Origin of the sequence: Actinosynnema sp. NPDC023794 (genome assembly GCF_040639675.1) — a bacterium.
In the GTDB taxonomy this organism is placed as follows: domain Bacteria; phylum Actinomycetota; class Actinomycetes; order Mycobacteriales; family Pseudonocardiaceae; genus Actinosynnema; species Actinosynnema luteola.
The window spans coordinates 1-56,094 of the sequence record NZ_JBFAFR010000043.1 but is presented as its reverse complement, the minus strand read 5'-3'; the positions used below and the strand labels follow the sequence as shown (position 1 = coordinate 56,094).

45 protein-coding genes and 3 pseudogenes are annotated in these 56,094 nt (G+C 69.4%); 29 read left to right on the top strand and 19 right to left on the bottom strand.

All coding sequences use genetic code 11. The annotated features are described in order from the left end of the window. The 3 genes and pseudogenes from AB0H12_RS41750 to AB0H12_RS41740 all read left to right on the top strand — a co-directional run. Positions 1–176 (top strand): annotated as a pseudogene (locus tag AB0H12_RS41750) (IS630 family transposase); the annotation flags it as partial. A gap of 18 nt (positions 177–194) precedes the next feature. After that, on the top strand, positions 195–581 hold the full coding sequence (locus tag AB0H12_RS41745) for a hypothetical protein (RefSeq protein ID WP_499631198.1): 387 nt from the start codon (positions 195–197) through the stop codon (positions 579–581). Next, positions 562–1,011: a hypothetical protein gene (locus tag AB0H12_RS41740; RefSeq protein ID WP_499631195.1), complete on the top strand. Its 450-nt coding sequence runs from the start codon at positions 562–564 to the stop codon at positions 1,009–1,011. Before AB0H12_RS41745 ends, AB0H12_RS41740 begins: the two co-directional genes overlap by 20 nt. Positions 1,012–1,059: 48 nt before the next feature. Here AB0H12_RS41740 and AB0H12_RS41735 read toward each other — a convergent pair whose 3' ends face one another. Further along, a complete protein-coding gene (locus AB0H12_RS41735; RefSeq protein WP_499631193.1) occupies positions 1,060–3,885 on the bottom strand; it encodes an AfsR/SARP family transcriptional regulator in 2,826 nt (941 codons plus the stop codon). A gap of 599 nt (positions 3,886–4,484) precedes the next feature. Here AB0H12_RS41735 and AB0H12_RS41730 point away from each other — a divergent pair. From AB0H12_RS41730 to AB0H12_RS41715, 4 genes are all read left to right on the top strand, one after another. Beyond that, entirely contained in the window at positions 4,485–5,357 is an 873-nt protein-coding gene (locus AB0H12_RS41730) for an esterase/lipase family protein (RefSeq protein WP_499631190.1), read from the top strand. 97 nt (positions 5,358–5,454) lie between these two features. Continuing rightward, entirely contained in the window at positions 5,455–5,697 is a 243-nt protein-coding gene (locus tag AB0H12_RS41725) for a hypothetical protein (RefSeq protein WP_499631187.1), read from the top strand. A gap of 272 nt (positions 5,698–5,969) precedes the next feature. Then, a complete protein-coding gene (locus AB0H12_RS41720; protein WP_499631184.1) occupies positions 5,970–6,455 on the top strand; it encodes a hypothetical protein in 486 nt (161 codons plus the stop codon). 424 nt (positions 6,456–6,879) lie between these two features. Then, positions 6,880–7,377, top strand: coding sequence for a hypothetical protein (locus tag AB0H12_RS41715; RefSeq protein WP_499631181.1), 498 nt, complete (start codon positions 6,880–6,882; stop codon positions 7,375–7,377). A 923-nt stretch (positions 7,378–8,300) separates the two neighbouring features. On the opposite strand, the gene AB0H12_RS41710 is transcribed toward AB0H12_RS41715, so the two are convergent. The 5 genes from AB0H12_RS41710 to AB0H12_RS41690 are packed head-to-tail and all read right to left on the bottom strand — an operon-like array spanning position 8,301 to position 11,845. Next, positions 8,301–10,391, bottom strand: a complete 2,091-nt coding sequence (locus tag AB0H12_RS41710; RefSeq protein WP_499631178.1) for a cell division protein FtsK — start codon at positions 10,389–10,391, stop codon at positions 8,301–8,303. Then, positions 10,388–10,999 carry a hypothetical protein gene (locus AB0H12_RS41705; RefSeq protein WP_499631175.1) on the bottom strand — a complete coding sequence of 204 codons (612 nt, stop codon included), beginning with the start codon at positions 10,997–10,999 and terminating at the stop codon, positions 10,388–10,390. The genes AB0H12_RS41710 and AB0H12_RS41705 overlap by 4 nt, the downstream gene beginning before the upstream one ends. Further along, positions 10,996–11,328, bottom strand: coding sequence for a hypothetical protein (locus AB0H12_RS41700; protein WP_499631172.1), 333 nt, complete (start codon positions 11,326–11,328; stop codon positions 10,996–10,998). The genes AB0H12_RS41705 and AB0H12_RS41700 overlap by 4 nt, the downstream gene beginning before the upstream one ends. Further along, positions 11,325–11,654 carry a WhiB family transcriptional regulator gene (locus AB0H12_RS41695; RefSeq protein WP_499631170.1) on the bottom strand — a complete coding sequence of 110 codons (330 nt, stop codon included), beginning with the start codon at positions 11,652–11,654 and terminating at the stop codon, positions 11,325–11,327. Before AB0H12_RS41695 ends, AB0H12_RS41700 begins: the two co-directional genes overlap by 4 nt. After that, on the bottom strand, positions 11,651–11,845 hold the full coding sequence (locus tag AB0H12_RS41690; protein ID WP_499631167.1) for a helix-turn-helix domain-containing protein: 195 nt from the start codon (positions 11,843–11,845) through the stop codon (positions 11,651–11,653). Before AB0H12_RS41690 ends, AB0H12_RS41695 begins: the two co-directional genes overlap by 4 nt. A 167-nt stretch (positions 11,846–12,012) precedes the next feature. On the opposite strand from AB0H12_RS41690, the gene AB0H12_RS41685 reads away from it, so the two are divergent. The 3 genes from AB0H12_RS41685 to AB0H12_RS41675 all read left to right on the top strand — a co-directional run bounded on the left by AB0H12_RS41685 (position 12,013) and on the right by AB0H12_RS41675 (position 14,452). Next, positions 12,013–12,396 carry a helix-turn-helix domain-containing protein gene (locus AB0H12_RS41685; protein WP_106614129.1) on the top strand — a complete coding sequence of 128 codons (384 nt, stop codon included), beginning with the start codon at positions 12,013–12,015 and terminating at the stop codon, positions 12,394–12,396. A 137-nt stretch (positions 12,397–12,533) separates the two neighbouring features. After that, on the top strand, positions 12,534–14,105 hold the full coding sequence (locus tag AB0H12_RS41680) for a transcriptional regulator (RefSeq protein ID WP_499631165.1): 1,572 nt from the start codon (positions 12,534–12,536) through the stop codon (positions 14,103–14,105). Further along, complete coding sequence (locus AB0H12_RS41675; protein ID WP_499631162.1) at positions 14,102–14,452, top strand: cupin domain-containing protein; 351 nt, start codon at positions 14,102–14,104, stop codon at positions 14,450–14,452. The genes AB0H12_RS41680 and AB0H12_RS41675 overlap by 4 nt, the downstream gene beginning before the upstream one ends. Here AB0H12_RS41675 and AB0H12_RS41670 read toward each other — a convergent pair. The 7 genes and pseudogenes from AB0H12_RS41670 to AB0H12_RS41640 all read right to left on the bottom strand — a co-directional run. After that, a complete protein-coding gene (locus tag AB0H12_RS41670) occupies positions 14,441–15,997 on the bottom strand; it encodes a transcriptional regulator (RefSeq protein WP_499631159.1) in 1,557 nt (518 codons plus the stop codon). The genes AB0H12_RS41675 and AB0H12_RS41670 overlap by 12 nt on opposite strands. Positions 15,998–16,312: 315 nt before the next feature. Continuing rightward, positions 16,313–16,813, bottom strand: coding sequence for a hypothetical protein (locus AB0H12_RS41665; protein WP_499631157.1), 501 nt, complete (start codon positions 16,811–16,813; stop codon positions 16,313–16,315). 46 nt (positions 16,814–16,859) lie between these two features. Next, a complete protein-coding gene (locus AB0H12_RS41660) occupies positions 16,860–17,195 on the bottom strand; it encodes a hypothetical protein (RefSeq protein ID WP_499631155.1) in 336 nt (111 codons plus the stop codon). Then, on the bottom strand, positions 17,173–17,394 hold the full coding sequence (locus AB0H12_RS41655; RefSeq protein ID WP_499631152.1) for a hypothetical protein: 222 nt from the start codon (positions 17,392–17,394) through the stop codon (positions 17,173–17,175). The genes AB0H12_RS41660 and AB0H12_RS41655 overlap by 23 nt, the downstream gene beginning before the upstream one ends. Before the next feature lie 323 nt (positions 17,395–17,717). Then, complete coding sequence (locus AB0H12_RS41650) at positions 17,718–18,062, bottom strand: class I SAM-dependent methyltransferase (protein ID WP_499631150.1); 345 nt, start codon at positions 18,060–18,062, stop codon at positions 17,718–17,720. Between the two features lie 14 nt (positions 18,063–18,076). Then, the gene (locus AB0H12_RS41645) at positions 18,077–18,199 is read right to left on the bottom strand and encodes a hypothetical protein (RefSeq protein ID WP_499631148.1); all 123 of its coding nucleotides are present in this window, start codon (positions 18,197–18,199) and stop codon (positions 18,077–18,079) included. A 35-nt stretch (positions 18,200–18,234) separates the two neighbouring features. After that, positions 18,235–18,450: pseudogene (locus AB0H12_RS41640) on the bottom strand (NAD-binding protein); the annotation flags it as partial. Between the two features lie 632 nt (positions 18,451–19,082). Between AB0H12_RS41640 and AB0H12_RS41635 the strand changes: the two are divergent. The 8 genes from AB0H12_RS41635 (at position 19,083) to AB0H12_RS41600 (ending at position 37,007) form a co-directional block, all read left to right on the top strand. Continuing rightward, on the top strand, positions 19,083–20,942 hold the full coding sequence (locus AB0H12_RS41635; RefSeq protein ID WP_499631146.1) for an amino acid adenylation domain-containing protein: 1,860 nt from the start codon (positions 19,083–19,085) through the stop codon (positions 20,940–20,942). A gap of 57 nt (positions 20,943–20,999) precedes the next feature. Next, entirely contained in the window at positions 21,000–22,184 is a 1,185-nt protein-coding gene (locus AB0H12_RS41630; RefSeq protein WP_499631144.1) for a beta-ketoacyl [acyl carrier protein] synthase domain-containing protein, read from the top strand. Positions 22,185–22,550: 366 nt separating this feature from the next. Then, complete coding sequence (locus AB0H12_RS41625; RefSeq protein WP_499631142.1) at positions 22,551–27,647, top strand: MupA/Atu3671 family FMN-dependent luciferase-like monooxygenase; 5,097 nt, start codon at positions 22,551–22,553, stop codon at positions 27,645–27,647. Positions 27,648–27,658: 11 nt separating this feature from the next. Beyond that, complete coding sequence (locus AB0H12_RS41620; protein WP_499631139.1) at positions 27,659–28,735, top strand: phytanoyl-CoA dioxygenase family protein; 1,077 nt, start codon at positions 27,659–27,661, stop codon at positions 28,733–28,735. Next, positions 28,732–31,776 (top strand): non-ribosomal peptide synthetase, encoded by a 3,045-nt coding sequence (locus AB0H12_RS41615; protein WP_499631137.1) that lies wholly within the window; start codon positions 28,732–28,734, stop codon positions 31,774–31,776. Before AB0H12_RS41620 ends, AB0H12_RS41615 begins: the two co-directional genes overlap by 4 nt. Next, the gene (locus tag AB0H12_RS41610) at positions 31,773–33,467 is read left to right on the top strand and encodes a beta-ketoacyl synthase N-terminal-like domain-containing protein (RefSeq protein WP_499631135.1); all 1,695 of its coding nucleotides are present in this window, start codon (positions 31,773–31,775) and stop codon (positions 33,465–33,467) included. The genes AB0H12_RS41615 and AB0H12_RS41610 overlap by 4 nt, the downstream gene beginning before the upstream one ends. Continuing rightward, complete coding sequence (locus tag AB0H12_RS41605) at positions 33,460–35,247, top strand: ATP-binding cassette domain-containing protein (RefSeq protein ID WP_499631132.1); 1,788 nt, start codon at positions 33,460–33,462, stop codon at positions 35,245–35,247. Before AB0H12_RS41610 ends, AB0H12_RS41605 begins: the two co-directional genes overlap by 8 nt. Further along, a complete protein-coding gene (locus AB0H12_RS41600; protein ID WP_499631129.1) occupies positions 35,244–37,007 on the top strand; it encodes an ATP-binding cassette domain-containing protein in 1,764 nt (587 codons plus the stop codon). Before AB0H12_RS41605 ends, AB0H12_RS41600 begins: the two co-directional genes overlap by 4 nt. Here the strand turns inward: AB0H12_RS41600 and AB0H12_RS41595 are convergent. Continuing rightward, on the bottom strand, positions 36,980–38,338 hold the full coding sequence (locus tag AB0H12_RS41595; RefSeq protein ID WP_499631125.1) for a condensation domain-containing protein: 1,359 nt from the start codon (positions 38,336–38,338) through the stop codon (positions 36,980–36,982). The two genes, AB0H12_RS41600 and AB0H12_RS41595, sit on opposite strands and share 28 nt — an antisense overlap. Positions 38,339–38,684: 346 nt before the next feature. Here AB0H12_RS41595 and AB0H12_RS41590 point away from each other — a divergent pair, with 346 nt between their 5' ends. The 7 genes from AB0H12_RS41590 (at position 38,685) to uppS (ending at position 46,518) form a co-directional block, all read left to right on the top strand. Further along, positions 38,685–39,746 (top strand): integrase, encoded by a 1,062-nt coding sequence (locus AB0H12_RS41590; protein WP_499631122.1) that lies wholly within the window; start codon positions 38,685–38,687, stop codon positions 39,744–39,746. A gap of 414 nt (positions 39,747–40,160) precedes the next feature. After that, on the top strand, positions 40,161–40,631 hold the full coding sequence (locus AB0H12_RS41585) for a DUF1269 domain-containing protein (RefSeq protein ID WP_499631119.1): 471 nt from the start codon (positions 40,161–40,163) through the stop codon (positions 40,629–40,631). A gap of 165 nt (positions 40,632–40,796) precedes the next feature. After that, complete coding sequence (locus tag AB0H12_RS41580; RefSeq protein ID WP_499631116.1) at positions 40,797–42,419, top strand: alpha/beta hydrolase; 1,623 nt, start codon at positions 40,797–40,799, stop codon at positions 42,417–42,419. Between the two features lie 370 nt (positions 42,420–42,789). Further along, positions 42,790–43,083, top strand: coding sequence for a DUF1269 domain-containing protein (locus AB0H12_RS41575; RefSeq protein WP_499631113.1), 294 nt, complete (start codon positions 42,790–42,792; stop codon positions 43,081–43,083). Beyond that, a complete protein-coding gene (locus AB0H12_RS41570; protein ID WP_499631110.1) occupies positions 43,037–43,765 on the top strand; it encodes an ATP-binding cassette domain-containing protein in 729 nt (242 codons plus the stop codon). Before AB0H12_RS41575 ends, AB0H12_RS41570 begins: the two co-directional genes overlap by 47 nt. Further along, a complete protein-coding gene (locus AB0H12_RS41565) occupies positions 43,762–44,634 on the top strand; it encodes an ABC transporter permease (RefSeq protein WP_499631107.1) in 873 nt (290 codons plus the stop codon). Before AB0H12_RS41570 ends, AB0H12_RS41565 begins: the two co-directional genes overlap by 4 nt. A 105-nt stretch (positions 44,635–44,739) precedes the next feature. After that, positions 44,740–46,518, top strand: a complete 1,779-nt coding sequence (gene uppS / locus AB0H12_RS41560) for a polyprenyl diphosphate synthase (RefSeq protein ID WP_499631104.1) — start codon at positions 44,740–44,742, stop codon at positions 46,516–46,518. An 11-nt stretch (positions 46,519–46,529) separates the two neighbouring features. On the opposite strand, the gene AB0H12_RS41555 is transcribed toward uppS, so the two are convergent. Further along, entirely contained in the window at positions 46,530–46,949 is a 420-nt protein-coding gene (locus AB0H12_RS41555; protein WP_499631101.1) for a hypothetical protein, read from the bottom strand. A gap of 30 nt (positions 46,950–46,979) precedes the next feature. Here AB0H12_RS41555 and AB0H12_RS41550 point away from each other — a divergent pair, with 30 nt between their 5' ends. Next, complete coding sequence (locus AB0H12_RS41550) at positions 46,980–48,581, top strand: phytoene desaturase family protein (RefSeq protein WP_499631098.1); 1,602 nt, start codon at positions 46,980–46,982, stop codon at positions 48,579–48,581. 390 nt (positions 48,582–48,971) lie between these two features. Here the strand turns inward: AB0H12_RS41550 and AB0H12_RS41545 are convergent, their stop codons facing one another. Together AB0H12_RS41545 and AB0H12_RS41540 are read right to left on the bottom strand one after the other, a co-directional pair. Then, a complete protein-coding gene (locus AB0H12_RS41545) occupies positions 48,972–50,096 on the bottom strand; it encodes a calcium-binding protein (protein WP_499631095.1) in 1,125 nt (374 codons plus the stop codon). Beyond that, positions 50,015–50,716, bottom strand: a complete 702-nt coding sequence (locus AB0H12_RS41540; RefSeq protein ID WP_499631093.1) for a hypothetical protein — start codon at positions 50,714–50,716, stop codon at positions 50,015–50,017. Before AB0H12_RS41540 ends, AB0H12_RS41545 begins: the two co-directional genes overlap by 82 nt. A gap of 605 nt (positions 50,717–51,321) precedes the next feature. Between AB0H12_RS41540 and AB0H12_RS41535 the strand changes: the two genes are divergently transcribed. Further along, positions 51,322–52,602, top strand: a complete 1,281-nt coding sequence (locus AB0H12_RS41535) for a hypothetical protein (protein WP_499631091.1) — start codon at positions 51,322–51,324, stop codon at positions 52,600–52,602. A gap of 135 nt (positions 52,603–52,737) precedes the next feature. On the opposite strand, the gene AB0H12_RS41530 is transcribed toward AB0H12_RS41535, so the two are convergent. Together AB0H12_RS41530 and AB0H12_RS41525 are read right to left on the bottom strand one after the other, a co-directional pair. After that, positions 52,738–54,033, bottom strand: a complete 1,296-nt coding sequence (locus AB0H12_RS41530; protein WP_499631088.1) for an SGNH/GDSL hydrolase family protein — start codon at positions 54,031–54,033, stop codon at positions 52,738–52,740. A gap of 268 nt (positions 54,034–54,301) precedes the next feature. Further along, a complete protein-coding gene (locus tag AB0H12_RS41525; protein WP_499631085.1) occupies positions 54,302–55,336 on the bottom strand; it encodes a hypothetical protein in 1,035 nt (344 codons plus the stop codon). A 53-nt stretch (positions 55,337–55,389) separates the two neighbouring features. On the opposite strand from AB0H12_RS41525, the gene AB0H12_RS41520 reads away from it, so the two are divergent. Together AB0H12_RS41520 and AB0H12_RS41515 are read left to right on the top strand one after the other, a co-directional pair. Then, positions 55,390–55,704, top strand: a complete 315-nt coding sequence (locus AB0H12_RS41520) for a hypothetical protein (RefSeq protein WP_499631082.1) — start codon at positions 55,390–55,392, stop codon at positions 55,702–55,704. Positions 55,705–55,842: 138 nt separating this feature from the next. Next, positions 55,843–56,094: pseudogene (locus AB0H12_RS41515) on the top strand (transposase family protein); the annotation flags it as partial.

Below are 56,094 nucleotides of genomic sequence, written 5' to 3'. Positions count from 1 at the left end.
CCAACTCGAACCACCCCAACCACACCGTTCTGGCCAGACAGCTCCAGCAGCATCTGCGCTGGCGCAACGCCAACGCCCGCCACCCCGACATCCTCGCCGCCCAACGCCGCGAACGAGCCCGCATCCGCAGCGAACGACACCAACGCTGGGGCCGACCACACCCTCAAGCGGCCTGACCAACCCGGCGAACCTATGTGGTCAACGCACTAGGCGACCTGCCCGGTGTCGTGTCCGACGAGCTGCGGCTGCGCACGATGCTGCGGCATCTCACCAGGACGCTGCACCCCGGCGTGCTCAACGACTGCTTCTTCAACGCGACGACCGCGGTCTGCGTCAAGCGCGCCACTGTCGTCGGCCGGCCCGTCCCGCAGCACAACATGTGCCTGCGCTGCCCGAACGCCCGACGCTCCACGGTGCACCGGCCCCGGTTGACCACCGCCCGCGACCAGGCCCTGGACCTGCAGGCGTCGTGCGCGAAGGCCTGTCCGGTCCCGAAACTCCAGCGGGTCGCACTCACCGGCTACATCGCCGAGCTCGACCAGCTCATCGGCGATCTCGACAGTGAGGAGACGCGGGCATGACCGTACCGCCACCCAGGCCCGCCTGGAACAGGCGCTGACCAGGCTGCTCGCAGGCCAGCCCACCGCCACCGACGGCGAGCTGACGGTGGCCAACCTGTGCCGGGAAGCCGGCGTGGGCCGCGACTCGTTCTACCGCTCGCCCGAGGCGTTCAAGGACGCCGTCGCCGCTGCACAAGCGAACCGCGACGCCCACCAACCGGAACTTGTCGCGCTACGCGAGGAGATCACCCTCCTCAAGCGGGAGCGCAAACAGACCGCGAGCCGACACGCCGCCACGGTGCGAGAGTTGGAGGAGACGATCAGGGTCTACGCCAACCGGATCCAGGTCCTCGCCCTGCGGAACACCGAACTGGAGGAACAATCCCGGCACCTGCACCACCGATTGGCCGACGCCGATTCCGACGTCATCCCGTTGCCCGACCGATCCTGACACCGACAAGACGGAACCCTGCCCGGCGAGCGCCCGAAATGGTTCGGACTACGTCGCGCATTCGGTGGCCGGGTCGCCTTCGAGGTCGAGTGCGTCGAGTTGCCGCTGCACCCGCTCGGCGTCGGCCCCACGCCCCTGCTCCCGACACAGCTCTAGCGCCTCCCGCCACACCTCCTGCGCCAGGTCGTGTTGGCCGAGTGCTGTGTGGGTGTGGCCTAGATTGTCGAGAGTATTGGCAATGAGATAGGTCTGGCCGAGTGCGCGGCGGAGAGTGAGTGCCTGCTGATAGAGGCCGATGGCTTCGTTGTGGTGGCCAGTGTGATGGTCGATGTAGCCCAGGCTGTCCAGGGTGGCCGCCTCGCCACCGAGGTCGTGCTGGCGTCGGAGGAGGGTGAGTGCAGCTTGGCAGTGGTCGCGGGCGGTGTCGTAGTCGCCCGCGCGTGCGGCGTACCAGCCCGCCGCGTTGAGTGCCATGGCCTCCTTCGCCGGTTGGGCGAGGGTGCGGTAGAGGTTCAAGGCGTGGTGCGCGTGTTCCATCGCCCGAGGGTGATTTCCCCGGTGCCCCCAGGCGCGCGCGAGAGCGTGGTGACTCTGCGCCCGCTGGTTGAGGTCGTAGTGGTGTTCGGCTAGGGAGAGTGCCTGGTGCAGGTGCTCGATGGCCTGCTCGTACCGTCCTAGCTCGGTAAGGGCCCGGCCGAGGAGCCGGCGTGCGAGGGCGCGGGTGGCAGGGCCTGGCAGGTGGTTGGCTGCATCGATGGCGGCCTGCCACACGGCAAGTTGGTCGTGGGGGTTCCCTCGCAGGCGGTGAAAGGTGTATAGGGTCCAGGCGAGATTCCACACGACCTGGTGTCGGTCGTGTGCGGCTGCGGTGTATTGGGTGGCCAACAGGTGAGGGTGGTGGGCGTCCAGCCAAGCCAGCGCGGCCGAGTAGTCGGGAAGCTGTTGGGCGTGGATGTCGGGGTCGGGTGGGATGAGCCGGATCGGATCGCGGTGCGGGTCCAGCAGACGGTCGGCGGCGTGGGCGGTGTGAAGGTAGAAGTCCGCCACCCGCTGCCACGCTGCTTCCCGGAAGGCTTCGGGCAGGTCGTGGGCGCGGGTAGTGGCGTAGGCGCGGACGAGGTCATGCATGGCATATCGACTGCCGGGGTGGCGGTCAATCAGGGAGGCGTTGTTCAGTGCGCGCAGCACGCCGCGTGTGTTCCGCTCCGACAGTCCGGTGAGGCTGGTGGCGGCGGGTAGACCGATGTCGGGGCCGGGGGCGATGCCGAGTAGTGCGAACGCGGTGCGTTGTTCGTCGGTGAGGTGGCGCAGGGACCAGGACAGCACGGCGGGCAGGCTGGCTGCGGCGTCGGTGTCGTGGTCGAGCATCTCCAGCCCCAGCTCGCGCAGCTCGGCGGCCACCTCGGCCAACGGGACGCCGAGTCGGGAGGAGGCGTTGCGGGCCGTGATCGATAGGGCCAGCGGGTAGCCCGCGCACAACTCGACCAGCTCGTCGACGGCGTCGGGCTCGCCAGCGACCCGATCCGCGCCCAGGCGTACGGCCAGGAGGGCGCGCGCCTCGTCGAGGGCCAGAACGCCCAGGGTCAGGTGGCGGGCGCCGTGCCGGTCGATCAGGGAGGCCAGCCTGTGGCGGCCGGTGATCAGCACCGTACACTCGGTGCCCCCCGGCAGCAGCGGTACGACCTGCTCGGCGGTGGCGGCGTTGTCCAGCACGATCAGCATCCGCCGCTCGCTGACCACGCTGCGGTACAGCGCGGCCTGGGCCTCGGAGTCGACCGGGATGCGATCGGGGAGCACACCGAGGGCGTCGAGGAAGCCGCGCACCGCCACCGCCGGGTCGGTGAGTGTGCCCTCCGGGCTGAAGCCGCGCAAATCCACGAACAACTGCCCGTCGGGGAACCGGTCGAGATGTCGGTGCGCCCAGGCCAGCGCCAGCCAGGTCTTGCCGATACCGCCCGCCCCGCCGATCGCCGAGATCACCACGGTGCCCCGCTGGTCCAGGGCGGCGTCCAACGCGGCCAAGTGGTCGGTACGACCGGTGAACCACCGGGGCGGAGCGGGCAGTTGCCGCGGCACCACCGACGACGGCGACCTGGCTGTGACCATGGTGCCGGTTTGCGTCGGGGTAAGCGCGGGGTCAGCGGTGAGGATGCGCTGGTGCAGCCGTTGCAGTTCCGGGCCGGGATCGGTGCCGAGGTCCTCCACCAGGCGCTGCCGGACGTGCTGGTAGTGGGCCAGGGCGTCGGCCTGGCGACCGGCACGGTACAGCGCGAGCATCAGCTGTCCGGCCACGCGCTCGTCCAGCGGCTCGGCCTCGGCCCGTGCGGTCAACTCCGGCAGCAGCCGCAGGTGCCGGCCGCAGGCCAGCGCCCAGTCGATCCGGTCGGCCTCGGCGGCGGCGCGTTCGCGGCGTAATCGCTCCCGCACCGCCTGCGCCCAGTCGGTGTCCAACTCGGCCAGCGGTTCACCCCGCCACAGCGCCAAGGCGTCCTCGACCAGGGAGAGGGCTTGTCGTGGCTCGTGCGCTGCCCGCGACACGGCGAGTAGCCGGTGAAAACGGTGCAGGTCCACGGTGTCGGCCTCGGCGGCCAGCGTGTAGCCGCTGCCCTTGCGGGTGATCGTGATCCCGGTCGGGGCGAGTGCCCGGCGCAGGTGGGACAGATAGACGCGCAACGCCGACCGCGCCGTGCTCGGCGGCCGATCGCCCCAAACACGGTCGATCAAGCTGTCCAACGGCACCACCCGGTTGGCCTCGACCGCCAGCACCGCGAGCACCGACCGCTGGCGAGCATGCCCTACAGGTTGTGGCCGGTCATCCAGCCACAATTCCAATTCACCAAGCATCCCCACCACGACGCGACGATCCGCCTCCACCGCAACCCCTCCCCTCATCCTGGATACCGGTTGGGAGCAGGAGATACAACGCAGATTTAGCGGGTTCTTTGCGCGTTGCCGTGACGCTGGGCAACGCCACAGGCCAGGCCGGGACCCATCTCGGTCGGCGCGGAGACGAGCCGTCTTGGCGGAACTCATCGCGAGTCCGGATCGGAAAGCATCGTTCCCGTCGACGGCGCGTCCTGGTCCCACGATGATCGACCCGACAGGAGCAGCAACGCGCATGAAACGATGACTATGGCCGGTGCCGCCAGCCCGGCGGCACCGGACCTGCCGCCACCGCCATCCTGACGGCGCATCCGATGCGGTGCCCGGCACGAGGCATCGTCGCCGCCCGCACGTGCACGCGTCGATCACCAGGGCGGGACACGGGTGGCGGCGCCAACGGCTGGACGAGGTGCCCCCGCACTCGGACTTGTCGCTGTCCGGTGTTCGGGCATGTCCCGAACACGCTCGAAGACTTCTTCACGTGACGTAGCGACCGAAACTCTTCACTGTCGACGGAACCAATCCGGATCGACTTCCGAGCCTTTGCTCGGACACATCATTTCGAAGTGGGAATGCCCATTGGGGGATAAATGAGGCATGTTCTCGTACGTATCGGTACCGCGATCGCCTTAGCGGCATCGCTTGTTCTTCCGACCGCGTGGCCAGCTGTCGCCGCACCGGCCAGGGACAACAGCGCGGCACGGCCGGTCTATTTCGTTCACGGGTACTCATTTCTCGGCAACCCCCCTGGCCACAACTGCTGGGACGGCTATTGGCGCACCCTCGGCGACGCCATGAGATCCTACGGATGGACCGGCTCGTACCACACCGTTGGCTTCTACCGGGGTGACACCAACTGCAACACAAAAATCCTCGACGGCGACCGGGACACGCCGATCCAGGAACTCGGTCGACTGCTGGCCTGGAATATCTACACTTCCTTCTCCAAGAGCAACATCTCGGTCGACGTGGTCGCGCACTCCATGGGCGGCCTCGTCACCCGGGCCGCGCTCACCGGTGTCGCACGCAAGGAAAGCGGCTGGCCGCCCTACCTCTACATCGAGGACGTGGTCACCCTGTCCACACCGCACAAAGGAGCCAGGGGGGCCGGGATCTGTGGTGTCTTCACGCGCCAGTGTCAGGACATGACCGAAGGATCGCCCTTCCTCCGCTGGCTGTACAACGCTCCACAGTCGGCCCAGGGCACCGACTGGACCCTGATCGGCGCCGAGGACGACGACATCGTGAGCAACGAGTCCGCCGTCGGCATGAGCGGTGCCGGTCACACCGTCATCTACCGCGCCGGTCAAGGCATCGAGCACGAGGTCATTCCCCAAATCACGAGCGGCTCCTACCAGCAGTGGTACTGGAACTACTACGACAACAAGTCGTATTGGACCGGCTCGGGTGCGCCTCCGACCCGGGTCGCCAACAATGCCATCTACCACTGGTGGAAGTGGTGACCAGACCGACGGGAGACCCGGAAGGAGTCCCATGTCCACTCCCTTAAAACGAACCGCTAGAGCCGCCGCCGGACGACTGTCAGGCATTGTCGCCCTGATGGCACTGCTCTTTTCCGCCGTCGCCCCGACGGCCACCGCGACCCCGACACGAACCGAATCCGCGGTCGGCGCCGAACACGGACAGGCGTACCCCGTGGTGACGTTCGCCAAGGCCGAGAAAGCGACTGCCGATGCGGCCGCCAATACGGTTCTCGATTCAGCGGCGTCGACGTGCCCGGTTACCGCGTACGGGTACAACGGCTACACGTACTGCGACTTCACCTACTCCACCCTCGACTAAGGTGGCGGCAAAGTCGAATGGTTCGTGATTGGCACCGACTACACCATCTGGCACGCCTGGAGTGGAAGCGGCGGCTGGCACTCCCCGGGCGGGCGGGCATCCAGCTCCACTCCCAACGGCGCCTACGACGTGTCCACCTACGGTACGGACCGCCGCCTGTGGTGCCGGGACCACCGTTGGACCAAGGGCTGGCGCCTGTGTGGCGTGCAGCCCGCTGGCAGCGCCGAAACAACTCGTCCGTCAACGAACCACCGCGAAAGTATGGAGTGAAGATGCCCAAATCCCTGAAACAGGCAGTCATGGCGATTCTGCTCGGTGCAAGCGCGTGTCTCGTCATGACTCCCGCACCAGCACAGGCGGAAACCGTCAAGACCGTGTGCGTCGACAACGGGAAGACCGGCACGGTGTGCAGCAAGGTCTACCGCACCGGAACGTTCGTGTCGAAGGTCTTCGCCACACATGAGTACTACCCGGACTCCGCCATACGCCAAGACCTGTGCGGTGGCGCATGGAATATGGACCCCGCGACGGTCTACATGACCTTCACCCTCACCGGCACGCTGAACAGCGGCGCGGCCTACGCGCTTCGCGGCACCGGACGGTGTGACGTCGACGGGGTGTACGGATGGCCCGCGAAGGTCGAGTACCGCACCTTCGTGGTGGACAGGACGTTCCGGGCGGGCAGCTCGCTGTGCCTTCGTTCCACGTACGGCAGTGCCGCCGACGATGGTTCCCGACGTGCCTGCGTCCAACTCTGACACGAAAGACGATCATGAGAGCGAAACGATACGGAGCACTGCTCGCGACCGTGGCCGGGTTCGTCCTACTGCCCGCCGTACCGGCGGCAGCGGCCGAACCTCCGACGGCGTCCTGCGGCTACACCCGAAACCTTCAGGGCGGGCAACTGTGGCTGTGCGGACACGGATGGTTCTACGACACCGGCGAATGGGAACAGCTCACGGTCCAGGACGGCAACTACGACGGTCACAGCGCCGTGCTGAACTGGAGGCAAGGCAACTCCGACCGGGGCAATGTCTGGGCGACGTCCGGAGTCGGGTCGAGGACGACTGAGGACATCAACTTCCCCGAGGACGTTACCGTCTCCTTCCGCATCTGTGCCGGAGAAGCAGGGACCCGTGTGATCCTGTTAGAGACCTGCGGGTCCTGGAGAACGGCGACTACATGAGCACCATCATCACGCGCCGAGCCGAACTGCTCGGATCGATCGTCGCCGCGCTGGCGGTGCTGTGCGCCCCGCCAGCTGGCGCAACGGGAGACCCGGTGACTATCAACCGCGGCACTTCCGCCTTCCCTTCCTGCCGGGAAGGGTCCCTGCCCTCCCACCGCACAGGCACACAGCAGATCAAAGGCGCCACATCGACATGGACGATCTGCTGGAACGACGTGTTCGACGCCGAAATCACGGGGCGGGTCGAGGACACGGCGGCCGACGGGAAGTCCGCGCGGGTCTACGTCCGGTTCCAGCACTGGCAGAACCCCATCGAGGGCTGGCACTGGCACGAGGACGTCAGGCTGAACACTGCATCGGGGAACGGTGAAAAGGCGTACTACCAGCTCATCAACCTCGACCGCGACCTGAACAGGTTTTCCGACATCCGAGCCGTCCATGTCAAGACGTGCGCGGGCTACGCGGACGATACCTGCACCGCTTGGGGATAGGCCAGAGGTTCGACTGCTGCGCGGCAGCAAAATCTCCCGTCGGCCGAGACACGGACAGCACGACCACACCTGCCGACAAGATCCGGGGCCGCGGCACGTCGCCGCGGCCCCGGGCGGCGTCCACTGCCGTGCATCCCGACCACGGCGCATACGCCGCCTTCAGCCGTGAGGCCGAGTGGCACCACTGACACCGCCAGTACCGGCCGATATCGCCGGCCCCGCTCGTTCCGCCGACACGGCGGTGCACTGCTGTGCCGGCCCGGCTGTCCCGCACCGTAAAGCTCTATCCGGCTACTGAGGTGTGTTCCACTTCGCGAACTGCGACACCAAGGCGCCTGCGACACCCTGTGTGTTGACATAACCAGCGCGATCGCCGCCCGCTACATCACCGACCCGTCCAGCCGGGACTTCGCCCTGCGGGACCTGGCCGTGATCACCGGAATGACCGGCCAGGTTCTGTAGCCGGTCTGGACGTGTTGCCAGGCTCGCGCTTGCTGCGCACAGTGGCCCAGCCGGCCAAGGGTGCCTTCCGACTATGACCTCGTGATTCCGCACCGCGGGCGCGACCAAGACTCCTCAGCGACGACACCACCGAGCGGTTCCACGAACTTCCGCGCGTTGCCGAACTGCCACCCACGCGACGTCTCGGGATCTTGGTTGTCCTCCGTCGAGCACCGCCCGTAGACCGCTACCGGCCCGATACCGTCCTCGATCGCTTCGACCACCTCGACGCCCAGCAGCTCGTCCAGCGTCGTCCACGGGTCTTGGCTGATTTCAACAGTCACCGTCACCCCCTCCCGGAGGTCCGTCCAAGACCTCCACCTCGGTCAGTTCGACCAGTATGGCAAGCAGTATGCGGCTGGTAGCAGGCGTCAGCACAGGAAGTTCATCCGGCAGGCGCACGGTGACACGGCCGTCATCGGTCATGCCTGATCACCGCCCCGCGCGCCGATTTCATCAGCCGCTGCCCGCTCGACAGCCGCCCGGATGTCGGCCGTCAGGTAGCCACGAACCCGCCGTGAGGTCTCCCCGTCCGGCACGTACTGCCGCAGCGGCTTGCACCCCAGCTCGCTCATCTCGCGAGCGAATGTGACCGCTTCGACCTCCAGCGCCTCGACCAACTCCGACGTAGGCACGAACTCTCGCTCGTCCAACTCGTCCCCGAGGTAGTCCACGACCGACGCCAACGGCTCCGGAAGATCCACGACCCAACCGTCAGCCGTCCCGCTCACGATCGCCTTGACCACCGACGTCGAGTCGATCGGCCGCGGAGCATCGTCGCCCACCGCGTGACCAGCGAGCGTGCCCGCGGCCTCCCTCAGCGCTCGACCGCGCGCACAGATCACCCTCCACTCCGCGTTGGGCATGTAGTAGGTCCGCACGGTCATGGCGATCATGTCCGCGCCGGCGTCCGTCTCGCCGTCCGGCCGCAGGATGCCGACGCCCTTGTGACTCGGCAGTAGGGTCGAAGCGTCATACCCCCGCGTGTTCATCTGCTCGCCCAGCACGATGTTCGAGTCGCGCCAGTCCATCACCCGCAACGCGAACCGCGAGCCGAGCACCGCCCGCAGCCGAGACGGGATGGTGTTCGAGTCCGGCCGCTGAGTCGCCAGGATGACCACCACACCGGCCGCCGGCCCCTTCCGCACGAGGTAGGTCAACAGGTCTGCGATGTACGCGCCGAGCGTGGTCTTCTTGCCGCCTACCTGTTCACGCGTCGGGTTCTCCAGGAACACCTGAACCTCATCAATCACCACTCCGGTGATCGGCATCCCAAGATCAGCATTCCGCGAGATGGCTGGCGTGATCTTCGACTCCGGACACACGTCATCGTCCAAAGTGGCCATGCGCGCATACCGAGCTTGCACCTCTGCCACCAACTCCACGAGGTGATCCCGCACCGCGTACGCGTGCTCAAGGTCATCGCCACACACGTACCGGTACGCGATCTGCTCGGCAGCCTCCCAGTCCTTACCGCCCTTGCCGTCGAACACGTACAGCCGCGCGTACGGGTCCAGCACAAGCCCAGCGGCAGCCAACCGAGTAGCAAAGGTCTTGCCCTGCCTGGGAATCGCGCCCACGAGCAACGACGTCCACACCAACGGAAGATCAATCCGCCGGTTCCGCGCATCCCGCCCGAACGGCACCGGCCGCCACGCGTCCCACCGCTCCACATCGAGCAACGGCATCCGCAACGGCGGACCCGCATACGGGTCTTCATCCGCCACCCACAGAGCCACCCGCCCCGCGTGCCCACCGCGACCACGGACCCGCACCACGATGAGCTGCACCTCGTCCACCGCCAGCGCCGACGCGAGCGCATCCCGGTGCTTGATGACGTCCGCAGCCTTCCGGGTAGCCGGAAGATCGACCGTAACCGCCCAACCCTCACCCACACGTGCCGCGCGCTCGACCAACCGCAAGGTCTCGTCCTTGCCGATCAGCCTCGCGTCCCGGAACGCGTCGACCAGGAGCTGTGAGTCCATCGTCCAAGCCAGCGTGCGCGGTCCGCCCAGCACCGCCTTACGTCCCGGCGAGCCGTCCTTCCGACGCCCCACCATCGCCAGCACCACCGACGCCAACCCAGCCGCACTCCACAAGACAATCCCGCCGTAGAGCACGTGCAGCACGAGCAGCACCGCCGCGACAGCCCCGACCACAGCACCGGTCACCTTCCACCGGAACAGCGTCAAGGCGCGAATCTCCACGAACTTGTCCGCCAACTTCTCGGACTGCTCCGCAGCCTCCCGGTAGTCCCGCACCCGAACCCAGCGCCGCCACGCGCGAGCGGCTACCACTGTTCCCCTGCCGACTCCGCTGACGAACCGGTTCGGCGGACGCACAAGCCATCCGAGCGCATCTTTCAACCAACACTGAAGCAATTGTGACAACTTCAGCTGTGGTGATACGCCTGCCCTGTGCCAGCCACTCCCCAACCGCCGAACCAACGTCTTCGGTTCACCGACCAACTCGCCATCGAGCACCGGCTCAGTGGGCACCAAGTCGCCGTTCATGAACGGCCCCCGTCCTCCATGAGCGCCGCAGCAAGCCGTGACGACAGCCCTCGCGAGCACCCGGTGACATCCCGGACCCACGCCGGCGTCACCTTCACGTCCGCCGTCCGCGCCGCCCGAGCCACCGCGAGATAGTCCGCGAACGACGTCCGCGGAGCCGTAGGCGCCGGTGCCGGCGGAGCGCTCGGCGCGGCGTTGACGGCCGCGCCAAGCTTGTCCCGCAACTCCGTGACCGCCTCCGCAGCCACGAACACAACCAATGGCGGCACCGAGTGCAGCACCACGAGCGCCGCCGAACCGGCCACGAACGCACTCCAGGTGTTCATGACGTACGTGGCCGCGAGCGTGAACCACTTCGCCGCCCGCACCCATCCGCCCATCCGGACGCCGTAACGCGCGGTGACCTGCTCGGCTCGAAGGATCGCCAGCAGCACCAGCGACACCATCGGATCGAGCAGCCACGCCGCAGACCAGGCGAGCGACCACACCGGCGCACCAGCCGCCGCGAACTGCTGGACGTTCGTCATCGTGAACGCCAACCCGAGCAAGATCCCCGTCCAGCAGAGCCGGTCCACCTGCCGAGCCACCCGCTCGACCGATTCGCTCATCGCCGCTCACCCCGACGACGAGACGGCTCGTACGACGTCACGGTCAACGCCCGCGTCAACGTGTAGGACGCGAACAGTGCTGGCACGACAAGTACCACCAGGAGCAACCACCCGGCACCGCGATGAGTGATCACCACCCACTGCACCAACACGATCAACACCGCGTTTACGGCCACCCGACCGGCGAGCGACACCAGTCGGGCACTCGTCCGTGCCGCGTTCGCGGCGGCCTTCGCTCGCCGAGCACCAGCCCGCCAGACGAGCAGCAACACCAGGACCACGCCGAGCCCAGCGAGTAGTTGCGTCGGAGTGAGGCTGAGAGCGTTCATGAACCCAACCCCCTCTCGACCCGTTCACCGCGTCGCAGCCAGTGCGGGTACAGCTCGCGTCGATCATCGGCAGCCAGCCCGCCCCACACGCCCACCGTGTCCGCACCGGCCGTGCGCAACGCCAGTTCCAAGCACTCGTCCCGCACCGGGCAGCCGGCACACATGCGCGCGGCCAGCTCCCGATCGGTCATCTCCTCGTCCACCCACGGCGGCAGGTCCGGGAACGTCTCCATGCACAGTCCGTCGCGTTCCACGACCAGGGCCAGCACCGCGCTCGGCACCCACCGGAGCCGGTCCAGCTCCCAAGCGATCGAGACCAGGTTCACGGCGTGCCTCCCGAACAGGGCTCGTCGAGCAGCCGCACCAGCACGTTCGCCGGGATGACGAACCGGCCGCGCCGCCGCACCAGCGGCAGCCTGCGTAGCCGAACGGCGCGGCAGAGGGTGGACGGTTCGACGCCCAGCAACCAAGCGGCCTGACGAACCGTGTAACCGGAAGAAGGCAGAGAACTACGCATCAGAAAAGCCCTTCGACTTGTCGAGCTGACGATTTCAGCTCTATTTTGCTGATTTCAGCGCAACGGAAGGCGCGTTTGATCGCACCCGGCGCGAAATGCGCCGTGTCACGTCACGGAACAGCGGAGGACGGCTAATCTCAGCGCTGAGGCGGAGCGCGGAGGAATACGTGTCGGAGGATTGGGCGGCAGTCGCCAAGGCCATCAACCAGCGCGTGAATGAGCTGGGTTGGCGTCAACGGGAGCTTGCGGAACGCTCGCACGTCTCCCAAGCGATCGTGCGCGAGATCCAGCACCACACAGTCGAGCGCCGCCGCAGCCCGCGGACCCTGGAGTCCTTGTCGACCACGCTCGGCTGGCACCCCCAGCACCTCGACTCCGTGCTGCACGGTCGAAGGCCGCCCGAAGCCGACGAGCCGATCACCAACCCGACCGACAGCCTTTGGTCCCGATTGGACGGTTTCGAGCAGCGGTTGAACGACATCACCGATCGCCTCGACGACCTCAAGTCGGACCTCTCGACCGTGATCGAACACGTCCGCGACCGCCGCTAGCGCGGAGCATTTCCGCTGGTGGAGCGAGCTGTTTTCCATGGCTCAATTCCACTGCGGAAGCGCCTTCGGCCCCATGCATCACCGATGCACATCCAGTGCACCACCAGCGCACATCGCTCCGGGGGGATAGCGAGAAGATGAGCCAGCACGAGGGCTGGACCGGCCGAACCGCCAGCGCACTCCAGGCAGCCATGCGCCTCACCAACGAAGCGTTCGCCGAGCACCTGGGAATCGCCGTCCGGACGGTCGCCGGCTGGCACCAGAAACCGGACCTCAAGCCGAAGTCCGAGATGCAGCAGCTCCTCGACACCGCCCACGACCATGCGGACCCAGCGGTCAAGGCCAGGTTCACCGCCCTGATCGCCGAACCGAAGCTCGACCTCCCGGACGGCTCGGCAGCCGACGCCGAACTACGGCTCAGCTCAGACCCGAACATCGTCGCCGCGCTGGACTGGCTCGACCAGCACGCGCGCTGGGAGCCGGGAACGGCACGGCGCGACGTCGCCGCCCGCCTCGTCCGCCTGGACGTTCGCGCGCTACAGGACCGGGGCGTCCGCCGAGGTCGGGTGAACCAGCGCGACACAGCACGAGCGCTCGCCGAGTACTACGGCGCGACCACCACCGGCCACGGCCGCTACGCCGCCCGCTTCGGCTCAACCACCCGCGCATCCACGACCGTGTTCACGCACCCGGACTGGCTGGACCTCGACTGCCCGCTCATCCCGGCTCACGACCGGCTCAAGCTGTCGACCGTAACCCCGGACGATCACCAGCCGATGAACGAGGAGAGCGCTGGACGTGCAGCCCAGCGGTTGGCCGAAGCGCTGGCGCTCGGCATCCGCATGGTCAACATGCCGCTGTACCGACTGCTCGACGTCGACGTGCAGAGGCGCAAGCTCGGCGGCAGCATCGGCGTGACCAACTTCGTGGGGTACGTGGTGACGATGGACCTGCTCGAAGGCGAGCTGGTCGACTCGCTCACCACCAACCAGCCGATCAGGCCCGGCACCCTCCCCCTCCGCGACGCCTACCTACCCGACCTGCCCTCGGTCCTCGACGTCTCCGACCGCATGTGCGCGGGCGGTGCTCTCGCCCTGACCGCGATCGCACGACCGGCCGACCCGTTCCGCGGCGAAGCGGACTACCTCCTGCTGCTCCAGGAGCGCTCAGGCCACGTCATCAACGCCGCACGCCGCCTGGCCGTGATCCCCAAGGGCTTCCACCAGCCGCTGACCGACTACCGAGCCGATGCCCAGATCGGCGCGACGCTCCGGCGCGAGATGGAAGAGGAGCTGTTCGGCCGCGACGACGTAGACAACACGGTCGGAGACCAGCGCTACGCGGACCCGATGCACCCGAGCCGTCTGTCGGAGCTGATGCGCTGGCTGCTCGCCGAGTCAGGTCGCCTGCGGATGGAGTGCACCGGGTTCGGCCTGAACCTCGTCAGCGGCAACTTCGAGTTCGCCAGCCTGATCGTGATCGAAGACGAACAGTTCTGGACGGAGTTCGGCGGACAAGTCCGAGCGAACTGGGAAGCATCGAACCTGCGCCAGTTCTCCAGCCTCGATGCCGAAGGTCTGGAAGAACTGGTCAACGATGTAGCGTGGAGCAACGAAGGACTGTTCGCGCTCCTCCAGGGCCTTCGCCGCCTACGACAAATCGGTGGAAGTCGCGTAAACCTGCCAACGATCGAATGGGAGACAGAGTGACCGCCAACTGGCAAGCCGGAAACGCCAACGAGGACGGCGCGGTGACCCGCGGCTGGCTGGTAGGCCACTTCATCGACCCGTCAGAGGGCGTCCGGTCCCAGAAGGACGTCGAGGTCAAGTGGTTCAACCACCCGGCTGGTGAAAAGCGTGTCGAGTGGACGTCCGACGATCAGCGAACCACCCTGGTTCTGTTGGTACAGGGCAACTTCCGCGTTGACACCACCGAGGGCAACACCACCATGACCCGCCCCGGCGACTACGTGATGTGGGGTGCCGGCGTCGACCACTCGTGGGAAGCGCTCGAAGACTCGACCGTCCTCACGGTCCGCTGGCCGTCACAGACCTGACACCTCGATCGTCGGCAGCTTCACCCGCCGGCCACCGATCTCCACAAGCCGCCGAAGTCCTTGGAGCAACGCGAACAGCCCTTCGTTGCTCCAGGACTCGTGCGTCACCAAATCGGTGATCAATTCGTCGTCAAGGCTCGAATACAAGCGCAACCCTGACGCTTCCCAGTTGGCCTCGACCGCCCCACCGAAGCGCGTCCAGAACTCCTCGTCCTCAATAACCACAAGACTGGCGAACTCGTAGTTCCCGCTCACCAGATTGAACCCAAACCCGGTGCACTCCGTCCTCATCCTGCTCGGATCTTCGCGCAGCCACCGCATCGGCGCAGACCACCGCCCAGGATGCATCGGCGCAGCAGCGCGGCCCTTCCCCACCGTGGTGTCCACCTCCTCGCGGCCGAACAGCTCCTCTTCCAGCTCACGGAGCAGGGTGGCGCTGACCCGAGCGTCAGCACGCACATCGGTCAACGGCTGGTGGAAGCCCTTCGGTACGACGGCCAGCCGCCCAGACGCGTTGAGCACCTGCCCGGACCGCTCCTGCACCAGCAGCGCGTAGTCCGGCGCCCCACGGTATGGATCACGCGGGCGGGCGATCGCACACAACGCCAGCACACCGCCTGCGCACACGCGTCCCGGTAGGTCGAGCACCGCATCGAGATTCGGCAAGAACTCGTCCCGAAGCGGTAGCGCAGCCGTACCAGCACCAGAGACCACCGCCTCGACCAGCTCGGCTTCGAGCAGGTCCGCCGTCAACGCGTACTCGGCGAAGTCCACCAACCCCACTGTGCCTTCGATGGCCGAGCCGACGTCTACGCGCAGCAGCCGGTAGAGCGGCAGGTTCATGACCCGCACGTCCAGCGCGGCCCACTCCGCGAGCCGTGCCACAGCCGCTTCCGCCGCCGCTTCACTCAGGGCAGCGCGTAGACCATCACGGCGGCCAGCGAGGACCAGGCGGTCGTTCTCCGCCGTCAACGAAGCGGGCTGATCAAGCCACTCGGGACGAGCAAGGATGCTAGTCCTGACGTCTTCGCCACCACAACGCACGCGGTACATGTCGTGCCCCGCGACTCCACGTCGGTAGTACCCGCGGAGGGCACGAACGATCTGCTCCCGACTCACCCTCGCGCGCCGATACCGCCGATCGACCAGCGTGCCCGCCTCGAAGGTGGCGAGCTTGGCGTGAACCTTCGCTCGGCTCTCCCCTGGTGCCCACCCGGCCCGCTCGTCCAACCAATCCGCCATGTCAGCCAAGTCCGCGTTCGCACGCACGTTCACCTTGCCGACGTCGTGCCCCGCAGACCCAGCAGCCGAAGGTTCCGCCAACAGCTCGTGCATGCTGGTCCGGAAAATCTTCTCCAACAGCCGAGCAGTCACCGGCCGGACCGGACCGAGCGGCTGACCGGACGACCTCCGCCCCGCAGCCAGCCTGTGGAGGTGCCGCAAGCTGATCGTGCCGGGTTCGCCAGCCTCCCGCGCGAAGACCTCGATGTACTCGGCGAACTCCTCCAGCGTCTGCTGTCGGTCCCAGATCTTCTGCTCAAGCACCGTCCGCGCCGTCCGCATGACCACCTCTCACCGGCTGATTCCGCGCTGACAAGCCGTTGATTTCAGTGTGTCACGACGTAGCTGCTACCCGTCCCGAGCCCTGTCCCATCACGCCAGCCCGTCCCGACCGACGGGACACCTCCCGCACGGGCACTGACCAGCGCAAACACGCCACAGTGACGACCGGGACGGGACACTCCAACCCGTCCCAAACGCACGAAAACGGCCGTGCGCGACGCCATCCGAATGGATGGTCCCGTCCCACGGGTGCCAGGGGAGGCGTCCAGCACCCCATGCCCAACCGTCAGGGCGCGGTCAACGACGGTTGGAGGTCTCCAGCGCCAACAGGCCCGCCAACTCCGGGCCACTCATCAGCTCGCCGCACTCGGCTGGCGACACCAGCCACTCTGCCTTGTGCCCTTCCACCACAGCGGGAGGCAGCGGCAACATCGAGCCCCGAGGGAAGACCCACCTCTCGTCCAACCCCTCCGCCGACGACACCACGAACACGGCCGACTCGATCATCAGGCCGAGCGTCGGAACCGGAAGCATCACCACCGGCGTCGGCGACGCCCGGAACGCCTCCGACTCGACCACCCGCCGCGCCGGCTCAGGCTCGACCACCACCGCAGCCATCAGCTTGCCCAGCACAGCCAACGCCGACCGCGTGACCCCGCCGTCCGACAACGGCCACAACCGCCGAACCTCCTCCGGGTCCAGCGTCGCCATCGCAGGCGACGACAAGGCCAGCGCATCGCACTCAGCGTTGGTCACCGGATCGACATAGGAGTCGCCTACCCACAGCGCACCCGGCACCACCGGCCACCCACGCCCGACGCACTCCAGCGCCGTCTCCAGCCCGTTACTCGCCACCGTTGCCCCCGACCCAGAAGATGCGAGGGTTCGCACTCCCACCGGCCCGGTAGAAGATCAGCGCGTTCTCCGCCGACTGCAGCCCCATGCGCATCCCACCGTGCACGCCGATCACCTCGACACCCGTCTTGGTGGTCATCCCCCACGCCACGATGTTCAGATCCTCCGGAGGCCCGAACGTCTCCTGCACCACCGCGAACACCCGCGGGGCCTGGTCATCCACGAACTCCTGAACCTCACCGACGACCTTCGGGTCATCAAACAGCGAGACGGGCTTCTCCCCACCCTCTCCCTGGTCACCCTCACTCACCAGCGTCACCATCATGACTGCCTTCCCTCTGCTCCTCACGGATCAGGCGCACCTCATCCCGCGCCCAAACCGCCGCCTGCGCGTTCTCCTGGCACTGCCGCACGTACCGCCTACCGACAGCGACGAGGTAGAGCAGAGGGATCACGAGCCACACCAGAAACAGCGCGACCCCGCCGAGATCACTCGCCAACTCACTCCACACCACAACCATCACCACCTCAGACGATCCGCTGACCACAGCTTGACCAGCGGTCCGACCCATGAGGATGACCCACGAATGACCTAAGACGCCCAGGCAAGTCGCGCAGTTAGTAGCACCGGCATCAGCTGAATTGAGATCTACGAATCCTCAAGAACGACCGTGACAGAATGAAGATTAGGCGGAAACCTGCAATCCCATCATCCATTGCATGATTTCTTGGAAAAGTTCCACCGGCGCCTTGCCGCTCACAGTTCTACATAGCTCATCCGTGGAGGTCTGGTATTTGTGCCCAGCGCGGGGATTGAGCAGCGCAATATTGTCGAACGTTACCCCTTTTACGTAGAACATCGTCTGATATAGGTACAACGGGTGTCCAGCCCCGCACCCAGGACCACCACGGACTCGATGCCGTCCTCCAGCGCCCGCGCGAACTGGTCGTCGATGTAGCGCTTGCGGCAGGCGACACCACCCCAGACACCGGGCGCGGCCCGCTCCGACGCCCTGATCAGCGCTGCGCGGACGCCCGGTCGTCGGGCCAGTCCCGCCACCCACCTCGACAAGGGCGGCAGCACCGAGACCGCCAACGGGTCGTGGAGCAGACGCTGCTCCTGTGGGCGGTGCTGTTCCACTGCCGCGATCACCATGGGCCGGACCGCCGTTCCCGCCGCCCTGTCCGCCATGACCGACTCCTTCCTCACAGGTCGACCCGTGCGGTCCCGGACGGGTCGGGCACCAGCAGCCGGTCGCACTCCCGCAACTCGGCCACCGCGGGGTGTTCGCACCAGTGACGCGCGCCGTCACGCACCACGGCGACCACCGGCGGCCCACAAGCCGCCGGCGCACGACGCGGTCGGCACCCAGGTCCATCGCCGCGCTCGCCCACAGGTGGTCGTGCACCGTGACCACGATCGAGGCCGCCGGGTTGAGCAGGCGTGCCATCCAGGTGATCTCCAACGCGTCGCCGTCGGACGCCACGCAGATCAGCACGGCGTGCGCACCCGGCACTCCGGCACGCCGGAGCACCCCGGCCTCGGTGCCGCCGCCGACAATCGGCTCCGCGCCGGCCACCGCCGCAGCGGTCGACGTTGAGGTCGATCACGACCACGTCGCGCCGGCGATCGTCGTCGGGCACGGCGCGGAGGGTGCCACGCCCGTGCACGTCGTAGCCGACGATGACGATGTGCCCGATCATGAGCGGCTCCCGGTCCAGGACGGCGACGAACCCACGCCGACCAGGCTTCCCGGCACACCGAGCACGATCGTACGCCCGACGCACGCCGCCACGCTCCTCATCCGGCCACCACGGTTCGTACTGTCCGGCCGGCCCAGGCGGTGGGCAGCCGGTCACCGCTTCCGGTTCGGCCGCGGCACGCCTTACTCGGTGGCGTCGGGGACCACCGGACCCGCGCCGGTGGATGATCTGGTTGTTGTGGGGATGGCAACCGGTGGTGAACGAACGCTGAAGGTGGCGTGCCACAAGCGTCCGGCGTTGACGCCGAGCAGTGAACCCCGGAACAGCAGCGCACCGCGTGCGTCATCCCGGGCGACCACCACCGAAGTCAAGCCCCTGCCAGTGCGGTATCGACCAATGCCGCCACGATCTCCGCCGAGTTTCCCCGCGATACGAGGTGACCCGGAGCTCGTCGTCCGTCCCGTCGGCGCTGTCCCGCAGCCAGGCGACGGAGGAGGCCTAGCTGCTCGTGCTGCGGCCCGAGAACGCGGTACTCGGCGGCAGCTCGTGGGTCCGGCCCGCTACGAGCCCGCAGCTCGGTTCTCGTTCGGCCCACTCTCCAGACTGTTCCTCCGCCGCGTACTGCCCGTCGTTGCCTCCGGCCTGTGGTCGTTGGACAGCGCTCGCGTGGTGCACGGGAAGCATTCGACTTCGCCGTTGCCGTATTGCACAGACCCGCACTGGGCGGTGGACCAGCGTCTTCCCGAGCGCGGTGAGTCCACCGCCGCCACAGCGCACTCACCGCAGCGATCGCGTCTTCTCCCCCCGCAGGCGAAGCGGTAGGTTCATCGCGATGACCTGGATAGCCCGGAGGCTGGAGGAGCAGGCGCGGCTGCGTCCTCGCGCGACCGCCCTCTTCGCGGGGGACGGGATGCTCACGTACGACGCGCTTGTCCGACGCGTCGCGACCGCCGCGGGTGAGATGCGGCGCCGTGGAGTGCTTGACGGGGACATCCTGGCGATCGCGCTTCCACGCGGCACGAGTCAGGTTGTCGCCGCGCTCGCGGCGATGTGGGTGGGAGCGCCGTTCGCGATCATCGATGTCGACGAGCCTCCCGAACGGCGGCGCGGACAGATCCGGGCTTCTCTCGCGACGTGGCTCGTGGACGGCTCGGAGTCGGACACCGTCGACGGAGTGCCGACAGTGCGGCTCCGCGGTGTGGAGGCCCCGGCACCTGCGATGGCATCGCCAGACCGCGACGACACCGCCTACGTCGTCTTCACGTCGGGGTCGACGGGAACCCCCAAAGCGGTGGCGGTTCCCCACCGGGCGCTCGACAACTACGCGGCGCGGGTGGCGGAATCGTTGGAGGACGTCAGGTCGACGGGCGAACAGCTCTCCTTCGCCAGCGTGACGAGCTTCGCGACCGACCTCGGGCACACCGCGATCTTCCCGGCGCTGGTGTCGGGTGATGCCGTGCACCTCGTGGACAAGCCCACGATGATGGACCCGCTCGCGCTGGGCCGCTACATGCGCTCACACGCGGTGGACGTGCTCAAATCGACGCCGTCGCACATCTCCGTGCATCTGGGCGCCGGCGCCCGCGACGTGCTCCCCCGCAAGCTCATGATCTTCGGTGGGGAAGCCCTGACGTGGGACCTCGTCGACCAGGTTCGGGCGAACGGCACCTGCGAGGTGCTCAACCACTACGGTCCGTCCGAGACCACGATCGGGGTGCTGACCTATCCCGTCGACCCGGACCGGGCGGAACACCGCTCGAGCGCCACGGTGCCGCTCGGCACGCCGCTCGGCGGGGTTTCGGTGGAGGTGGTCGACGAGGTCCTCGGCGCGGTGCCCGCAGGCGAGCCGGGTGAGCTGCTCGTCTGGGGGCAGTGCGTCGCGCTCGGGTACATCGGCGCCCCGGACTCGACCCGCTCGCGGTTCGTGCCGCTGCCCGCCCACTGCCGTCCTGCCGGGGGCAGCGCGGTCGCGTACCGGACCGGCGACCGGGTTCGGCGGCTCCCCTCCGGTGACATCGAGTTCCTCGGGCGCGAAGACCGCCAGATCAAGCTGCACGGGCAACGGATCGAACTCGGCGAGGTGGAGGCCGCGCTGCGGCGGCACCCGCAGGTGCGCACCGCGGTCGTCAGCTACGACGCGACCGAAGGGCTCCACGCCCATGTCGTGCCCGCCGACCCGGCCGAACCGCCGAGCACGAAGTCGCTGCGCCGCTTCCTCAGGGCGGCGCTGCCGGTAGCGGCAATCCCGCGGTCCTTCACCGTGATCGAGAGCGTCCCGCTGACGTTGAGCGGCAAGGTCGACATGGGTAGGCTCGCGCGGTCGGATCGGGCTGACCCCACCACACCGGTGACGCGCGGCGGCAGTTGAGCACGCCGCCGAGGCCGACCGGATCGCAGGCGGCCGACGTGGCGGAGGGGAAGAGCATTGAACGCACATGTCGTCGGAGCTTCGCTGTTCCTCCCCGGGGGCGTGCGGAGCCGGGCAGACATCGCCGCGGCGCACTTCGACGGCGGCGGCGAGCGGCCCGCGGTGTTCGACGACGCCGAGTTGCGGACCGACTTCATCCGGTTCCGCATCTCGCCGCGTCAGGCGCGGGTCATGGACCCCCAGCACCTCTTGGTCCTGGATTGCGTGGAGCGCGCGCTCGAGGACGCGGGCATCCGGCCGCAGGACCTCGCGGGCAGCCAGACCGGCGTGTTCGTCGGGATGAGCGAGTCCGATTCCGTGCTCACGATCGACCCCGACGAAGTCGCCGACAGCAACCGGTCCTACCTCGGCATCGGCAACAGCCGCGGGGCGGCCGCGGGGCGGATCTCCTACACCTACGACCTCCGCGGACCCAGCTGGCAGGTCGACACGACCTGCTCGTCCGGCCTGGTCGCCCTTCGGCACGGGATCACCGCGCTGGCCACCGGGGAGGTGGACCTCGCGCTCGTCGTCGCCACCCACCTCGTCCGCAGCAGCTTCGGGATGATGGTCAGAGAGGCGACCGGGGCGCTCTCCCCGACCGGCCGCTGCCGCGCGTTCGACGCGAAGGCGGACGGCTTCACCGTCGGTGAGGGCGTCGTGGCCGTCGTCTTGGCACCGGAGAAGGCCGGGGCGCGCTCGCTCGGGCGCGTGCACTGCGCGGTGAACCACGACGGCCGTACCGCAGGTCTGACCGTACCCAGCCTGGACGCCCAGCGCGATGTCGTCGAGCGAGGTCTCCGCATGAGCGGCTTGGCGTCCGCCGACGTCGACTACGTCGAGGCGCACGGCACGGGAACCCCGCTCGGAGATCCGATCGAAATCGCCGCGCTCGCCGCGGCGTACCGCACCGCCGAACGCACCACCCCGCTTTTCGTCGGCTCGAACAAGCCCCGTTTCGGGCACCTTGAGGCGGCGTCCGGTCTGCTTTCCCTGGTGGTCGCCATGGAAACGCTGCAACGTGGACGCCCACCTCGCACCAACGCATCGGGGCAGCCCAGCGAGACCATCCCGTGGGCCGAGTACAACATCCTTCCGACGATCGGTGATTTCACCGGCCCGGATTCGATCGACAGCGTGGGAATCAGCGCTTTCGGTCTTTCCGGGACGAATGCCCACGCGATCATCACCCGCCCCCGCTAGTCGCCGTCGCCGAACGGCGACCTTCCCGTGCGGTCATGGCCCGCATGATCCACCACACCGCACGGCAGTGACCTGGGACACATCGATGCTCCGTCACCGTAGGAAATCCGTGCTCGACGACGTACCGATTCCTCGCGATCAGCCCTGGGTCCGGGCGCCGAACACCGGCGCCCGCCCCGATATCGGAGGCACGAACGGCGATCACGTCTAGCCCCCTTCGGACTAATTGTGCCGCAATGCAATACCCCGTCCGGGTTGGGCCGCGCGCGGCAGCACCACGCGGTTGGGCGTTAGCACACCTCACCCGCGACGCACAGCACTCCGTTCGGAATCCCGAGCAGACCACAACCACGCTTACAGAAACCGGTGCTAGCATGCCGGCGAATCGGGTTGACTGGAGGAGTTCGCTTGCTGGTCGAGGATGCGGTGGCGGGTCTTGTCGAGCAATTACTCGAATTGGACCCGGGGTCAGCGAGCCGGTCGGTCCCATTGTTGGACATGGGAGCCGATTCATTGGTGCTCGTCGAATTGTCGCGGGACATCAAAACCCGCTTCGACGTCGACATCTCGGTCCAACAACTCCTGGAGGACATCGTCACCGTACGGGCCATCACCCGGTGGATCGCCGAGCACCAGGACGCGGAACCGCCGCAGCCCGTGCCGGACGACGCGCCGGTCGAGCTCCGCCCCGTCCCCGTCGAGGACGCGGTGGCCGAACTCGCGGAGCGCCTGCTCGAATTCGACCCCGGCTCGATCACCCGCTCGGTGCCACTGCTGGACCTGGGGGCCGACTCCCTCGTGCTCGTCGAGCTCTCGCGGGACGTCAAGTCCCGCTTCGACGTCGACATCTCGGTCCAACAACTCCTGGAGGACATCGTCACCGTCCGCGCGATCGCGCGGTGGATCGCCGAGTCCGGACAGCGGAACGGAGCGGCTCCCGCCGCGTCGCGGGTGAACGGAGTGGCGACGGAGAGGAAGCCCTCCCCGCCCGGTCCGACGCTCGCCGCCGAACCGGTGGCGCCTCCCGCCGAGCCGAATCCCCGGCGCAGCCCGAGCCGCACGTACGAGGCAGCCACAGCAGCTTCCCGCGCGCTCAGCGAGCGCACGCAGGACGTCCTGTGCAACAACCGGAAGATTGCCCAGCGCGAGCACGACGAGCGCGCCGCCTCGTACCCGATCTGGATCACCCGGTCCGACGGCGCCCACGTGTGGGACGTCGACGACCGCGGACTCATCGACCTCACGATGGGCTACGGCGCCCACCTGTTCGGCCACAACCCCGACTTCGTCCGCGACGCCGTCCAGCGGCAACTCGACCGGGGCATGCACATCGGGGCCGAGGTCGAGCAAACCGCGGAGGTGGCGCGGCTGCTCTGCGAGCTGACCCGGATGGACCGGGTGAACTTCTGCGTCACCGGGACCGAGGCGGTCTTCACCGCCATGCGCCTCGCCCGCGCGCACACCGGGCGTTCACTCGTCGTCCTGCTGCAGAACGCCTACCACGGGCACTCCGACTCCACGCTCTTCAGCCCGCGTCCCGCGAAGCGGCGCGAGCACCTGGCCACCCCGTCATTCCCCGGCGTCTCCGCGGGTGCGGCGGACGACGTGCGCATCCTGCCCGCGAGCGAGCGGCACCTCGCCGACTTCATGGCAGCGCACGGGGAGGACGTCGCGGCCGTGGTGATGGAGCCGCGGCTGAACCAGTCCCCGGACCTGAACCTCGGTCCTCTGGCGCGGTTGGCCCGCGACCTCACCGACAAGGCGGGCGCTCTGCTCGTGTTCGACGAGGTGCTCACCGGGTTCCGCTTCCACGTGCGAGGTTTCCAGGAGATCTACGACGTCCGGGCGGACCTCGCCACCTACGGCAAGACGCTCGCCGCCGGTCTGCCCCTCGCCGCGGTGGCCGGACGTGCCGAGATCATGGACCTGATCGACGGCGGTCCGTGGACCGAGGCGCTTCGCGCCGACCCCGACCGGGTGTCGTTCACCGGTGGGACCTATGCGAAGCACCCGCTCTCGGTCGCCGCCGCTCGCGCGGTCCTCGGCCGCCTGGCCGAAGAAGGCGAAGGTGTGCTCGCCGATCTCAACGCGGCGGGCGATGAGCTGCGTGGCGAGATCGCACGCGTCCTGGCGGAGTCCGGGATCGGCGTGCGGGTCCTCGGGATAGGGTCGTTCTTCCGCTTCGTGCCGTCCGGGTCGACCAGCTTCGCCTACGGCGGCAAGGCGTTCCACGAGTTCCGCCGCGCGATGATCGCCGAAGGCGTGCTCGTCCCGGAGACCGGCAACTGCTTCCTCTCCCCGGCCCACACGCCGGACATCCGCCGCGCCGTCGTCGACGCCGCACACGCTGCCGCGAAGCGGCTCACAGGCGCTGCGGAGCCCCACGAGGTCGCCGGGCAGGTCCCTTCGGTGAGCCTGGCCCTGTTCGGCTTCGCGTCCGGTGGCGACAGCGACATCTACTCCCGCCTGCTCGACCTCGTCGCGCTCGCCGAGGCCGAAGGGCTGGAGAACGTCTGGCTGCCGGAACGCCACTTCGACGACTTCGCCGGGTTCTCGCCGAACCCCGCCGTGCTCGGGGCGATGGTCGCGATGCGCACGTCGCGGCTGGGCATCCGGGCGGGCAGCACCGTGCTGCCACTGCACTCGGCGGTCTCCGTGGCGGAGGACTGGGCGATGGTCGACGTCGCCTCGGGAGGGCGGGTGGGGCTCGGGGTGGCGTCCGGCTGGATGCGGCGCGACTTCGTCCTGTCCGAGGCGCCCCACGCCGAGCGCCGTGAGGTGTTCAAGACGCGGGTGGACCAGTTGGAGCGCCTGTGGCGCGGGGAGGCCGTCGCGGTCGAAGGGCGCTCCGGTGAGCGCGCGGAGGTGCGGCTGCACCCCCGTCCGCTGAGCGACCTCCGCCTGTGGCAGGCGTGCGTGGGCTCGCCCGAGTCGTTCTACGAGGCGGGCCGTGCGGGCCGCGGTGTGCTCACCAACCTGATCCAGCAGGACTTCGCCCAGCTGGCGGGCAACCTCGAGCGGTACCGGCGGGGACGCGCCGACGGCGGACTCGACCCGGACGGCGGCGACGTGGTCGTGCTGGTCCACGCGGGGCTGTCGACCGACGGCGATGCGGAGAAGCGGAACATGGAGGCGCTGGAGCGCTACATGTTCTCCACGTTCCGAAGCACCCACGACGACCCCGACGCGGTGCCCGAGGACGTGTGGAAGTCGCGGATGCGGACCGCGGCGGACCGCCTGCGCGACGGGCTCTCGCTCGTGGGCGCCGAGGCAGAGTGGCCCGCCCTGACTGCCAGGCTCGGCCGGCTCGGTGTCACGGAGATCGCGTGCCTCGTCGACTACCTGCCGCACGGCGAAGCGTGGACCGACACCGTGCGTGCCCTCGGCAGGCTCCGCACCCAGCAGGCGAACCCCGCAGGCGTTACCGCGGCAGCACCCGTGGACCAGCGGCCCACGCGGAACGCCGCCGGTGACGCGGCGTTCCCGGTCAGGATCAGCCGAGCCGCCCGCGAGATCTGGGCCGCGTGCCAGATCAGCGCGGAGACACGCGAGGCGTACGTCATCGCGCGCACGTTCCACGTCGCCCCCGAGGTCGACCTCGATCAGCTGCGCGATGCGTACCTCGACGTCATCGAAGCCCAGCCCGCCTACCGGCTCCGCATCGACCCCGACGGCGGGGCAGGGTGGGTCGAGCCGTTCGGCGAGGCGCACCGACGCAGCTGGCGCCTGCTCGACGGGGTCGCGGAATCGGCGGCGGCGTTCGAGTCCACCGTGCGGGAGACCTCGGTCGCCGATCCCCTCGACCCCGTCGAGCGCTTCGGTGTCCGGTTGACCTGCCAGCGCTCCGGCGACGGGGTTTTCCTGAACCTGCGCGCGTCGCACGTCGTCCTGGACGGGATGAGGTTCGCCGAGCTCCTCGAATCCGTCGCCGCCCGTTACGCGGGACACGCGGTGGACGTGCGGCCGATCCCGTCCGCGGCGGAGCTGGACGAGGCGACCGCGGAGCGGGATCGCGCGTACTGGCGCCAGTGGGTCCGCGCGCTCCCCGACGAGGTGTTCGACGCCGGGTTCGACGCGCGCACCCTGGACCGGCGCGGGTACCGGGTGTCGGCTCCGCTGCCGTCGGGACTGCGGGCGGCACTCGCGTCCTACGCCCGGGCCGAGCGCTCGACGTACTTCGTCGAAGCGCTCCGTGCGGTCGCGGAGACCGTCGACGACGCACTGGGTCGGCACCACCTCTACGCGTTCCCCGCCCGGCCGTCGCTGGTGGAGCACGGGAGCGGCGCCGTCCTCGTGCCGTTCTGGATGGGGCCGGTGACCGGAGGTGCGGCTCGTCCGTCGGTGAAGGCCGACATCATGTCGGGAGTCGAGCACGGTTCGCTCACCTTCCGGCAGGTGTTCTCCGACGTGACCCGCCGTGTCCAGACCCCGACGGTGACGGTGTCGTGGGACAACCTCGAATCGTTCGCCCTGGACGGGCACCGGGTCGACGAGGTCTCCGTGCCCACCGACGTGGTCCGCTTCCCGCTCGCGGTGACCTTCACGCAGCGGGCGAACGGCGACGTCGAGCTGTCGATCGACGCCGCGCAGGGCTTCCTCCCCAGGGAACGGGGCGAGGAGCTGCTGATCCGGTTGACCAGCGGCCTCGCGGAGCGGTTCATGCCCGCGCCGGTCGAGCCGGAGCGCCAGGTCGCGGCCCGCACGCTCGCCGGGCTCGCCCGGGGCCTCGCGCAGCCGGTCGACGACGACCGCGGCGCCGCGGTCGTGCGCCTCGACGGGCGGGACTGCCCGCTCGACCTCATCGTCGCCAAGGTGCGGGCCTCCGCCCGGATCCTCGCCGAGGAGGAACCGGCCGCACTGCGCGCCGACTCGGTGGTGCTGGATGTCGACACCGCCTTCGACGCCACACTCGCGCTGCTCGCCACAGGCATGGTCGGCCTCGCGGGCCGGGTCGGCGTGGCGGACGGGTCGGACCGGCTCGTCATCAGCCGCTCGGAACGGGGCGCCGCGGAGGGCCGGCGCTTCGCGCTGAACCGCTGGGCGGTCGTGAGCCCCGCGGAGGCGCTCGCGCTGACCCCGTCACGGAGCGAGGACCTCGACGCGGCGCTCGCGCACGTGCTCGGCACGGTGCGACCCGAACAGCGAGCCGAGATCACCGCCGCGCTCCACGCGCTGGCCGACGAGTACGCGACCGACGACGTCGCGGGCCCTCTACCCGACAACCCCGTCGCGGAGAACGGTGAGGTCGCCGAACTCGTGCGCGGCATCTGGAAGCGGGTGCTCGCCGGCTCGGCGCGGTTCGGCGACGAGGACGACTTCTTCGAGCTCGGCGGCGACTCGATCGACGCGATCAGGATGATCGCGATCCTGAACCAGGAACTGCACGCGGAACTCGAAGTGGCATTGATCTTCGACCACCCCACTGTCGGGCAGCTGAGCGACGCTGTGCAGTCGCGGATCTGAAGGGCGACGAGATGACTCGGGAAGTCAGGACGACGTTCGGCGAGCTTCGCGAATTCGCGTCGTGGGTGGAACCGGACGCACGGGTCGCCGCGGGCTACGGCTTCGAGAACGGAGTCATCCCCGACCAGGCGCAGGCGACGGTGGACTCCAGCCTCGCGGTGTTCGGCTCGACCGGCCGGGGTGCGATCGTGGCCGATTCCCGCGCCGACTGGGCCATGTTCTGCCAGGAGCGGTTCGGACTCGATTCCGCGCGCTGGCCGTCGTTCCGCCGCCACCCGCTCAACGACGGCTTCGTGTGGCGGTCGATCGGCAGCGGCAAGCGGGTGCTCAGCGACGCCGAGGCCGAGGCGTACGACCGGGACGGCTACGTCGTCGTCGAGGACGTGCTCAGCCAGGCGTTCCTCAACGAGGTCGTCGCGGACCTCGACCGCTTCGAGGAGGCGCGGGCGGAGGCCGCGAAGCTGGCGGGCGGCAAGAACACCATCACCCAGGCGGGCAAGGTCACGTTCAACGTCCAGCTCGCCCGCCACTCGGCTCCGCTGCGCGAACTCGTCGCGCTGCCGCTGCTCCAGCACATGATGTACGACTTGATCGGACCCAACGTCCGCCTCTACTGGGACCAGTCCGTCTACAAGAGCCCGCATTCCAGCCTGATCTTCCCCTGGCACCAGGACACCGGTTACACCTTCGTCGACCGGCCCGGGCAGATCGTGACCGCCTGGATCGCGCTCACCGACGCGAACGAGGACTCCGGCTGCATGTGGGTGCTGCCCGGCGCGCACCGGGTGGGCCCGCTGGTGCACGAGAAGAGCGAACTGGGGAACCTGGTCTTCGACGCCGACCCGTCCGGGATGGTCCCGCTGCCCGTGCGCGCCGGATCGATCGTGGTGTTCGCCGGTCTGCTCCCGCACATGACCGGCGGCAACAGCCAGAACTGGACGCGCAAGGCGCTGGTGGTCGAGTACGCGCCGGACGGGATGAACCGGATCGCGATCGACCCGTGGGGTGAGCACGTCGTCAGCCCGGCGAACAACCCGCACACGCAGTTCGAGATCCTGCGCGACGGCCGCCCGACGGTTGGCCGGTGAGGACTGCTGCAGAGCACCGCGTGCTGTCCGCCCTGTCGGGCGAGCCGATCAGCACGGTGCGCACAACGACGTCGCCCACGCGCCTGTCCGACGTGCTCGACCTGGCCGCGGGAGGCACGGCGGGCGTCACCACCATCGACTCGGACGGGTCGCGGCGGCGGGAGACGTGGCTGTCCTTCCGCGGCCGGGTGCGGCGGATCGCCGAAGACATCCGGGCCAGTGGCATCGACCGCGGCAGAATCGCCGTCGTGGCCGCGACCGAGCCGTCGGAGATCCTCGCTCTCTTCTGGGCCGCAGTCGTGGCAGGCGTCGAGCCGCTGCTGGTCGCCGAGGAACTGCTCGACGAGCGTGGTGGCGGTGGCGAGTGGCTGGCAGCGCTGTCCCACCAGGCCCCGGTCCACGCGCTGCTCCACGCCGGGGACGCGCGGTTCCCGGTCGTAGCCGCGGCGTCGCGGTGGGGGCTCACCTCGGTCGCGCTCGACCTGGGACCCGGCGACGGGCGGGACGGGCCCGATCACGCCGACGACGGCCCGGACTCCCGGATCCACTTCATGACCTCGGGCAGCACGGGCGCGCCGAAGGTGGTGCCGCAGCGCCACCGGGGAATCATCGACATGGCCTTGGGCGCCGTAGCGGTGAACGACCTCGACTCCGCGACCGTCGGCTTCAACTGGATGCCGCTGTCCCACGTCGGCGGCATGCTGATGGCCCACGTCCGCGATGCCGTCATCGCCGCCGAGCACATCTCGGCCGCACCGGCACGTGTCCTCGCCGACCCCCGCGAGTGGTTCCGGCTCGTGAGCGAGCACCGCGTCAGCGCGGTGTGGTCGCCCAACTTCGCCTACCGGATGCTGGCGAGCGCGGCGGAGCAGATCCCGGCGGACGGGCGGGTCGACCTCTCGAGCATCCGGTTCTGCCTCAACGGGGGCGAGGCGGTGTCGGCCAAGGACTGCGCGCGCTTCGAGCGGTCCCTTGGCAGGCTGGGCATGCCCCGGGGCACCTTCGCCCCCGCCTGGGGAATGGCCGAGACCTGCTCCGGAGTCCTGTACTCCCCGCACTACGACCCGGCGTCCGACACGTCCCCGACGGTGTCGGTCGGCTTCCCGCTTCCCGGCGTGGAGGTCAGGATCGTGGCGGCGGCGGATGTCGAAGAGGACGGTGTGGGACACCTCGAAGTCCGGGGATCGATGGTCCTGGAGCGATACCTGGTGGGCGGCGACCTCGCCAAGAGCACCGACGGCTGGTTCCGGACCGGCGACCTCGCGCGGATCGACGACGACGGCGTGCATTTCGCGGGCCGGGATGGCACCAGGATCGTCGCGAACGGCGTGACGTGGAACTCCGCCGACCTCGAAAGCGAAGCCGAGCAGGTCGACGGTGTCGTGCCGGGCACCTGCGCGGTCACGTCCTTCCGCGAGCGCGGGGCCGAGCGCGATTCGGTCGTGGTGTTCTGCGCCGTCGACGGGAACGCCTCCGAGGTGTGCGCCGAGGTCGGACGCAGGCTGGAGAAGATCATCGGCGTGCCCGTCGCGCAGGTGGTGGACGTCCCGTCGTCCGCGATCGAGCGGACCGGCATCGGCAAGGTCCGCAAGGGAAGGCTGGTGCGCAGGTTCATCGACCCCGCCCCGCAGCAGCTGTGGACGCTGGACTGGGTGCCCACCGCGTCGCCAGGGGCACCGCGGTCGCGCGGAGCCGGGCAGCCGCCGGTCGTCCTGCGCGGGCCGGGGCTGGCCCACTCCGCCGTCGCCGAGCACACCCCGCGTGAACTCCACGACGTGCTCCAACGGTGGCGCCAGGAGGTCGAGCCTGCCCGGTTGCGCGGTCGGGACGTCTGTGTCGTCATCGAGGCATACGAGGCGAACGCGGACCGGCTACCCCGGTCGCACCCCGTCGCGGCGTTCCTCCGCGCCACCGCGCACGGAGCGGGCGCCCGCTCCGTGCGCACGGTCTGGGCGCACCCGGCGGTGGACGAGCAGGCGCTCGACGGCGTCCTGGGCGGGGAGCACACCCCGGACGCGGACCTCTTCCTCGGCCCGCGCGGGGACCTCTGGCGCCGCGTCCGCACGCCCGTCGCCATCGACCGCTCCGGCCCACGCGCGGACCACTTCGTGCTCCTCGGCGGCACCGGCAGGCTGGGCGAAGCGCTGGGTGCCGAGCTCTCGCTGCGCGGAGCTCGCGTCACGCTCGTCGGAAGCCGTGCCCAGCCGGGAGAAGACCGGGGAGACGGGATCAGCCGGGTCACCGCCGACATCACCTCCTCGGCCGCGGTGCGGGGCCTGGTCCGGACCGCCGGATGGGATCCGGGCGAGCGGACCCAGGTCGTCCACCTGGCGGGCGCGCCGATGCCCGCGCCGCAGGACGTGGTCGAGCGGCTCATCGGCCCGAAGACCGACGGGGTTCGCGAAGCCGCCGGGCTGGCACACGCCCTGGATGCCCACCTCGCGGTCGTATCCTCGGTCAACGCGCACGTCGCGGGCACCGGAGTCGAGACCTACGCGGCGGCCTGCGCAGCCGCCGAGGCGATCGCCGAACGGGTAGCGCTGGTCCCGACGACCGTCGTGTCCGTGGCCTCCGTCAGCGAGGCGCCGCAGACGGACCGGACCACCGTCGCCCTCGGCGAGGCGTTGGGCCTCGACGAGGTCAGCGTCATGGACATCGCGACCTGCCTGCTGGCCGAGCCCGCCCGTTCCGTGCTCCTCGGGGTGGGCGAACACACGCCGCTCATCCCCCCGCGCGACAGCGGACCAACACCACCACCGGACACGGGACCGACCAGCGCGACCGGGCCCGCTGAGCCGGAGTTGTCACCCACCGCCGCCCACCTGGCGAAGGCGCTGCGCCCGCTGCTGGGCGCCGACTCCGTTCGTCTCGACACGAGCTGGTTCCACATGGGATTGACCTCGGCCGACCTGCCGAACTTCGCGCGCACCGTCACCCAGCACACCGGCCAGAAGGTCGGCGTGCTGGAGCTGATGCGGTACCCGACCCTCGCCGAGCTGGCGGACTACGTGGAAGGCAGCCGGAAGAGGAGTGGCGAGTGAGCGACCGGATCGCGATCATCGGGTACGACGCCTGCCTGCCGGCCGGCCGCGACCGCGCGGAGATCGACTCGTTCCTGGCTGCCGGGAAGAGCGCCGTCGCGGATGTCTCCCGCAGCGAGATGCTGGCCGCCGGTGTCCCGGAATCGACCTTCACCCGCGAGGGCTACGTCGCCCGAACGGCCAGGACCGAGTGGACTCCGGCGACCGCACGCCACCTGGCCGGCGTGACCGCGCACGAGATGGCGGTCACGGACCCGCAGCACCTGCTGTTCCTCGACTGCTGCGTCGGGGCACTCCTGGACGCGGGGATGAGCCCGGAGAGCGTGCGCGGACGCGACATCGGCGTGGTCGGCGGCGTCGGCATGGGGCTCTACGCGGGCAATTCGCTCGACTCGCACTTCACGACCCGGCTCCAGCGGGACGACGCGCTGCGGGAGCAGTCGGCCTTCCCCGAGGTGCTCATCGGCAACAGCAGCGACCACAGCGTGGGGCGGGTGTCGTTCCGCCTGGGGCTGACGGGCCCGAGCGTGAACGTGCAGACGGCCTGCTCCACGGCGCTCGCCGCGCTGGACCACGCGGTGCTGCTGCTCCGCAGCGGGCGGACCGACACGGTCCTGGCAGGCGCCGCCGCCCTGTACTTCCCCGACCGCAGGGGGTACGAGTGGGAACGCGGCGGAATCCTCTCCCCCACCGGGGTGTGCCGCGCGTTCGACGCGCACGCCGACGGCACCGTGGGCGGCAGCGGCGGCGGGGTCTTCGTGCTCCGCCGCTACGACGACGCCGTCGCCGACGGCAACGCGATCCACGGGGTGATCGAGGGCATCCACTCCGGCAGCGACGGCGGGCGGCGGGCGAGCTACGCCGCGCCCGCGTTCGACGGGCAGGTGCGGGTCATCCGCGGCGCGATGGCCGACGCGGGCATCGGACCTGACGACATCGCCTACGTCGAAGGCCACGGCACTGGCACCACAGTAGGGGACCTGGTGGAGCTGGGCGCGCTCCACGAAGTGTTCGGCGCACGCGGTGCTCCCCTCCCCGTCGGCTCCGTGAAACCCGCGCTGGGCCACCTCGACACGGCTGCCGGGGTCGCGTCCCTCGTCAACGTGATCCTCGGGCTGAAGCGCGGCTGGATGCCGCCCACGGTGAACTTCACCGAACCGGGTGCCGACGCGCACGACTGGATCGCCCAGCCGTCGAGCGGTCCCGTCCCATTCGGCCCGGGTACCTCGATGGTCGGCATCAGCGGTTTCGGCGCGAGCGGCACGAGCGTGCACCTGGTGGTCTCCGGTGAACGCGATCCGGAGCACAGCGCGTGGCGTGCCGAGGAAGGCGCCGCGATCGACTCGGTCGCCGTCACCGCGGCCTCCCGCGCACACGACCCCGGTCAGGTCGAGCCGAGCGGGGACCGGCCCACGCGTCAGGAGATCGTCGAGGTCCTCACCGCTCTGCTGCGGGACCGCGGGGACTTCGCCCATCTCGACCAGGAGCAGCTGATGGAGGTCGGGCTGCTCGACTTCGGCGTCGACTCGGTCGACCTGATCGCCGTCACCAAGGTCATCGACATCCGGTGGGGCGTGAGCCTGGAGGTCCTTGACCTGCTCGCGGCGGACTCGGTGCGGGCGATCGTCGACCTCGTCGAACAGGGACTGCCGGACGACGCGAGTGGAGCGGGGACGGCCGGGCATGGCTGAGCGGGCGCGGAAAGCGACACCACCCCGCCCGGGAGCACGCGCTGCGGTCGGCAGGCGGCTCCGGCTGGGCATGTTCGCCGTGGGGCTGCGTCTGCTCCCGGGGTTCACCGTCGGCATCAGCATGCTCATCCTGCTGTCGGCGGCGGTCCCGGCCGCGTCGATCGTCGCGGTCGGAAACGTGCTGGGGAGTGCGGTAGGCGGTTCGTCGGGTGTCGTCCTGGCGGGCGCGGTGTTCGTGGTGCTCTTCCTGCTCGACCAACTGCTCAACGTGGTGATCGACGTCCTGGCCGACCGGTACGGCGGACGTTTGCAGGCGGAAGCGGACCAGGTCCTGATCAGGGCCAGGCTTTCCGCACCAGGAGCGACGCCGGAAGCCCTCCGCCACGCGCTCGACGCGATCGGGTCCGCGCCGCCGATCCGGCGGCTCGCGGTGTCGACGCTGCGGTACGTCCTGCTGCGTGCGCAGGCGCTGGTGCCCGGACTCGTGCTCGTGTACGTCGAGCCGCTTGCCGGGATTCCCGTCCTGATCGCGTTCGCGGCGCTCTCGGCGATGATGGAGGAGGACTACGCGGCCGAGCAGTCGGCGGCGTACTCGGCGGATGGGGAAAGTGCGCGCGCGGTGTACCTGGGCAGGCTCGCGTTCGCCCGCCGCACCGCCCGCGAGGTGATCATCTTCGGTGCGGCCGACTGGGTCATCGACAAGTTCCGCGAGGCCGCACACGGTGCCCGCCCGGCGACGCGGATCAGCCCGCCGATGCTGGCGGCGCTGGCCCTCGCGGTGGCCGCGATGGCTTTCGGCCTGGTCGTCCTGTTCCACGCCGGGCTCGCGCCCGCGCAGCTGGTGATGGGCGTGGCCTCGATGGTGGCATTGATGCTGCTCTTCGGCGTCACCATGGACGTGGTCTACTCCGCGATGGGCGTGACGGTCTTCGACCGCGTCCGGCTCGTCGCGGCGACGCGGCCCGGCCCGGCCGAGGCACCTGCCGCGGCCCCGCGCGCGGGGCCGGACAGCCTGATCCGGTTCGAGCGGGTCGGGTTCTCCTACCCTGGCGCGCCCGCACCGGTGTTCTCCGACCTGACCTTCGAGGTGCGGCTGGGGCGGAGCCTGGCCATCGTCGGGGTCAACGGAGCGGGGAAGTCGACCCTGCTGAGGCTGCTCGTCGGGCTGCTCGCCCCCAGTTCCGGACGGATCACCTGCGACGGCGTCGAGGTGTCGGCCGCGGCGCTGCGGGCCGCCTGGCGCGACTCGTTCGCGTTCCTCGGCCAGCAGTACGTCCGCTACCCGGTTTCCCTGCACGACAACGTCGTCCTGGGGCGGGCCCGTGGCGTCGGCGTCCTCGACCGCCGGGTGCGTGCCCTGCTCGACGGGCTCGGCCCGGAACTGCTCGCCGAGGGCGCACCGCGGCTCGGCGATGGGAGCGGCCTTTCCGGCGGGCAGTGGCAGCGCGTCGCGACCGCGCGGGCGCTCGCGGGCATGGTGGACGACGACCGGCGGGTTCTCGTGCTCGACGAACCGACGGCCGCGCTCGACGCGCAGGCGGAGGCACGTTTCTTCGCAGAACTCGGCGAACTGGCCGGACCGGGCCGCACGACCGTGATGGTGTCCCACCGATTCGCGGGTGTCCGGCGCGCCGACGAGATCCTCGTGCTCCACGACGGCGAGGTCCGCGAGCGCGGCACGCACGCGGACCTCGTGGACGCGGACGGCACCTATGCGCGGATGTTCCGGTCGCAGGCCGACCGCTACCGGACACCGGACGAGGGGATCGTGACCAGGTGACGTTCCGGGGTGCGCTCGGCGAACTCCTGCGCTTGTCGTTGCGCGCCGACCGCCGCGCCGCGTGGGTGACGGTCGTGGCGTTCACGGTGCGCCCGATCGCCACCGTCGCCGCGACGGTCGCGATCGCGGCCATGGTGGCGCTGTGGACCACCGGCGACTTCTCGGCAGGCGCGTTGTTCCTCGGCATCGCCTGCGCGGCTCTGGTGGTGCAGGTGCTGCTCGGGCGGTACTCGCTGGCCGTGTCGGCGGTGCTGGTCGACGCGACGAACCAGCTGGTCGACGAGGACCTCCAGCGGGCCGTCTACGGATCGCGGTCCGTCGAGCACTTCAGCGAGCGGTCGTTCCTCGACGACCTTCAGATCGTGCGCTCGGAGCAGCCGCGGCTCACCGAGGGCGCCGACGTCGTCGGGCTCATCCTCGGCACCAGCGTCCGATTGGGCATCACGGTGGTCATCACGATGCTGGCGACCCCGTGGCTCCTCCTGCTCCCGGTCGCCGCGGTCGGCGCCTACCTGTGCGTGCGGCGACGCGACGCGTCCGTCGGGACGGCCCAGCGCGCCGCGTCGGCGGACGCGCGGGTGAGCGACGAGCTCGCGGAGATCGGGACCGAGGAGAAGCACACCGACGAGCTGCTCCTCTCCCGCGGGGGCGCGTTCGTCCTGGACGCGCACCGCCGTTCAGCCGCGGCGGCTGAGGCGACGAGGAGCGCGGGCCTGTGGCGGGGTGCACTGTGGACGGTGCTCGGCGCTGTGCTGACGAGCGCGGCGCTCGCCGTCGGGATCGCGGGCCTCGTCCGCGCCCTCGGGGAGGGCGCCACCGGCCTCGCGACGACGTTGGCGTCGCTGATGCTGCTGTCCTCGACGACCGCGCTGGTCGGCGCTCTGGCGCGCTACCTGTCGTCGTGCGCGGACTCGATCCGTGTGGTCCGGTCGCTCGTCCGCGTGCACGACCGGCTGCGCACGGCGTCGACCACGCCTCGTCCGACGGGCGACACCGTTGCGATCGAACTCCGCGACGTGTCCTACCGCTACCCCGGCGCGGAGGCAGCCGCGGTCGACGGTGTCTCCCTCCGTCTCGAAGGGGGCCGCGTCTACGCACTCGTCGGCGCGAACGGAAGCGGGAAGACGACCCTCGTCACCCTGCTCAGCGGGCTGATCCGCCCATCGTCCGGTGAAGTCGTGTCGGGTGCGCCGGACGGCGCGGACCGTGCTCCCGGCCCGGCGTACATCACCCAGGACTACGCCGAACTGGAGTTCGAGCTCGGCGACGCGGTGCGTCTCGGTGACAGCCGGTTCACCGAGGCCGACATCGAGCACGCGGTCGACAGCGCCGGACTCGGACACCTGGTCGAGGAGAGCCACGCCGGCCTCGCCCTCCCGCTGGGCGCCTCGCTGCCGAACGGGCGGCGGCTGTCCGGTGGGCAGTGGCAGCGCGTGGCGCTGGCACGCGGGTTCCTGCGGTCGGACGCGGCGCTGCTGCTCGTCGACGAGCCGACCTCGGCCATCGACCCGATAGCCGAGGAGTTGCTGCTCGACCGGCTGATCGATCGAGCCCGCACCGTCGCCCGTGACCGAGGCGGTATCGCGGTCATCGTCACCCACCGGATGTCGCTGGCGCCCGAGGCCGATGCGGTGATCCTCCTTCACGAGGGGCGCGTCGTCGCGGTGGGCCCGCACGAGGACCTGCTGGACGTGCCGCTGTACGCCGACCTGTACGACGCGCAGCGCACCGGCTACCTGACCGACGAACCGAGCCGCTGACCATCGTTGTCACGAGTCGCCGGGTCATCGCCGGTGAGCACGCCCACGGCTTCGCGCCACAGGGTGAGCAACCTGTCGAGTTCAGGCGAGCCGAGTGCGCCTGCCGCGCCGAGCAGCAGCGCCTTCGTGTCCGACGGAGACTCGGTGAGGTAGACGAACAGCTCGATGGCCGCTTCGGGGAAGTCGAGTTCCACCGGCTCGACGTCGACACCGTCGAGCCTCCAGCCGAGGTCGACGTCCTCCACCGCGTAGGCCAGCGCGATCTGGTAGAGCGGGTTCCGGCATCCCGCTTCACCGCGCTCGGCCCTGGCTGCGGCCACGAGGGACGCGATGGGGTAATCGCGGCGTCGGAAGGCGTCACGGACGATCGTCCTGCACTCCTCGAGGGTAGCGGCAACGCCCGCGGACCGCGGTGAGCGGGAGCGCAGGAGAACGAGGTTCTGGAAGAAGCCGACGGTGTCGAAGTCCTGCGGTCGCAGCCTGGTGTCCATCGCGGTGACGACACTGATGTCGTCAGAATCGGAGAACCGCTTCAGCGCCCACATCACGGCCGCTACGTGCACCACGAAACGCGTGCAGCGCAACCTCCGCGCCGCCTCCCCCACACGGTCCCAGACCGCCGTGCCGAGCGTGCGCGAGGCCACCACCGGCCGGAACGCATCCGGATCCCGCTGCGGGTCCGGACTTGCGAGAACCCGCGGCGGCAGCGGTGTGAGCAGCTCCCGGAGCCCCGGTGTCTCGTCGATGGCCGGGAACACGTTGCGGACGGAGGCAGGGTCGTAGGGGTGCGGCTCTCCGAGGTCGTCGACACGACCGGCGTACAGCGCGGCGAGTTCACGCTGCAACAGGGCCTTCGAACGCTCATCGACGGCAACATGGTCAATCGCCAGGACCAAGCTGTGCACGTCCGCCGCGTGCCGTGCCAGCACCGCCTGGAGAATCGAATGCCGGTCCGGGGACGTGAACTTGCCGACCATGGTCCGCATCAGCGTGTTGCCGTGATCGCGGATCCCGCGCTCGTCGACCAGCCCGGTCGTCCGCGCCACATCGAGGACATCCGGCCCTTCGTTCTCGTGGACGACCGCGAGCACCTCCCCGGACTCGGAGAGGGCGTAGTTCGTGCGCAGGATGTCGTGCCTGCGGGTGAGTTCGATGAGCCCGCGTCGAAGCCGCTCGACGTCCACCGGCCCGCGCAGCAACAAGTGCACCCCGACGACCTGAGCGGCCACACCACCCGGCGCATAGCGCATCATCATCAACCGACTCTGGACCGACGACGCCTTGTACACCTGCGCCCGTGACGGCACACGACGCTCGAGCCCATCATCCACGTAACCCACCCCTCATCCCACCCACCGAACCCGATCGCGTGCCTCTTGCCCTGTAGGAGCTTCCACCACGCCGTCCAGCACGCCAAGACCAACATCGGCGTAGAACCGCCGGGTCGACGGTGCGGTTTGCCGACCACGCCGTGGATCGGCGGGGTCGCGTCGATCAACGGGACCGGCCCCGGCTCGGGCTGCCTCCAGCTCCAACCAAGGCCGCCACGACAACCCTGTGCCTGCCGAAAGTCTCATCCATGCAGCTAGAAGACGCACGAAGCCCGATACCTCGAAGTGCTCGCGGGCACGGTTGTCATCCGCCGCGGCATCGACCAGCACGGCATGATGACCGGTTGTGCTGCTCCGACTGGCCTACCTGAGCGTGACCAACGCGTTCGTGCTGCTGCGCCTGCTGCCCCTGAGCGCCCCGGACAGGGACGTGGAGATCCTCGCGCTACGACACCAGATCACCATTCTGGAACGCCAACTGGGCAGTGCCCGCCCTCGGTTCTCCCCCGCCGATCGGATGTTCCCCGCGGCGCTGCTGCACCGATTCCCGGGCGCCACGCTCCATCGGCTCCGCCTGCTGGTACGCCCGGAGACGGTGCTGCGGTGGCACCGGGACCTCCTCGCCCGCCGCCAGACCGCCAGGTCCCGCCCCAAGCGGCCCGGCCGACCACGAACCGTCCGACTCCTCGTGCTGCGCCTGGCACAGGACAACCCCACCCGGGGCTACCGCCGCATCCACGGAGAACTCCTCGTGCTCGGCATCACAGTCGCCGCCTCCACCGTCTGGCAGATCCTCAAAGACGCCGGGATCGACCCAGCTCCCGAACGCGCCTCGACCACCTGGTCCGCCTTCCTCCGCTCCCAGGCCGACGCGCTCCTGGCCTGCGACTTCTTCAAGACCTCCACCCTGAGCGGTACCCGCCAACCGCCGGATCCGCGTGCTCGGCGCCACCGCACACCCGACCGCCTCCTGAGTCACCCAAGCCGCCAGGAACCTCGTCATGGACTCGAAGACGCGGGCAGCCCCGCACGGTTCCTGATCCGCGACCGCGACCGCGACGGCAAGTACCCAGCCCTGCTCGACGCCGTCCACGCCGACGCCGGCATCCGGGGTCGGCCTCGCCAGTGTCCGGATACCGCGAATGAACGCGATCATGGAGCGCTGGATCCGGAGCTGCCGACGCGAACTGCTCGACCGCACACCGGTCTGAAACCAACGGCACCTGCTCCACGCCCTGCGCGAGCACGAGCAGTCCACAACACCCACCGACCCCATCAAGGCATCGCCAACGCGCGGCCACTACACCCACTGCCACCAGCCACCGACAAAGCAGCCGTCACCCACCTCGACATCCGCCGACGGCCACGGCTGGGCGGCATCCTCAACGAGGACCACCACGCCGCCTGACCTGCACGGACGACATTGTCGGCAGGCACAACGTCGGTACGCCGTCAATCCGTCCTTGGCGGTCTGATCAACGAGTACGAACCCGCAGCAGCCTAACGCCCAGTTCAGACAGTGTGGCCAACTTCTGGAACCCCACAGGTCAGCCAACAGCGCCATCAGCCTGAGCCGACCCCGCGACGACAGTGGGCCAGAGCGACCGGCGTCGAAGCAGCACCGGCCCCGGATCAGTCCTCATTCTCCTCGGTGTGCAGGTCGCCGTCAGCATCCTCTTCGGGACGCTCGTGCGACCGGGACGTCCCGCCGGAGCGCCGACCTCTCACCCCCGGCGGAGGAGGCCGGTGCGCGGAGTGGGGGCGGAAGCTCGGTCGGGGCGCACTCGGCACCCGTGGAAGGGAGACCCCATGTCCACTCTCAGTGTGGCGCTTCGACACCCCAGAGGGCGCCGACGACGCCGTCAGCACCCTGGGCGGACTGGCGCAGCGCAAGCTGATCACCGTGCACGATGCCGCGACGGTGTCCTGGCAGCCCGACCGGAAGAAGCCGAAGACCCGTCAGCTCCAGGACCTGACCGGCGCGGGAGCGCTGGGCGGCGCCTTCTGGGGAATGCTGTTCGGCCTGTTGTTCCTCGTGCCGCTGCTCGGCGCGGCCATCGGTGCGGCCGCCGGTGCGCTCACCGGCCGGCTCACCGACGTGGGCATCGACGACACCTTCGTCAAGCGCGTCCGCGACGAGATCACGCCCGGGACGTCGGCGTTGTTCGTCCTCTCCTCGGACGCGGTCGTCGACCGGGTGCAGCAGGAGTTCGCCGGGTCGAGGGCCGAACTGCTGTTCACCAACCTGTCGCAGGAGCAGGAGCACACCCTCCGCGAGGCGTTCGCCGAGTAGGGCAGCCGGGCGGAGGTGGCGCGAGTGGACACCGGTGGAGAGAGCGCGGGCCAGGCGACACGGGCCGTGCCCGCGCCCGCCGCACCCACGATCGGGGCTGTACCAGCCACCGCGGATCGGGCTGCACCTCGCGTCCTCCCGGAGACCGGCGGGCGATCGGGAGGATTGTGGCGTCGCCCGGCACCCCTCTCGCTGCCGGGCTGCTGGGGCGCGCTGCTGCTCGTCTGCGCGTCGCTCACCCCGTCCCTGCTCCCGCGCAGCGGGGTCGTCCAGGGGGTGGTGAGCGGGATCAGCGCCGCGACCGGCTACGGCGTCGGCGTCCTGCTCGCGGCGGTGTGGCGGGCGTTCGCCGACCGCGGGCCCCGCCCGCCCCGGCCCTGGGCCTGGTGCGCGCTCCTCATCTCCGCCGCCGCCCTCGGCACGGTCTTCTTCGTCCTCGGCCGGCGGTGGCAGGGGCTGCTCCGCGAGCTGATGGGCGTGCCGGCGGAACCGCTGTGGCGCGCGCTGCTCGCGCCGCTGGTCGCCGTAGTGGTGTTCGCGGTGCTCCTCGCCGTCGCCCGCGCCATCCGCGCCGCCGCACGAGCCCTGTCGCGGCTGATGTCCCGGTGGATGGGGTCCTCGGCGGCCCGCGCGCTCGGCGCGCTGGGCGTCGCGGCTGTGACGCTGCTCCTGGTCACCGGGACGGCGGTCGACGGACTGCTCGCCGCCGCCGACCGTGCCTTCGCCCTGGAGGACGACACGACAGCCGAAGGCGTCGAGCGCCCGGGCAGCGCCCTGCGCTCCGGCGGGCCCGGCTCGCTCGTCGCGTGGGACGACCTGGGCCGCGAGGGACGTACCTTCGTGGCCGAGGGCCCGACGGCCAGGGAGATCCGGGAGTTCAGCGGCACGGCGGCCGAGGAGCCCATCCGGGCCTACGCCGGGATGGCGGCGGCCGACGACGCCGAGGCCCGGGCCCGCCTCGCCGTCGACGACCTGGAGCGGGCCGGCGGCTTCTCCCGCGCCCGGCTGCTGGTGGCGACGACGACAGGGCGGGGCTGGCTGGACGCCGGGACGATGGCCGCCTTCGAGTACATCGCCGGCGGCGACTCCGCCATCGTCGCGATGCAGTACTCCTACGTCCCGTCAGGACTGTCCTACCTCGTCGACCAGACGCGGGCCAGGGCCGCGGGGAGGGGGCTGTTCGACGCGGTCCACGAGCGGTGGAGCGCGTTGCCGCCCGAGGGGCGGCCGGAGCTGTACGTCTTCGGCGAGAGCCTCGGCTCGTTCGGCGCGGAGGCCGCGTTCAGCGGCGAGTACGACCTGCGCAACCGCGTGACCGGGGCGCTGTTCGTGGGTCCGCCGAACTTCAACGCCCTGCACACCGAGTTCCGCGAGGACCGCCAGCCCGGCAGCCGCGAGGTGGAACCGGTGTACCGGGACGGCCGCACGGTGCGGTTCAGCAACGAGGTCGGCGGCGGCGCTCCCCCGACCGGCGTCCCCTGGACCGGTCCGAGGGTGCTGATCCTGCAGCACCCCTCGGACCCGATCACCTGGTGGAGCCCGTCCCTGTTGCTGGGCCGCCCCGACTGGCTCGAGGAGGATCCCGGCCGTGACGTCCTCGACGAGATGGTCTGGATCCCGCTCGTCTCCTTCTGGCAGATCACCCTCGACATGCCGTTCGCCGCCGACGTCCCCGACGGGCACGGGCACCGCTACAGCCAGGAGTCGGTGGACGCGTGGGCGCTCCTGCTGCGGCCGGCCGGCTGGACGCGCGCGGACGCCGAACGCCTGAGGGCACTCATCCGGTGACGTGGCCGGGCTGAGCCCTTCAACCGGTACCCGCACCGATCCCGCGCGCCTCAGGGATCCGGACGGCTTCGACCCGCTCCGACGATTCGAACCAGCGTCTGTCGCGGCGAGCCGCCGCTGGCCTGAGCAACGGAGCGGGCGCGGCAACCAGGCACGCGACCTCTGCCTCTCATCGCATGCGACCGGCCGGTGACGTGCGCGCTGCCCGTGGTCTCCCGACCATTTTTCATCCCTCCCGGACGAGGACGCCCAGCCTCGGGCGACGGCACCGTCGAAACCGTCGCGCCGCCGCGGCGCGACGAGAGGAGACCTCGGCATGCAAACCCTGAGTGTGTGGCGGTTCGACTCCCCCGGCGGCGCGGACGAGGCCGTGAGGACACTGGAGGACCTGTCGAAGCGGCGCCTGGTCACAGTCCACGATGCCGCCACCGTCCGCTGGGAGGTCGGCGCCAAGAAGCCGAAGACCCGTCAGCTGAACGACCTCGCCGGCGCCGGCGCGCTCGGCGGCGCCTTCTGGGGCCTGCTGTTCGGCCTCATCTTCCTCTTGCCGCTCCTGGGTGCCGCCATCGGCGCGGCGATGGGCGCACTCTCCGGCTCCCTGGCCGACGCCGGCATCGATGACGACTTCATCCGGCGCGCCATCGGAACTAATCCGTTGGGGTGAGTGCCCGTTTCTTCTCCGCGTCATGATCGTTGGGCGATTCGGTCACGGTTGGCCCGGATGGGTGGGAGAAGTAGGCGTGGAGGTCAGAGGTGTGCGTCATGCCTATCGTCGGCGTGTCGTATTGCGGGGCGTGGACCTGTGGCTTCGTCCGGGTGCGTTGTGCGGGGTCGTCGGGGAGAACGGTGCGGGGAAATCGACTTTGTTGAAGATCCTGTCCGGTGAGCTGCGGCCTGCTCGCGGCACGGTCCGTCACGCTGGTCCGTTCGGGTACTGCCCTCAGCACGTGGTCCTCAATGACGCTCTGACCGTGCGGCAGCACCTGGGGTTCTTCCGGAAGGCCTATCGCCTGGCCGATCTGCGGTATGCCGAAGAGATCATGGATGTGTTGGACTTCGCCGGGTACGCCGACGAGCGGGTCGGTGTGCTCAGTGGTGGGACGCGGCAGAAGCTGAACGTGACGCTGGCGCTGATGCACGATCCGCGGGTGTTGTTGCTGGACGAGCCGTACCAGGGGTTCGACTGGGACACCTACCGGCGGTTCTGGGATCTGGCCGCGCGGTTGCGCGATGCGGGGCGTTCGGTGCTGGTGGTCTCCCACCTGGCCTACGACACCGAACGCCTGGACGAGTTGTGGCGCCTGGACGACGGGGTGCTCCGCCGCGACGAGGCGGTGTCCGCGTGAGGGCCCACTTAAGCTGGTTCGCCACGGCCACCAAGTTCGCGCTGATCGAGCACGGCCGCAATCGGTTCGCCACGCTCCTCGTGGTCCTGTTCGTCCCCTTGTGGACGACCCTGGCGTATCTGTCGGTGCCCGACACCCCGGCGCCCCTGCGGCTGCGCGCCACCGGGGAGACGCTGGCGCCGCGCGGGAACGAACTGACCGAGATCAGCGGCGCGCTCAACGCGGTCACCCTGATCACCGGTTTCATGATGTTCGCCGCCACGTTCTCCGGCAGCCGCTTCGACCGCAGGCTGGCGATGGCCGGCTACCCCCGCTCCCACCTCGTGGCGGCCAAGGTCACCGCGCTGGCCCTGGTCTCGGCGGCGGTCGCCGCCTACGCCACCGCGGTCACCTGCCTGGCGTGGACACCCCGGCAACCGCTGCTGCTCGCCGCCGCGCTGTTCTGCGCCGGGCTCACCTACGGCGCTCTCGGGGTCGGCTTCGGCTCGGTGCTGCGCCGGGAGGTCGAGGGGATGTTCGCCATCGTGATGACCAGCATCATCGACCTCGCGCTGCAGAACCCGATCCTGAGCTCCGGGGCCGACAACCCGATCATGCGCTTCCTGCCCTCCTACGGCGCCATGCAGGCCGGCACCGCGGCGGGATTCTCCACCAACCCGGTCCCGGGCCACCTCGCCATCCAGTTCACCTGGTTCGCGGTGGCGGCCCTGATCGCCCTGGTGGGTTTCCGCCGCAGCACCCGCAGCACGCTGCCCGCCGCCGCGCAGGCCCTCGCCCCCGAGCCGGGAAGCGACTCCTCCCTCACCCCGCAACGTCGACCCCCCGCGCCCACGGCGCCGGGGCCGGCATCCGACACGACAGCACCCTGAGGTCCCGGTCCCCAGATGCGCACACACCCACATCCCCAGCCCACCCCGGCACCCTTCGACGACGTCACGCCCGCGCGGCGGGGCCGGGCCACCGGCCGTGCACTGATGGGCGAGGACCCCCTCTTACAGGCGGCGTACCGGCTGTGCCGCCGCACCACACGAGCGAACGACCCCGCCATCCACGCCCTCATCCAGCTCATGCCGGCCGTGCTGCGTCCGGCGTGCTGGGCCCTGTGGGCGGCCGCCAGCACCTTGGACGACCTGGCCGACCGGCCAGAGGTGGAACCGACCCGGCGCGCTGCCCACGTCGAGGCGTGGACCAGGGCTCTGGAGCACGACCTGGCTGTGGGCGCGAGCACCGATCCGATCCGGCACGCCCTGGTGGACATGGCGGCGCGGTGGCGTCTGGACCTGTCCGGCCTGCGAGGCGCGATGGCCACGACGCGGGACGACGCCCGTGGTCTGCGCTTCACCGACTGGGCCCAGTGGCGGGCCTGGTGCAACCGGGAAGTGGTGCCCTGGGTCGACCAGGCGCGGCACCTGCTCGACCAGGCCGGCGCGCCGATGACCCTGCGGTTCGACCGGCAGGCCGACTACCGGCACTTCATCGACGGCGCCCAACTCACCGACACCCTCACCGACCTGAGCACCGACCTCGTCCAAGGCCACCTGCTCCTGCCGCAGGAAGCCATGGACCCCTTCCCCGGCGCAGAGACCGACTTGGCCCAAGGGCGCTGGAGCCCGGCCGTGGCGGCCCTGATCGCCGACCTGACCGCCCTCGCCCGACTATGGCTGACCAGGCCCGCCCTGACCAGGGGAATGCACCCCGGCCCCGCCGCCGTGCTCGACGCGGCGGCCGCCCTGATGCGCCTGCAACTCGACGCCATCGACGCGGCCGGCCCCACCCTGCTCGCACGCCCCCCGCGCCCGTCCGTCGCCGCCCGCGCCCGCGTGCTGGCCCCAGCACGCCTCCGCTCCGCCCTGGCCTGGAGCCTGACCCCGCTGACCGTGCCCGCGGTCCGGCCTGCCGCGGCGGTGGTGAAGACGAGCGACCCTGGCCCGGCGGCCGAGGACGCCGGGCTGCGGCCCCCGCCACCCCACCGCGACGGCGCCCGACCCCCGCACATCGCCGCCGACAAGATGCCCGAGCACGTGGCGATCATCATGGACGGCAACGGCCGCTGGGCCCGGCAGCGAGGCCTGGCCCGCCAAGAAGGCCACCGTGTCGGCACCGCCGCCGCGCACGAGATGGTCTACGGCGCCCTGGAGATCGGCCTGCGCCACCTGACCCTCTACACGTTCTCCACCGAGAACTGGAAACGCGACACAGACGAAGTCACCACGATCTTCCAAACGGTCCTACACGAACTCGACCACGGCCCCCTGCGTGATCTGGACGTGCGCCAGCGCTGGTCAGGCCGTCCCGACAGGCTGCCCGAGGACCTCGTCCACGCCCTCGAGCGCGAAGAGCACCGCACCCGCGACCGCACCGGACTGACACTGACCATCTGCCTCGACTACGGCGGCCGCGACGAGATCACCCGCACCGCAGCCGCACTCGCCCAAGCAGCCCGGGTCGGCGACGTCGACCCCCACCTCATCGGCCCGGACGACTTCGCCCGCCACCTTCCCCACCCCGACATGCCCGACGTCGACCTGCTGTGGCGCACCGGCGACGAACAGCGCACCTCCAACTTCCTGCCCTGGCACACCGCCTACGCCGAGCTCTACTTCACCCCCGACCACTGGCCCGACGTCGACCGGCGCGACCTGTGGCGGGCCATCACCGAGTACAGCCGACGCCAACGCCGCCACGGCGCCGCCCTCACTTCCTCCGAACACCAACGGCCGTCCCCTCACGCCCAACCCGACTCCCGCCACTGACGCCTCCCAGCTCAGCCATGACCACGCCAGCCGAATTCCCCGACTCCGGCCAGTCGCCGTACCAACGCCGCCTGCGCCTGCGGTGACGCACTGCCGCGGCAGCGGCATCCCGTGGGCAAGCGCTCGTCGGACACCAGTGATGACGTCCTCAACACCAGTCCGAGGTAGTCGAGATCCCAGTCGAGTCGGCGATCGACAGGACATTCCGGACGGCATTCATCGGCGATGAGCACCTTGTCCTGGTGGCGTCGTCGGCCAAGCAGCAACACACGACAACCGTCGCAGAATCCCTGCACGCCAGCCGGTGGTGGATCCGGATCGTGGTGTGCATCTGCTTGCGTGGCACGCTCAGATCTTCCTGCGGCATCGCGTCGATCCGTCCGTAGGCAGGCTCCGGCACCGGCGTGCGCGGCGGCGGCTTCTTCGCCCATGTAGCACCCCTTGTGCGTTACCGTCTCGCGGTGACCAAGCCCCATGTGATTGTGGTCGGAGCGGGCATCGGCGGTTCTGCATCGGCCGCGTTGCTGGCGCACGCCGGGCTCCGAGTGACCCTGCTGGAGAAGAACCGCTACCTCGGCGGTTCCTGTGCCGGCTATGAAAAACACGGCTTCCAGATCGACTTCGGCACGCATCTCTTTCCCCGCGGGGAACGCGGCCCGCTCGGGCAGGTCCTGAAGCGGGTGAAACGCCCTGCCGCCATCGAGTTCCGACGCCATCCCGACGTCTTCGAACTCCGGTGGGCCGGACCACGCCCCGGCCACCGATCGCTCACCGTTCCGGCTTCGGCATGGCGCATGCCGCCCTTCGCACTCCGGGCCATCCGGGAATGCCGACTGTCCCCTCGGGCCGTTGCCCACGCAATGCGGCTCCTGACGCGCGCCGTCACCGCTGACGACAGGTTCACCGACGCCTGGCTGTACCGCGATCTGGAGGACTTCGTCAGGCGCCACACCAACGACCCCACGATCGCCAACGCGTTCTACTTCCTCGCAGGACTCGGCTTCGTCCTGTCGCCTCGCGACGTCTCCGCGGGAGAAGCCCTGCACTGCTTTCGGCGGGGACTGCTGGACAACAGCCTGTCCTACGCCCAAGGCGGCTCGAAAGCGGTACCGACCACCTACTGCCGCATCGCCGAGGAACTGGGCGCCGACGTCCGCACTGGCGCAGGGGTCGAACGAATCCTCATCCACGACGGACGCGTCCACGGTGTCGAACTGCTCGACGGCACCCGGCTGGACGCCGACATCGTGGTCTCCACCTCCAGCGTGCGCACCACCGCGCTACAACTGTGCGATCCGGCCACGCTGCCACCTGCCTTCGTCGACCACGCCAAGGGCATCACCGGTTCCATGATCGCGATCCAGGCGAAAATCGGACTGAGCAGGAAGCTCGTCGACGCCGGCTGTCTCGTCGGCGCCGTCAGCGACTCCATCGACCCGCTACGCGCCGACGCCACGATGCTCACCTCGATGATGGACTCCCTCACAAGGGGGGACTTACCAGACGTCATCGCGCTCTACTGCCCCGTGCCGACCAACTTCGACGCCTCGCTCGCGCCCCCGGGGCATCAGCTGTTGACCGTGTGCATTCCCGCCCCCACAACGGATGTCGAACTGTCCGCGTCACCGCGCGCATGGGACGACGCGCTGATGAAAGCCGTACGACGGATCGTGCCCGGCATCGACGACCACATCCTCTTCGTCGACCGCACCACCACCAGCTGGATGGAACACTGGATCGGCAAGCAGTACGGCCCAGCCATCTCCACCGGCCAAACCCCACGACAGGTCGGCAAACACCGCCCACCCGTCACCACCCCCGTCGACGGCCTCTACCTGGCCGGCTGCGGCGCGGGCGGCAGAGGCGTAGGCACCGAACTCGCCGCCGACAGCGCCATGGACTGCGCCGAAAACATCCTCGACGACCTCGGCCGAACCCCGCCCCCGTCCTGGACCCCACCCCGCGACCCCACCCCGACGCTCCCAGCGAGCATCTGGCGCAACCTCACCCGCCCAGCTCCACAACGCAGCCGCCAACCGGAAACCCCTGTGGCCCATCACTGAAACGTTTGCAGCGACCGCAGAGACACGCCCCATCCCGCGACCACCACCGCGGCAACATCATCGGCGTCGAACCACGGGAGAGTCCTCACCCGACAGGCTTGCGTTCCCGGTCGTTGACAACGACCTCGAGCGGCACCCGGCGAACAAATCGCGTCGCAGAGCACGAATCAGTCACACCACACCAGTCATAGTGCCGATTGGCCGGGCCGCACTGGTCACGGGAGACCGTATCCGGCCTGCCAGACATCCCGAACCGCCGTGGACTGCACCCGGCTTCGCCCGCGAGGGCTACCGCAACCGGCTGCTCGCGCTTCTCGAGCTGATCTCGACCTCCACCCGACGTTCACCGCGGCGGTGAGCACGTGCCCACCGCCGCGGTGTTCATCGTGGTCACAGCTCGCAGTTGGCCTGGTTCTCGACGTTGGTGCAGGTGTCCAGGCTCGGACCGGCGTCGGCGGTGTCGGTGCCGATCCCGCCGTTGACGTTGTCGATGTTGCCGACGACCAGGCTGATGAAGTTCGCGTTCCCGTTCTTGGCGTCGCCGTAGAGCACGTCGTCGCCCGGTCCGGCGTCGATGGTGTCGCGGTGGCCGCTGGTGATCGCCTTCGCGCCCGAGAGGGAGTTCAGGGTCTCGTAGTCGCCGTAGATGGTGTCGTTGCCCTCGCCGCCGGTGATGGTGTCGTTGGAGGTCTCGGCGGTCACCGGTGCGCTGACGCCCAGGGTCGCGGTCCGCGCGTCGCCGTAGATCGTGTCGCCGCCCCCGCCGCCTGAGATGGTGTCGTTGAGGTTGCCGATCAGCACCGCTCCGGCCAGACCGGCGCCGGTCCCCACGGTGATGGTCCTGCCGTAGCCGTAGATGGTGTCGGGGTCGTCGCCGCCGATGAGGGTGTCGTTGAGGCCGACGATCCCGCCGGAGACGGCGGTGATCGTCACGTCGAGGAACCCACCGGAGATGACGTCCGAACCCGATCCGCCGTCGATGTGGTCGTTGTCGGCGACGTAGGCCGCCGAGACGCTGATGACGCCGGTTCCGGAGTTGCCGATCAGGAGGTCGTCGCCGGCCTCGCCGAACAGCCGGTCGGAGAGGTTCTCCAGCGGGCCGGGGGCGGGCAGGCCGGGGAGGACGTCGGGTACCACGACGAACTCGCCGTAGACGGTGTCGTCGCCGTCCCCGGCGCAGACGCGGTCGTTGCCGGCCAGCCCGACGATGGTGTCGTCCCCACCCAAGCCGACGATCACGTCATCACCGCTCGTGCCGGAGAGGGTCTCGCCGCTCGCGGAACCGACAACCGTGGCGGGCAGTCCGTCACAGGTCGTCGTGGCGTGCGCGGCGGGCACACCCACCAACGACCACGAAGCCGCCACAACCATGCTCACCACCGCTCCGAGGGTGGATCTGGCACTGGATTTGCGCACAGCGATCTCCTTCCAGTTCACCGCGCAACGCGGAACCGGTCGACCACAATTGGGAGAGCTGCGCAACTCGTACGTGTCATCGCCCGCACCGGAAAGCACGTTACGACCGAAAATCGAGGAAGACTCCCATAATGTCGACGGCGCGTGCCCCGTGGCTCGACGGTCAGGTGTACCCGGTGGGTTCCGGCATCTCGTCGAGCAGCGCGTAGCGGCCGACTTCGGCGCGCTTGTGGCGATTGGGTCGTGCAGGCCGTGGGTGCGGATGTTGCGCCAGAGATGTCCAAGCCGACGGTGTTGGCGGTGGCGCGGGCTCCGGTGACGTCGAATACGCGGGGGTCGATCTCCAGGCCGGTGTCGATGGCGCGTTGCTTGGCGGCGGTGATGACGACGGCGGCTTCGCCGCGTTGGCGTTCGGTGACGGTGTCCGGGTGGACGTTGATCGCCTCGACGAGATCGGCGGCGCGATCGGCCAGGGCGTCGGCGGCCCACAGCTTGGCCTGCAGCGCGCCGCAGCTGGTGCGCGGTGGCTGCCCCCAGGGTGTCACCCGCAGCACCCCTGCCTCGCGGAGCACTTCGGGCGGAGTCGTCCTCCACTCGTGGGCGAGGAGCGACGGCCGAACCATAGCGAGAGCCGCACACGACGGTGCCACCGGCGAGCTCAACCCCGCCATGGCGTTGGGGTCGGTGACGATGCCCAGCAGTCCCAGCACTGTCGCCACGGCGCTGTGGTTGGCGGGCAGGACCTGTGCGCAGGTCTGGGTGGCGTCGCCAGGGGCGGCCTGGGCCGGAGCAGTGAAGGCTAGGGCGGAGGCCGCCGGTGCGAGGGTGAACACCGCGAAGAGCAAGCGACGTGGACCCGAGTGAGCGTCATGGTGCTCCCCCTTCCCGGGATACCCCACCCGCGGGCTCGAGTGGCGATAGGCGGTCGTGTACAGCCGGTCGTATCGGTCGCCGCCGGCGTGGCAGGCAAGATCGCCGCATCATTCCCGCCATGAAGGCTGCCGTCGATCGGCCGAACCTGTGAGCGCCGCAACTCGTATGGCGCGTTCATGACACACGGGGTAGAGCCGCTGGATACTGAGTCCGCAAAATCGGATCTGATTGCGACGAAGGGGTGACAGCGCATCCCGAAGAGCGCTCGCGAGTATCTATCCGAACAAGACGGTGAGGCAATGAAGAATGATCGCAATCGCCTGCCCGGAAGCGCCGAGGGCTTCGGTCGCTGTCACCCACACGGGCGACATCCCTCCACCAAACATCGATCGGACATCTACCGTGCCTGACAGGCGCCATGAGACGCCACAATCTCCACTAGGGGAAAGACATGCGCAGAATTTCGATGCCGGTCGGCGCGTGGGCCGCCACCGGCATGATCAGGCGGTTACGACCGGCGGGCGTGGTGCTCGCCGTAGTGGTGATGAGCAGTTCGCTCGGAGCTGGAGTCGCCCCCGCTGACGACGACACGACCTCCGCGTCCACGTCCGCTCAGGAAGTCGCGGAGCGGGCGCAGAACCCAGGCGCCATTCACGGTCTCAAGTGGAAGACGGAGTGGTGGGGTGGTGAACCCGATCACCTCGGGATCAGGTTCGCCACCGCGGGACTCCCCTACGCCACGGCTGCCTACTCGCTGCAGAACAACGGGTTCCGCACGGTGACCCTCAGGATGCTCGCCGACCCGGACCTGGAGGAGATCAACCGGACGCGGGCTCAGCGCGACAGCGAGGTTATGAAGCTGCTGCGGGAGCTGAACCGCCAGAACATCAACGTCTACCTGTACCAGCGTGTCTGGCTCCAGCGCGACGGAAGGCTGACGGGCAACGCGGACAAGTTCGTCAACGACATGAGCGGGATCATCAACCGGGCGACGAGCGAAGGGCTCACCTCGCTGCAGGGCGTCATGCCGATCGAGACGAACCTGGAGAACACCGCCCAGGTGCGGGAACGCGCCCTGCACATCGCGAAGGGCATCAACGCCAAGACCGGCAACTGGCTCAAGACCCACACGCTGATGGTGCCCGGCGCGGCCATGGGCGGGTACTTCACGAACATCCACCAGGGCGGAAGCCGGTGGTTGGCCGACATGAAGAGCCAGACCTCCTACTTCGCCTTCATCTACAAGCACATGAAGAGCCAGGAGGAGAACCGGCTCGCCAGGTACAACGAGCGGTGGAACCACTACGTCGGCCTCCAGTCGACGAGCACGGCGCAGGAGCAGATCAAGTTCCTGCGGCAGGACATGGGGCTGTCCGACCTCGAGTACCACTCCCGCCAGCACAGGGCGCAGTTCCCCAGGCACACGCAAGTCGTGTTCTGGGGCGACGCGGCAGACGGCGTCTCCTACCTCAGCATCCTCGGCAAACCACACGACTACACCACCATGCGGGCCCTGCACACCCTGCTGGTCAAGACGAACAACTGGCGCGGCTACTTCTTCAACTTCCCCTTCACCAACGCCGCGGCCAAGGGCCACGACCTCTGGAAGTACATGATCACCGTCAACGCGCAGACCAACGTGCGGGCGAGGAACACCGCTTACAACCCTTCGGGCACCCACCAGGTCTGGGGCGAATGGCAGAACTGGGCCAACCCCGACTTCAACTACTGAACACGCCTATCATGTCCCGCCTTCACGCCTCCGCGAGCTGTTCCGACCTGCTCGCGGAGGCGTCGAGGCGCTCGTCGAACGCGGTGAGGGCCGGGCATCGCAGCCAGTGCTTCGCCCGTGGCCGGCGGACGGTCGTCACAGTCCGGTGAGGGGGATGGTTTCTGCCATGCGGCGGTAGCCGGCGTTGTTGGGATGCAGGTGGTCGCCGCTGTCGTACGCGGGACGCAGTGCGTGTCGGTTGTCTGGATTGGCCAGTGCCGAGTCGAAGTCGGCGACGGCGTCGTAGCCGCCGGCGCCCGCGGTGCTGCGGATCCACCGGTTGACCTCGGTGCGGATGGCTTCGTTGCCCCCGACGCAGCTGCACGGTGTCAGGGTCCCGCCGATCACCGTGAACCCGCGCTCCCGAGCCCACTTGATCAGGTACCGATGGCCCTCGATCAGCCGTTGCGCGGTGATCCTGGGAGCACCCTCCGCGCACCCGGACGTTCCGCCCTGGGCTTTGATGTCGTTGATGCCTCCGAGCACGATGACCGTGCGCACCCCGCGCTGGGTGGCCACGTCGCGCCGGAACCTCGCGATGGCCGACTCGCCGCCGCAGGGTGAGTCGCTGAGCACCCGGTTGGCGCTGATGCCCGCGTTGAGCACCGGGCGCGGGGTGTTGTCGCGGACCAGCCGTTCGGCGAGTTCGTCGGGGTAGCGGTTGTCCATGTTCGGGGTCGAGCCGTAGCCGTCGGTGATCGAGTCGCCCAGCGCCACGATCCCGTCCGGCTGTCGCGCCTGCGCTCCTCGGACGTCCACGCGGCTCGGGAAGTACCAGGAGCCCGATCTTCCGGTGAACGCCGCGGCGGCGGGATCGACGCGGTGATCGCCGTTGGCCAGGTAGATGGTCGCCGTCGCACGGCTGTGGTACGTCGCCTGCCCCGTGTGGCGGGCGAAGTACAACGTCACGGTGAGCTTCTCCAGCGGCGAGGTGACCATCAGCAGCGGATCGCTGTCCAGCTCGGCCCCGACCGGGATCTGGGCCCACTGCCGGCCGCTGAAGGTGATGTGACGCTGTGATCCGCGTTGCAGCGCGGCCCCCGTCCCGGCGCGGGCGATCGTGGCACCGGTGAGCGGCAGCGGCACGGTGCCGTACACATTGGACAGCCGGATGCGCACGTAGCTGCCGCCCACGCTGATCCGGACGACCTGACGCACCGACTGATCGGTGAAACCCCGCCGCGCCCAACCGGGGATGAACGGGTGCAACGGCTGCTGGGCGGCGGTCCAGGCTCCCCTCCAGAACACCTCCCCCGCCCGCTCGTCCACCTCGGCGACGTCGGACGACGGGCTCTCCGGCACCGCCGCGGCCACTGGACCATTTCCCGCGGCCACGGCGCTTGCCGCCAGCAGACCCGCGAGCAGTACCGCCGGCACGTTCCTCGATCTCATGTCGATCATGTCTCCTCAGTACGGAGCCTTCCGGCCGAGTGAGTAGATGAGGTGAGACGCCGCTTGCTCGACGATCACCGGTTCACCGATGCCCGTGGGGGTCGACACCCGGTTCGATGCCGACCCGCGTGAGTCGTCCGATCATCGCGGACACGCCGTTCGGCCGTGGAGGGTTCACGGCGCCGCACAGTCTTATAGGCCCCACGAACGGGCAAGCCCGCGCCGAGGTGTCGGAGGCACCAGAACTGGAAGGCGAGGGTCGGGTCTTTCAGTACACCGCGTTCTCCTGTGGCCACAGGTGCCACTCGTCCCAGACCTTGTGGGTGCCCGAGCGGTTCGGGGCCCAGTTCTTCCTGCGGGTGTTGCTGCCGTCGTCGGCGACGGTGATGAGGTAGCGCCAGAGGTCCTGTCCGGTGGCGCCTTCGCGGGCGAAGGGGAAGTTGAAGAAGTAACCGTGCCAGCGGTTGGTCTTCACCAGCAGCCGGTGCAGGGCGCGCATGGTGTTGTAGTTCCACTGTGCTTGCCCGTCGCGTGCGGACAGGCCGGCGACGCCGTCGCCCAGGTCTCCCCAGAACACCGCGTGGGTGTGGTTCGGGTATTCGGCGCGGTGGGTGCGGTAGTACCACTCCAGATCGGAGAGGCCCATCGTCGTGCGCAGGAAGGCGATCTGCTGCTCCGGGGTCCTCGCGGCGTCCCAGCCGACTGCCTGGTCCCACTGGCCGTTGAGGCTCTGCAGTTGGCAGACGTTGCCGTCCTGGCTGCACATGTGCTTGTAGATCAGGGCGAAGTACCCGGTCTGGGCCTTGAGCTGGGTCAGCCACGCCTCGCCGCCGTTGTGGATGCCCTTGAAGTACGGGCCCATGCCCGCGCCCGGTATCAGCAGCGTGCGCGTGGTGAGCCAGTTGTCGGTCCTGGCGTTGATGCCGCGGGCGACGTAGAGCGCGCGTTCCCGCAGTTCCGCGCAGTTGTTGAGGTTCGTCTCGATCGCGGCGACACCCTGCAGCGAGCCGGCGATCCCCTCGGTCCTCGCACGGTTGATCAGCCTGCTCATGTCGTCGATGAACTCGTCCGCGCCGGCCTCGGTGAACGGCCGCTGGTAGCTGATGGTGACACCACTGCGCTGGAACCACTGCCGCTTCCACAGATAGGTTCTCACGCCCTGGCGGTGCAGCTCCCGCAGCAGCTTGATGATCTCGTCGTCGCGTTGCCGCTTGGAGGTGCCCGCCGGCAGGTCGCCCATGTTGGCCACCCGCAACACCACGGTGTTCAGGTTGTTGTTGGCCAGCGAGAAGACCGCTGGCATAAGGCAGACCTCGCGTTTCGAACCTCACCGCGAACTTCGGGTTGGGCGGCTGCGTGAGCTGCACCCCGCGCCACTTCAAGCCCCGGATGGCATCCGGGCTCTGCGCCGCCACGTTTGTCACCGCGCCCGTACACGCCGCCCCACCACAGTCCCGAGACCCACCGTCGACATCGTCGGCCTGCCGGATCCGCACAGACCACACGGCCTGGCAGGGCATACCGCTCGGCCTCGATGTCAGCCGCAACCCCGGCGGCACCACCGTCCTCGTCCTGACCGGCACCGTTGTCGACAGCCTGTTCCGTGGTGCGACCGTCGTCCAGACCAAGCTTCTGCCCGCCACGGACCTCACCGCCTGCCTCACCTCCTAGGGCCTGACCAGCGTCAACGGCACGGTCACCTTCACCGCCGCGCTGTGAACCGGCGGACGGCGTGGACGTCGGAGCCGTCCCGGCGGATCTCCGACCCACACCCCGCCCGGGTGGCCGAGCAGACCACCCCACTGCTGCACCGAGGATCGAGTGCACAGCCGCTATGACCGGAAACTGGACGATGCGTCGGTGGCAGGCCGGCCGGTGGTGCTGCGATTACGGGTGCGTCGGTTCTTCTGCGACGACCAGGGCTGCGCGGTGGGGACGTTCGCCGAGCAGGTCGACGGTCTGACCGTAGGACACGCGCGCCGTACGCTGTTGTCGCGCACCGCGTTGGAGCGCATCGGGTTCCTGCGGCGTGGTCGCCGCTACGCGACCGTGTTGGTCGAC

What these genes read in the sequence shown, in the direction of transcription:
- AB0H12_RS41730 (WP_499631190.1), top strand. Translation starts at nt 4,485, where the DNA reads ATGAGGCATGTTCTCGTACGTATCGGTACCGCGATCGCCTTAGCGGCA.
- AB0H12_RS41725 (WP_499631187.1), top strand. Translation starts at nt 5,455, where the DNA reads ATGGCACTGCTCTTTTCCGCCGTCGCCCCGACGGCCACCGCGACCCCG.
- AB0H12_RS41720 (WP_499631184.1), top strand. Translation starts at nt 5,970, where the DNA reads ATGCCCAAATCCCTGAAACAGGCAGTCATGGCGATTCTGCTCGGTGCA.
- AB0H12_RS41715 (WP_499631181.1), top strand. Translation starts at nt 6,880, where the DNA reads ATGAGCACCATCATCACGCGCCGAGCCGAACTGCTCGGATCGATCGTC.
- AB0H12_RS41710 (WP_499631178.1), bottom strand. Translation starts at nt 10,391, where the DNA reads ATGAACGGCGACTTGGTGCCCACTGAGCCGGTGCTCGATGGCGAGTTG.
- AB0H12_RS41705 (WP_499631175.1), bottom strand. Translation starts at nt 10,999, where the DNA reads ATGAGCGAATCGGTCGAGCGGGTGGCTCGGCAGGTGGACCGGCTCTGC.
- AB0H12_RS41700 (WP_499631172.1), bottom strand. Translation starts at nt 11,328, where the DNA reads ATGAACGCTCTCAGCCTCACTCCGACGCAACTACTCGCTGGGCTCGGC.
- AB0H12_RS41690 (WP_499631167.1), bottom strand. Translation starts at nt 11,845, where the DNA reads ATGCGTAGTTCTCTGCCTTCTTCCGGTTACACGGTTCGTCAGGCCGCT.
- AB0H12_RS41680 (WP_499631165.1), top strand. Translation starts at nt 12,534, where the DNA reads ATGAGCCAGCACGAGGGCTGGACCGGCCGAACCGCCAGCGCACTCCAG.
- AB0H12_RS41660 (WP_499631155.1), bottom strand. Translation starts at nt 17,195, where the DNA reads ATGATGGTGACGCTGGTGAGTGAGGGTGACCAGGGAGAGGGTGGGGAG.
- AB0H12_RS41650 (WP_499631150.1), bottom strand. Translation starts at nt 18,062, where the DNA reads ATGGCGGACAGGGCGGCGGGAACGGCGGTCCGGCCCATGGTGATCGCG.
- AB0H12_RS41620 (WP_499631139.1), top strand. Translation starts at nt 27,659, where the DNA reads ATGACTCGGGAAGTCAGGACGACGTTCGGCGAGCTTCGCGAATTCGCG.
- AB0H12_RS41605 (WP_499631132.1), top strand. Translation starts at nt 33,460, where the DNA reads ATGGCTGAGCGGGCGCGGAAAGCGACACCACCCCGCCCGGGAGCACGC.
- AB0H12_RS41570 (WP_499631110.1), top strand. Translation starts at nt 43,037, where the DNA reads ATGACGACTTCATCCGGCGCGCCATCGGAACTAATCCGTTGGGGTGAG.
- uppS (WP_499631104.1), top strand. Translation starts at nt 44,740, where the DNA reads ATGGGCGAGGACCCCCTCTTACAGGCGGCGTACCGGCTGTGCCGCCGC.
- AB0H12_RS41555 (WP_499631101.1), bottom strand. Translation starts at nt 46,949, where the DNA reads ATGGGCGAAGAAGCCGCCGCCGCGCACGCCGGTGCCGGAGCCTGCCTA.
- AB0H12_RS41535 (WP_499631091.1), top strand. Translation starts at nt 51,322, where the DNA reads ATGCGCAGAATTTCGATGCCGGTCGGCGCGTGGGCCGCCACCGGCATG.
- AB0H12_RS41530 (WP_499631088.1), bottom strand. Translation starts at nt 54,033, where the DNA reads ATGAGATCGAGGAACGTGCCGGCGGTACTGCTCGCGGGTCTGCTGGCG.
- AB0H12_RS41525 (WP_499631085.1), bottom strand. Translation starts at nt 55,336, where the DNA reads ATGCCAGCGGTCTTCTCGCTGGCCAACAACAACCTGAACACCGTGGTG.